The organism is Paenibacillus sp. FSL R5-0486 (assembly GCF_037975155.1).
Lineage (GTDB): Bacteria > Bacillota > Bacilli > Paenibacillales > Paenibacillaceae > Paenibacillus > Paenibacillus amylolyticus.
In genome coordinates, this window is the sequence record NZ_CP150237.1 from 346,029 (window position 1) to 403,699 (window position 57,671).

At 48.3% G+C, this 57,671-nt stretch carries 42 protein-coding genes, 17 tRNA genes and 3 rRNA genes (2 of these 62 cut by a window edge); 49 read left to right on the forward strand and 13 right to left on the reverse strand.

Going from position 1 to position 57,671, the window contains the following annotated elements; translation table 11 throughout:
- Positions 1 to 74, forward strand: partial view of a cold-shock protein gene (locus tag MKY01_RS01620; RefSeq protein WP_017691121.1) — the 3' end only. 154 nt of this gene lie to the left of the window's left edge; 74 of the gene's 228 nt are visible here — the last part of the coding sequence; its start codon lies off the left edge, out of view; it ends in the stop codon at positions 72 to 74.
- A gap of 247 nt (positions 75 to 321) precedes the next feature.
- Here the strand turns inward: MKY01_RS01620 and MKY01_RS01625 are convergent, their stop codons facing one another.
- Positions 322 to 669, reverse strand: coding sequence for a hypothetical protein (locus MKY01_RS01625; RefSeq protein ID WP_076329980.1), 348 nt, complete (start codon positions 667 to 669; stop codon positions 322 to 324).
- Positions 670 to 833: 164 nt separating this feature from the next.
- Here MKY01_RS01625 and MKY01_RS01630 point away from each other — a divergent pair, with 164 nt between their 5' ends.
- On the forward strand, positions 834 to 1,568 hold the full coding sequence (locus MKY01_RS01630; protein WP_339285104.1) for a class I SAM-dependent methyltransferase: 735 nt from the start codon (positions 834 to 836) through the stop codon (positions 1,566 to 1,568).
- 58 nt (positions 1,569 to 1,626) lie between these two features.
- On the opposite strand, the gene MKY01_RS01635 is transcribed toward MKY01_RS01630, so the two are convergent.
- The gene (locus tag MKY01_RS01635; protein WP_339285105.1) at positions 1,627 to 2,271 is read right to left on the reverse strand and encodes a GntR family transcriptional regulator; all 645 of its coding nucleotides are present in this window, start codon (positions 2,269 to 2,271) and stop codon (positions 1,627 to 1,629) included.
- Positions 2,272 to 2,593: 322 nt separating this feature from the next.
- Between MKY01_RS01635 and MKY01_RS01640 the strand changes: the two genes are divergently transcribed.
- The 25 genes from MKY01_RS01640 to MKY01_RS01760 all read left to right on the forward strand — a co-directional run bounded on the left by MKY01_RS01640 (position 2,594) and on the right by MKY01_RS01760 (position 14,457).
- Positions 2,594 to 3,415 (forward strand): transporter substrate-binding domain-containing protein, encoded by an 822-nt coding sequence (locus MKY01_RS01640; protein ID WP_036607952.1) that lies wholly within the window; start codon positions 2,594 to 2,596, stop codon positions 3,413 to 3,415.
- Positions 3,416 to 3,438: 23 nt separating this feature from the next.
- The gene (locus tag MKY01_RS01645) at positions 3,439 to 4,095 is read left to right on the forward strand and encodes an amino acid ABC transporter permease (protein ID WP_076329978.1); all 657 of its coding nucleotides are present in this window, start codon (positions 3,439 to 3,441) and stop codon (positions 4,093 to 4,095) included.
- Positions 4,096 to 4,236: 141 nt separating this feature from the next.
- The gene (locus MKY01_RS01650; protein WP_282319660.1) at positions 4,237 to 5,457 is read left to right on the forward strand and encodes an ornithine--oxo-acid transaminase; all 1,221 of its coding nucleotides are present in this window, start codon (positions 4,237 to 4,239) and stop codon (positions 5,455 to 5,457) included.
- On the forward strand, positions 5,447 to 6,412 hold the full coding sequence (gene rocF, locus MKY01_RS01655) for an arginase (protein ID WP_081745882.1): 966 nt from the start codon (positions 5,447 to 5,449) through the stop codon (positions 6,410 to 6,412). The genes MKY01_RS01650 and rocF overlap by 11 nt, the downstream gene beginning before the upstream one ends.
- 615 nt (positions 6,413 to 7,027) lie before the next feature.
- Positions 7,028 to 8,580, forward strand: a 16S ribosomal RNA gene (locus MKY01_RS01660).
- 309 nt (positions 8,581 to 8,889) lie between these two features.
- A 23S ribosomal RNA gene (locus MKY01_RS01665) occupies positions 8,890 to 11,815 on the forward strand.
- A gap of 80 nt (positions 11,816 to 11,895) precedes the next feature.
- Positions 11,896 to 12,012, forward strand: a 5S ribosomal RNA gene (gene rrf / locus MKY01_RS01670).
- The 16S, 23S and 5S rRNA genes sit together here with 17 tRNA genes alongside, the layout of an rRNA operon.
- Before the next feature lie 59 nt (positions 12,013 to 12,071).
- Positions 12,072 to 12,145, forward strand: a tRNA-Ile gene (locus MKY01_RS01675).
- 33 nt (positions 12,146 to 12,178) lie between these two features.
- Positions 12,179 to 12,254: transfer RNA gene (locus MKY01_RS01680), tRNA-Ala, on the forward strand.
- A gap of 1 nt (position 12,255) precedes the next feature.
- Positions 12,256 to 12,331: transfer RNA gene (locus MKY01_RS01685), tRNA-Asn, on the forward strand.
- A gap of 3 nt (positions 12,332 to 12,334) precedes the next feature.
- Positions 12,335 to 12,426: transfer RNA gene (locus MKY01_RS01690), tRNA-Ser, on the forward strand.
- 15 nt (positions 12,427 to 12,441) lie between these two features.
- Positions 12,442 to 12,513: transfer RNA gene (locus tag MKY01_RS01695), tRNA-Glu, on the forward strand.
- Positions 12,514 to 12,519: 6 nt separating this feature from the next.
- Positions 12,520 to 12,595: transfer RNA gene (locus tag MKY01_RS01700), tRNA-Val, on the forward strand.
- 16 nt (positions 12,596 to 12,611) lie between these two features.
- Positions 12,612 to 12,685 (forward strand) — tRNA-Met (locus MKY01_RS01705).
- Positions 12,686 to 12,711: 26 nt separating this feature from the next.
- Positions 12,712 to 12,789 (forward strand) — tRNA-Asp (locus MKY01_RS01710).
- A 23-nt stretch (positions 12,790 to 12,812) separates the two neighbouring features.
- Positions 12,813 to 12,888, forward strand: a tRNA-Thr gene (locus tag MKY01_RS01715).
- A 97-nt stretch (positions 12,889 to 12,985) separates the two neighbouring features.
- Positions 12,986 to 13,061 (forward strand) — tRNA-His (locus tag MKY01_RS01720).
- Positions 13,062 to 13,072: 11 nt separating this feature from the next.
- Positions 13,073 to 13,147 (forward strand) — tRNA-Gln (locus MKY01_RS01725).
- Positions 13,148 to 13,156: 9 nt separating this feature from the next.
- Positions 13,157 to 13,232, forward strand: a tRNA-Lys gene (locus MKY01_RS01730).
- A 9-nt stretch (positions 13,233 to 13,241) separates the two neighbouring features.
- A tRNA-Leu gene (locus MKY01_RS01735) sits at positions 13,242 to 13,328 on the forward strand.
- Positions 13,329 to 13,336: 8 nt separating this feature from the next.
- Positions 13,337 to 13,411: transfer RNA gene (locus MKY01_RS01740), tRNA-Gly, on the forward strand.
- A gap of 6 nt (positions 13,412 to 13,417) precedes the next feature.
- Positions 13,418 to 13,494: transfer RNA gene (locus MKY01_RS01745), tRNA-Arg, on the forward strand.
- A gap of 16 nt (positions 13,495 to 13,510) precedes the next feature.
- A tRNA-Pro gene (locus MKY01_RS01750) sits at positions 13,511 to 13,584 on the forward strand.
- Positions 13,585 to 13,596: 12 nt separating this feature from the next.
- Positions 13,597 to 13,667: transfer RNA gene (locus MKY01_RS01755), tRNA-Gly, on the forward strand.
- Between the two features lie 184 nt (positions 13,668 to 13,851).
- Positions 13,852 to 14,457 carry a short chain dehydrogenase gene (locus MKY01_RS01760; protein ID WP_036672991.1) on the forward strand — a complete coding sequence of 202 codons (606 nt, stop codon included), beginning with the start codon at positions 13,852 to 13,854 and terminating at the stop codon, positions 14,455 to 14,457.
- Between the two features lie 223 nt (positions 14,458 to 14,680).
- Here the strand turns inward: MKY01_RS01760 and MKY01_RS01765 are convergent, their stop codons facing one another.
- From MKY01_RS01765 to MKY01_RS01780, 4 genes are all read right to left on the reverse strand, one after another.
- Entirely contained in the window at positions 14,681 to 15,730 is a 1,050-nt protein-coding gene (locus MKY01_RS01765) for an ABC transporter substrate-binding protein (protein ID WP_282319657.1), read from the reverse strand.
- 94 nt (positions 15,731 to 15,824) lie between these two features.
- Positions 15,825 to 17,507: an AraC family transcriptional regulator gene (locus MKY01_RS01770; RefSeq protein ID WP_282319656.1), complete on the reverse strand. Its 1,683-nt coding sequence runs from the start codon at positions 17,505 to 17,507 to the stop codon at positions 15,825 to 15,827.
- A gap of 374 nt (positions 17,508 to 17,881) precedes the next feature.
- Positions 17,882 to 18,742: a hypothetical protein gene (locus MKY01_RS01775; protein WP_076319606.1), complete on the reverse strand. Its 861-nt coding sequence runs from the start codon at positions 18,740 to 18,742 to the stop codon at positions 17,882 to 17,884.
- Between the two features lie 147 nt (positions 18,743 to 18,889).
- Positions 18,890 to 19,798, reverse strand: a complete 909-nt coding sequence (locus MKY01_RS01780; protein WP_076253950.1) for a LysR family transcriptional regulator — start codon at positions 19,796 to 19,798, stop codon at positions 18,890 to 18,892.
- 209 nt (positions 19,799 to 20,007) lie between these two features.
- On the opposite strand from MKY01_RS01780, the gene MKY01_RS01785 reads away from it, so the two are divergent.
- From MKY01_RS01785 to MKY01_RS01800, 4 genes are all read left to right on the forward strand, one after another.
- Positions 20,008 to 21,024 carry an ABC transporter ATP-binding protein gene (locus MKY01_RS01785; RefSeq protein WP_127548097.1) on the forward strand — a complete coding sequence of 339 codons (1,017 nt, stop codon included), beginning with the start codon at positions 20,008 to 20,010 and terminating at the stop codon, positions 21,022 to 21,024.
- Between the two features lie 72 nt (positions 21,025 to 21,096).
- Positions 21,097 to 22,170 carry an ABC transporter substrate-binding protein gene (locus tag MKY01_RS01790; protein ID WP_339285111.1) on the forward strand — a complete coding sequence of 358 codons (1,074 nt, stop codon included), beginning with the start codon at positions 21,097 to 21,099 and terminating at the stop codon, positions 22,168 to 22,170.
- A gap of 73 nt (positions 22,171 to 22,243) precedes the next feature.
- Positions 22,244 to 23,929 (forward strand): iron ABC transporter permease, encoded by a 1,686-nt coding sequence (locus MKY01_RS01795; RefSeq protein ID WP_339285113.1) that lies wholly within the window; start codon positions 22,244 to 22,246, stop codon positions 23,927 to 23,929.
- On the forward strand, positions 23,926 to 25,521 hold the full coding sequence (locus MKY01_RS01800; RefSeq protein ID WP_339285114.1) for an MBL fold metallo-hydrolase: 1,596 nt from the start codon (positions 23,926 to 23,928) through the stop codon (positions 25,519 to 25,521). Before MKY01_RS01795 ends, MKY01_RS01800 begins: the two co-directional genes overlap by 4 nt.
- A 76-nt stretch (positions 25,522 to 25,597) precedes the next feature.
- On the opposite strand, the gene MKY01_RS01805 is transcribed toward MKY01_RS01800, so the two are convergent.
- Together MKY01_RS01805 and MKY01_RS01810 are read right to left on the reverse strand one after the other, a co-directional pair.
- Positions 25,598 to 26,158 (reverse strand): GerMN domain-containing protein, encoded by a 561-nt coding sequence (locus MKY01_RS01805; RefSeq protein WP_339285117.1) that lies wholly within the window; start codon positions 26,156 to 26,158, stop codon positions 25,598 to 25,600.
- A 34-nt stretch (positions 26,159 to 26,192) separates the two neighbouring features.
- On the reverse strand, positions 26,193 to 27,605 hold the full coding sequence (locus MKY01_RS01810) for an N-acetylmuramoyl-L-alanine amidase family protein (protein ID WP_339285119.1): 1,413 nt from the start codon (positions 27,603 to 27,605) through the stop codon (positions 26,193 to 26,195).
- Positions 27,606 to 27,887: 282 nt separating this feature from the next.
- Between MKY01_RS01810 and MKY01_RS01815 the strand changes: the two genes are divergently transcribed.
- Both MKY01_RS01815 and MKY01_RS01820 read left to right on the forward strand, forming a co-directional pair.
- Positions 27,888 to 29,117: an anhydro-N-acetylmuramic acid kinase gene (locus tag MKY01_RS01815; protein ID WP_339285121.1), complete on the forward strand. Its 1,230-nt coding sequence runs from the start codon at positions 27,888 to 27,890 to the stop codon at positions 29,115 to 29,117.
- 125 nt (positions 29,118 to 29,242) lie between these two features.
- Complete coding sequence (locus MKY01_RS01820; RefSeq protein ID WP_036616797.1) at positions 29,243 to 30,082, forward strand: MurR/RpiR family transcriptional regulator; 840 nt, start codon at positions 29,243 to 29,245, stop codon at positions 30,080 to 30,082.
- Between the two features lie 147 nt (positions 30,083 to 30,229).
- On the opposite strand, the gene murQ is transcribed toward MKY01_RS01820, so the two are convergent.
- Complete coding sequence (gene murQ, locus MKY01_RS01825) at positions 30,230 to 31,135, reverse strand: N-acetylmuramic acid 6-phosphate etherase (protein WP_338707568.1); 906 nt, start codon at positions 31,133 to 31,135, stop codon at positions 30,230 to 30,232.
- Between the two features lie 22 nt (positions 31,136 to 31,157).
- A complete protein-coding gene (locus tag MKY01_RS01830; protein WP_339285123.1) occupies positions 31,158 to 32,120 on the reverse strand; it encodes a BadF/BadG/BcrA/BcrD ATPase family protein in 963 nt (320 codons plus the stop codon).
- Positions 32,121 to 32,476: 356 nt separating this feature from the next.
- Here MKY01_RS01830 and MKY01_RS01835 point away from each other — a divergent pair, with 356 nt between their 5' ends.
- The 7 genes from MKY01_RS01835 (at position 32,477) to nagZ (ending at position 40,792) form a co-directional block, all read left to right on the forward strand.
- Positions 32,477 to 33,829, forward strand: a complete 1,353-nt coding sequence (locus tag MKY01_RS01835) for an extracellular solute-binding protein (protein ID WP_339285124.1) — start codon at positions 32,477 to 32,479, stop codon at positions 33,827 to 33,829.
- A 55-nt stretch (positions 33,830 to 33,884) separates the two neighbouring features.
- Positions 33,885 to 34,808, forward strand: a complete 924-nt coding sequence (locus MKY01_RS01840) for a sugar ABC transporter permease (RefSeq protein ID WP_339285126.1) — start codon at positions 33,885 to 33,887, stop codon at positions 34,806 to 34,808.
- Between the two features lie 64 nt (positions 34,809 to 34,872).
- Positions 34,873 to 35,706, forward strand: coding sequence for a carbohydrate ABC transporter permease (locus MKY01_RS01845; protein ID WP_017691096.1), 834 nt, complete (start codon positions 34,873 to 34,875; stop codon positions 35,704 to 35,706).
- Between the two features lie 271 nt (positions 35,707 to 35,977).
- Positions 35,978 to 37,087 carry a sn-glycerol-3-phosphate ABC transporter ATP-binding protein UgpC gene (gene ugpC, locus MKY01_RS01850; protein WP_076253940.1) on the forward strand — a complete coding sequence of 370 codons (1,110 nt, stop codon included), beginning with the start codon at positions 35,978 to 35,980 and terminating at the stop codon, positions 37,085 to 37,087.
- 48 nt (positions 37,088 to 37,135) lie between these two features.
- Positions 37,136 to 37,846, forward strand: coding sequence for a hypothetical protein (locus tag MKY01_RS01855; protein WP_339285128.1), 711 nt, complete (start codon positions 37,136 to 37,138; stop codon positions 37,844 to 37,846).
- On the forward strand, positions 37,846 to 39,042 hold the full coding sequence (locus tag MKY01_RS01860; protein ID WP_339285130.1) for a DUF1343 domain-containing protein: 1,197 nt from the start codon (positions 37,846 to 37,848) through the stop codon (positions 39,040 to 39,042). Before MKY01_RS01855 ends, MKY01_RS01860 begins: the two co-directional genes overlap by 1 nt.
- Before the next feature lie 31 nt (positions 39,043 to 39,073).
- Positions 39,074 to 40,792 carry a beta-N-acetylhexosaminidase gene (gene nagZ, locus MKY01_RS01865; protein WP_339285132.1) on the forward strand — a complete coding sequence of 573 codons (1,719 nt, stop codon included), beginning with the start codon at positions 39,074 to 39,076 and terminating at the stop codon, positions 40,790 to 40,792.
- Positions 40,793 to 40,960: 168 nt separating this feature from the next.
- On the opposite strand, the gene MKY01_RS01870 is transcribed toward nagZ, so the two are convergent.
- Positions 40,961 to 42,361, reverse strand: coding sequence for a serine hydrolase (locus MKY01_RS01870; protein WP_047840432.1), 1,401 nt, complete (start codon positions 42,359 to 42,361; stop codon positions 40,961 to 40,963).
- A 266-nt stretch (positions 42,362 to 42,627) separates the two neighbouring features.
- Between MKY01_RS01870 and MKY01_RS01875 the strand changes: the two genes are divergently transcribed.
- Both MKY01_RS01875 and MKY01_RS01880 read left to right on the forward strand, forming a co-directional pair.
- Positions 42,628 to 44,601: a methyl-accepting chemotaxis protein gene (locus tag MKY01_RS01875; protein ID WP_339285135.1), complete on the forward strand. Its 1,974-nt coding sequence runs from the start codon at positions 42,628 to 42,630 to the stop codon at positions 44,599 to 44,601.
- A gap of 275 nt (positions 44,602 to 44,876) precedes the next feature.
- Complete coding sequence (locus tag MKY01_RS01880; RefSeq protein ID WP_339285137.1) at positions 44,877 to 46,073, forward strand: DUF2087 domain-containing protein; 1,197 nt, start codon at positions 44,877 to 44,879, stop codon at positions 46,071 to 46,073.
- A gap of 336 nt (positions 46,074 to 46,409) precedes the next feature.
- On the opposite strand, the gene MKY01_RS01885 is transcribed toward MKY01_RS01880, so the two are convergent.
- Positions 46,410 to 48,410, reverse strand: coding sequence for a methyl-accepting chemotaxis protein (locus tag MKY01_RS01885; RefSeq protein ID WP_339285139.1), 2,001 nt, complete (start codon positions 48,408 to 48,410; stop codon positions 46,410 to 46,412).
- 445 nt (positions 48,411 to 48,855) lie between these two features.
- On the opposite strand from MKY01_RS01885, the gene MKY01_RS01890 reads away from it, so the two are divergent.
- The 6 genes from MKY01_RS01890 to MKY01_RS01915 all read left to right on the forward strand — a co-directional run bounded on the left by MKY01_RS01890 (position 48,856) and on the right by MKY01_RS01915 (position 56,240).
- Positions 48,856 to 49,560, forward strand: a complete 705-nt coding sequence (locus MKY01_RS01890; RefSeq protein ID WP_036616527.1) for an AzlC family ABC transporter permease — start codon at positions 48,856 to 48,858, stop codon at positions 49,558 to 49,560.
- Positions 49,551 to 49,880: an AzlD domain-containing protein gene (locus tag MKY01_RS01895; RefSeq protein ID WP_339285141.1), complete on the forward strand. Its 330-nt coding sequence runs from the start codon at positions 49,551 to 49,553 to the stop codon at positions 49,878 to 49,880. Before MKY01_RS01890 ends, MKY01_RS01895 begins: the two co-directional genes overlap by 10 nt.
- Before the next feature lie 132 nt (positions 49,881 to 50,012).
- Positions 50,013 to 50,669 (forward strand): SGNH/GDSL hydrolase family protein, encoded by a 657-nt coding sequence (locus tag MKY01_RS01900; protein ID WP_076216567.1) that lies wholly within the window; start codon positions 50,013 to 50,015, stop codon positions 50,667 to 50,669.
- A gap of 297 nt (positions 50,670 to 50,966) precedes the next feature.
- Entirely contained in the window at positions 50,967 to 52,958 is a 1,992-nt protein-coding gene (locus MKY01_RS01905; RefSeq protein WP_339285143.1) for a heparinase II/III family protein, read from the forward strand.
- Positions 52,951 to 54,903, forward strand: a complete 1,953-nt coding sequence (locus tag MKY01_RS01910; protein WP_339285145.1) for a glycosyl hydrolase — start codon at positions 52,951 to 52,953, stop codon at positions 54,901 to 54,903. The genes MKY01_RS01905 and MKY01_RS01910 overlap by 8 nt, the downstream gene beginning before the upstream one ends.
- 200 nt (positions 54,904 to 55,103) lie before the next feature.
- Positions 55,104 to 56,240, forward strand: coding sequence for a glycoside hydrolase family 88 protein (locus tag MKY01_RS01915; protein WP_339285146.1), 1,137 nt, complete (start codon positions 55,104 to 55,106; stop codon positions 56,238 to 56,240).
- A 384-nt stretch (positions 56,241 to 56,624) separates the two neighbouring features.
- Here MKY01_RS01915 and MKY01_RS01920 read toward each other — a convergent pair whose 3' ends face one another.
- The gene (locus MKY01_RS01920; protein ID WP_036616541.1) at positions 56,625 to 57,230 is read right to left on the reverse strand and encodes a class I SAM-dependent methyltransferase; all 606 of its coding nucleotides are present in this window, start codon (positions 57,228 to 57,230) and stop codon (positions 56,625 to 56,627) included.
- Positions 57,231 to 57,438: 208 nt separating this feature from the next.
- On the opposite strand from MKY01_RS01920, the gene MKY01_RS01925 reads away from it, so the two are divergent.
- On the forward strand, positions 57,439 to 57,671 hold the 5' portion of the coding sequence (locus tag MKY01_RS01925; protein ID WP_339285148.1) for an Ig-like domain-containing protein. It continues 2,143 nt past the right edge of the window; 233 of the gene's 2,376 nt are visible here — the first part of the coding sequence; its start codon is at positions 57,439 to 57,441; the stop codon falls past the right edge of the window.

Sequence of the window (57,671 nt, forward strand, 5' to 3'; positions counted from 1 at the left end):
CGACTAGGATGCTACCATTGCTTGAGAATTCGAATAGTAATCTGAAAACGATGCCTAAAGGAAATCGGATTTAACATAGCTTACCCGCCTCTAACGAGGTGTTTTTTTTTAAGATCAAATAGACACCCTGTGCGAAGGTAAGGGTATTAAATATGAAGTTCCCGGCATTCGTTTTGGCGAATGCCTTTTTTTGTATCATTTTTTAACAGAAAAATATAGTGTGATTGATGTGAATCATATGAAAAAGATAAAGACCCTTTTCGCTATAAGCAAAAAGGGTCTTTGTTATGACTACAATTTTTACAACGATCAGATTGGAATTTAGATGAACAGGAACGGCAGCAGAAACAATGTTGCTACCAGAGCCAGATCGATTCCTGCTCCATAGCCGTAACCCCCACCGTATCCTCCGTAACCATATCGACCGTAGGCCGAAGATTTAACTTTTTTTGTTGCAACAGCGTTTTTCTTGATGCTTTTTACCAGCTGCTGTTTGGATTTGACGGAACACAGCCGTGGTCCCTCGAAACACCCGTTCAAATAAATTTTGCCATCACGACATTGACTAAGCGTACCATACATATGCTTACCGTCGTTCATAACGAGACAAACGGAACGTCCAACGTGCGGAGAAACCGTTTCTTCACATACCCGATTAATTCTGTACATGCAAATCCTCCTCATTAGATGCGGTTGCCGCTTGAATTCAACGGTTTGTATATCATAGTAAAAAGAAGACCAATTGGTATGGACGAGTACCCGGAAAATCGAATGGGGAGGAGCCGTTTTTGAATCTACTCCATACACTGGGAGAAGTGAGGAGGGGATGTCGCGTGGATTATCATGACATGCTGGCTCGGTTAGGGGAGGGAAGTGCCCATCCTGGAGGATTTTTGGCAACACTGAAGTTGCTGGATGGCTTATCTCTGCCAGTGAGTAATCATATTCTTGAGATAGGGTGCGGCACTGGGAGGACTGCGTGTTACCTGGCTAAAAGTGGATATCGGGTAACGGCGATTGATCTTCATCGCAATATGCTGGATAAGGCAGTTAGGAGAGCGAGACGAGAACGCGTGGATGTTCAATTTGTTCAGGCTGATGTAACATCGTTACCTTTTCCGGAAAATCATTTTGACGTGGTATTTGTGGAGTCGGTCACGATCTTCACCCCATGGCGGAGTGCACTTGCTGAGTATAGAAGGGTGTTGAAGCCCGGAGGACTTTTAGTGGATCGGGAGATGGTTCTATCAGGCCAGAAGACCGAATTGATGTGTCGCAGGTTAAAGCAATTTTACGGTATACGAACCCTGGTAACGGCCACAGCATGGAGAAAACGCCTCAAGCAGTGTGGTTTCACCAAGGTAGAGGTCAAAGAACATTCGCGATCCATGGCAAAATGGAGCGTTGATCATGATCCACATCGCGAGATCGATATGAATTGGTTTGAGGATGAACGTATGCAGCGAATGAGTCAAACCAATGATCGTTTGCTCGCGAAATACGGCAAAAAGTTGGGATATGCTGTTTTTGCGGCTAGGGCACCGTTGAAGGTCAAAAAGGAAAAATAGGAAAAAGACAACTCACACAATTGTGTGGGTTGCCTTTAGTTTGTTTTGACAGAACGTACTACAACATATCGTTGTCGATAATCCGCCAGTGGTGTTTGAGCAGGGCTTCCAGTTGGTTCTTATCTTTGGCTCGAAAAGCACTTAAAATTTGCCGGTGCTCTTCATTAACTTCCATCAGTACCTCAGATAGCTTTGGTTTATTATCACTAACATAGGACTGCCGGATGAAACTGTTCTTCAATGTGTTTAACATCTCAATGACTGTTGCATTACCACATCGCTGAATGTACAGATTATGGAACTGATATTGGTTTTTGTTGTAGGCAGCAAGATCAAGCTGGCTGATATCTTCGTCCATTCGAACAACCAGAGTTTCCATCTCCAAAAGTTCAGATGGTCTGAGGTGGTCTGTTGCAAGTGTGGCAGCAAGTGCCTCGAGCACACCGATCGCTTGGGAGAACTCCAGTTTTTTGCCTGCATCAAAAGGAGTGACAATAAATCCCCTGCGTGGGATGTATTGGAGTAGATTGTCTGAAGCCAGCTGGAAAAGCGCCTCCCGAGTAGGCGTGCGACTGATGTCCAGCTTTTTGCATATTTCTGCCTCGTTGATCTTCTGGTTGGGAAGCAACGTCCCGTCTTGAATCTTCTGGGCAATGTAATCATATACGTGATCTTTCAAGGACCGGTATTTGGGTACCTCCATACCGAATCCTCCTTTCTATGTATAGTGAATAAATAGATGGGTGTGGGGCCGTACTGTACGCGCCGTTCAGGAGTTTCAAGTTTTTATCATCTTAACACCGAGGGGGAAGTTGGGCAAGCAAACTTCATGTTTCAGCCGATGTAAATGCTATGTTATATATAGCACATTTTATGGAATTAAAGCGTATAAATGTTTAAATAATGATTGTGATAAACCAAATTATTTGTTAGTATTACTTACATATAAGTCCATATATTGTATTATGTATATTGTATACAAATCATTCTGTTACTCATTCAAAAAAAGAATAGGGGTATGATGTGTGAAAAAAGTGCTTTTGCCAATGATGCTGTTGTTAGTGGTTGTATTCATGTCCGCATGTGGGCAGGAAAAAACGACAGAGACCGGATCAGACGCTACTTCCTCTTCGGGCAGTAGCTCTGCGGAAAAGGAAGTCATTGTACTTGGAACCAGTGCGGACTATGCACCCTATGAATTTCATAAGAAAATCGATGGTAAAGATACCATTGTAGGTTTTGACATCGAGATTGCCAAAGCAATTGCGGCTGATCTGGGAGCCGAGCTGAAGATTGAGGACATGGACTTTGATGGCCTTCTTATGGCCCTTGGTACAGATAAGGTTGATTTTGTGATATCAGGCTTAACCCCTACCGGAGAACGAAAGAAGAATGTTGATTTTACGGATATCTACTATTATGCAGAGCAGGCTGTACTTGTTAGAGAAGGGGAAGGTACCGCATTAAAGTCCATAGATGATCTATCAGGCAAACAGGTTGGCGTGCAAAAGAGTTCCATTCAGGAAGGGATTGCTCAGGAAATAGAGGGAGCAAAGCTCACTTCTCTGGCCAAAATACCTGAGCTGATTCTGGAGTTGCAGACGGGACGTGTAGACGCACTCATCTTGGAGAAGCCGGTGGCTGAACAGTATGTGAAGAACCAAGAGGGGCTTGTTGTTGCAGGTGTGGAGGTTGAACAGGCTGAAGACGAGGGTGGTTCAGCCATCGCGGTGAAGAAAGGTAATCAGAAGCTGCTGGATCAGATCAACACTACATTGGAAAAGCTCAAAACGAACGGAGATATTGAACGGTTCGTCGTTGAAGCGAATGAGATGCTCGGCGAATAAACCGGACGAGTGAGGGATATGCCGTGAATTTAGATTTTTCCTTTCTATTAGAACATTGGCAGGATTATGCACGAAGTGCGTGGGTCACGCTTGAACTTTCCTTCTTCGGTGTATTGTTTGGTACGTTGCTGGGTGTAATCATGGCGCTAATGCGAATATCCCGAATATGGCCAATTAAATTTGTGGCATCGGCGTATATTGAACTCATTCGAGGAACACCGATGCTGGTACAGATTCTTATTATTCATTATGGTCTGACGGTTGTAGGTGTGAACTTGCCGGCATTTATGTCGGGGGTGGTAGCTCTGACGATGAATAGCTCGGCCTATATGGCAGAGGTGTTCAGGGCCGGGATTCAAGCAATTGATAAAGGACAGACTGAAGCTTCGCGCTCCCTTGGTATGACAAATGGTATGACACTTCGTTATATTATACTGCCGCAGGCTTTTCGTAACATGCTTCCAGCCATCGGTAATGAATTCATTATTATCATTAAAGATTCTTCGCTTGTCTCCATGATCGGCATAGCCGAGATTATATACACGGCCAGAACGATTCAGGGTGTTACGTTCCAGCCGCTTGCTCCGTTGCTTATTGCCGCCGGCCTCTATTTTATAATCACATTTACACTGGCTAATTTACTCTCTTGGTTGGAACGTAGACTTTCTACTTCTCGCTAACTATGGATAAAGGATTGGATTCGAGAAAGGCTTGGATTAGGCTGGAGTGGAAAAAGAGAGATGTAGTCGTAAATGGCGATGGTATCGCATACATTGTTATTGTATTTTGTATACAATATTTTGGAAAGGTGTTGGGTGTGTATGTCAGATTCCAAAATGTTAATTGATTGGTCGGAGCGTTATGCTGCACCTAATTATCATCCGCTCCCTATTGTTATTGAACAGGCGGAAGGGGTATGGGTGGAGGACCCTGAAGGCCGCCGTTATATGGATATGTTAAGTGCATACTCTGCATTGAATCATGGTCATAGACATCCTGTGATCATACAGGCGCTCAAGGATCAGGCAGATCAGGTTACGCTGACATCACGGGCATTCCACAGTAGCTCCGCTTCTCTTTTTTATCAGAAACTCTCACAATTCACGGGGAAATCGAAGATTCTCGCCATGAATACAGGAGCGGAAGCGGTGGAGACTGCGGTGAAGGTGGTACGTAGATGGGCTTATCGTTGCAAAGGTGTACCGGAAAATCAAGCCGAGATTATCGTATGCTCTGGTAACTTTCATGGAAGAACTCTGACGGTTACCTCTTTTTCTTCTTCAGCGGAGTATAAAAAAGATTTTGGGCCGTTCACACCTGGATTCCGGATTATTCCCTATGGAGATATTGAAGCGCTGAAGCAGGCCATTACACCAAATACGGCTGGTTTTCTTGTAGAGCCTATTCAGGGCGAAGCTGGAATCGTAATCCCGCCTGATGGATATTTGGCTGAAGCTTTTGCTCTGTGTAAGAGCCAGCAGGTGTTGACTGTATCTGATGAGATCCAGACCGGATTCGGAAGAACAGGCCGCCGTTTTGCCTCCGACTGGGAAGGGGTTGAACCAGACATCTGGATTATGGGCAAAGCACTGGGGGGAGGAGTCATGCCCATCTCGGCTATCGCTGCTGATGCGGAGATACTTGATTTGTTTGAGCCGGGGTCTCATGGTTCTACGTTTGGGGGTAACCCACTCGCTTGCGCCGTGGCTGTAGCAGCTCTGGATGTTCTTGAAGATGAGAAGCTTGCTGAGCGATCGGAGCGTCTGGGGAACTATTTTATGAAAAGACTTCGAGATATTCGCAGTTCAGCCATACGGGATATTCGGGGGAAAGGTTTATTTATTGGTGTTGAACTGCATGAACCAGCCCGCCCTTATTGTGAGCGGTTGATGTCTACTGGACTGCTGTGTAAAGAAACCCATGAGACAACCATTCGATTTGCCCCACCACTGACGATTAAAGAGTCCGAGATTGACTGGGCACTGGAGAGAATTGAGCAGGTGTTGATCACCAATGAGGGAGCTGACCTACATGAAAAATGATGATGATGTCCATGGTGGAATAAAAGATACTTCTATTAATACAAGTCAAACATCTGTGCGGCGTAATATTGCTATCATTAAGGTTCCTTTTGGACTTGGTGGAGCAAGAGGTGGAGCAGAGTTGGGGCCTGATGAATTGATTACAGCTGGACTGAAGCGGGAGATTGCGAGTCTGGGGTTAGTGCTTTCCAAAGAAGTGCGGGTAGATTGTCCTTCTGAACCTGCTGCCCCTATTGAGCGAAATCGTGTAAAACACTTAAATGAGGTACGTCAGGTCAGTGAGAAGGTGTGTAGTGAAGTATCAGGTGCAGTAGAGGAGGGGGCTTTTCCACTTGTGCTTGGGGGAGATCATAGTGTAGCGATTGGTACTTTTGCCGGGCTAACAGCACATTATTCGAATTTGGGTGTGATCTGGTTTGATGCGCATGCAGACTTGAATACGGAAGAACGTAGCTTGTCCGGTAATATGCATGGGATGAGTGTGGCAGCATCCTTGGGGCATACTGCATTCAATCTGTCGCACATTGCTGGAGCAGGCGCGTTTATTGATCCGTCCAACTTGATCTATATTGGTCTGCGTGATCTGGATGAGTATGAGAAAGAGCAGATTAAGGGGCTGGGAATCCGAGCATTTACGATGCATGATATTGACCGGATGGGAATAAAGCAAGTTATTGAGGAAGCAATAGCTACAGCGGGAAAAGGGACAGATGGTATTCATGTCAGCTTCGACATGGATTGTCTGGATCCGCGGGAAGCTCCGGGTGTGGGCACCCCAGTACCTGGTGGTCTGAATTACCGAGAGGCACATTATGCATTGGAGATACTTGCTTCCACAAATCAAGTTACGTCGATGGAACTGGTTGAGGTGAATCCGTTGTTTGATCACAATAGACATACGGCAAGGCTTGGTGTGGAACTGATCGCTTCGTTACTTGGTAAGCGCATATTGTAAGCACTGAGAAGTGATGTGGAGTATGTAGGCTGAGCCTAAGGAATATACTTTCTTATTTATTATAGAAGGAAAGAAAACTGAGACCTCCGAAAACTAGGGCTAGTCACAATCAATTGTTCACTGCAATCGCAGTTGAAGTGGCTTCCCTGGTTATGTTTAATGGACATGTATATTAGAAGCACCGTAATAAGGATGCTGAGAGTTATTTGTATGTACAGGAGCGTCAGATTACATATTGTGCTGATGATGTGAGTTGATTATCATTTTTGAAAAAAGACTTGCAATTGAAATCTGTACATGATATATTCTAATTCCGGCCAAGAAAACACGGTTTACACGGTGCGGCAAGCGAATGAAATAAGCTTCGAAAGAAACTTAAAAAAAGAGCTTGCAAAGTTGGTTCGGACATGATATTATATAAGAGTTGCTGAAGAGAAAAAAATTCGGTAACAAAATAAGTTTGATCTTTGAAAACTGAACAACGAGTGAGTAAACATTCTGCTTGCAGAATGAACGCGAAAGTTTGAAACGAGCCTTGGCTTGAATCGACTGGAGCACAAATGAGATTTTTAATCTCGTCAGATTCAAAATGAGCTTATCGCTCTTTTCAATACTTTATTGGAGAGTTTGATCCTGGCTCAGGACGAACGCTGGCGGCATGCCTAATACATGCAAGTCGAGCGGACTTGAAGAGAAGCTTGCTTCTCTGATGGTTAGCGGCGGACGGGTGAGTAACACGTAGGCAACCTGCCCTCAAGTTTGGGACAACTACCGGAAACGGTAGCTAATACCGAATAATTGTTTTCTTCGCCTGAAGGAAACTGGAAAGACGGAGCAATCTGTCACTTGGGGATGGGCCTGCGGCGCATTAGCTAGTTGGTGAGGTAACGGCTCACCAAGGCGACGATGCGTAGCCGACCTGAGAGGGTGATCGGCCACACTGGGACTGAGACACGGCCCAGACTCCTACGGGAGGCAGCAGTAGGGAATCTTCCGCAATGGGCGAAAGCCTGACGGAGCAATGCCGCGTGAGTGATGAAGGTTTTCGGATCGTAAAGCTCTGTTGCCAGGGAAGAACGCTTGGGAGAGTAACTGCTCTCAAGGTGACGGTACCTGAGAAGAAAGCCCCGGCTAACTACGTGCCAGCAGCCGCGGTAATACGTAGGGGGCAAGCGTTGTCCGGAATTATTGGGCGTAAAGCGCGCGCAGGCGGTCATTTAAGTCTGGTGTTTAATCCCGGGGCTCAACCCCGGATCGCACTGGAAACTGGGTGACTTGAGTGCAGAAGAGGAGAGTGGAATTCCACGTGTAGCGGTGAAATGCGTAGATATGTGGAGGAACACCAGTGGCGAAGGCGACTCTCTGGGCTGTAACTGACGCTGAGGCGCGAAAGCGTGGGGAGCAAACAGGATTAGATACCCTGGTAGTCCACGCCGTAAACGATGAGTGCTAGGTGTTAGGGGTTTCGATACCCTTGGTGCCGAAGTTAACACATTAAGCACTCCGCCTGGGGAGTACGGTCGCAAGACTGAAACTCAAAGGAATTGACGGGGACCCGCACAAGCAGTGGAGTATGTGGTTTAATTCGAAGCAACGCGAAGAACCTTACCAGGTCTTGACATCTGAATGACCGGTGCAGAGATGTACCTTTTCTTCGGAACATTCAAGACAGGTGGTGCATGGTTGTCGTCAGCTCGTGTCGTGAGATGTTGGGTTAAGTCCCGCAACGAGCGCAACCCTTATATTTAGTTGCCAGCACTTCGGGTGGGCACTCTAGATAGACTGCCGGTGACAAACCGGAGGAAGGTGGGGATGACGTCAAATCATCATGCCCCTTATGACCTGGGCTACACACGTACTACAATGGCCGGTACAACGGGCTGCGAAATCGCGAGATGGAGCCAATCCCAACAAAGCCGGTCTCAGTTCGGATTGCAGGCTGCAACTCGCCTGCATGAAGTCGGAATTGCTAGTAATCGCGGATCAGCATGCCGCGGTGAATACGTTCCCGGGTCTTGTACACACCGCCCGTCACACCACGAGAGTTTATAACACCCGAAGTCGGTGGGGTAACCGCAAGGAGCCAGCCGCCGAAGGTGGGATAGATGATTGGGGTGAAGTCGTAACAAGGTAGCCGTATCGGAAGGTGCGGCTGGATCACCTCCTTTCTATGGAGAATCGTTTCCTGCAACGGAAACATTCAAATACGCAGCTTAGTTGCAAAACACTCACTCGTTGCTCAGTTTTGAGAGCTCAAACTCTCAAACAGCTTGCTTTTGCATGGAGCTTGTTCTTTGAAAACTAGATATCGAAACGAAACAAACGCGAATTAGAACATTCCTTTAAGCTGAACTTGTGCAAACAAGTCAAGTGTATAAAGGTAGTTAAATTGCTTTTGTGAGGGTATCGGGTGAGAGCGACTTTTGGCTTTGCGCAAGCAAAACAAGGGAAGCGAGCGACCGAAACCGGAACAAAATGGTTAAGCTACTAAGAGCACACGGAGGATGCCTAGGCGCTAGGAGCCGATGAAGGACGTGGCGAACAACGAAACTGCCTCGGGGAGCTGTAAGCAAGCTTTGATCCGGGGGTGTCCGAATGGGGAAACCCAGCTGGGGTAATTTCCAGTTACTCATAACTGAATACATAGGTTATGTAGAGGCATACCAGGGGAACTGAAACATCTAAGTACCCTGAGGAAGAGAAAACAATAGTGATTCCGTCAGTAGCGGCGAGCGAACGCGGAGAAGCCCAAACCAGAGAGCTTGCTCTTTGGGGTTGTGGGACGTCTCACATGGAGTTACAAAGGAACCGGTTAAGCGAAGAGGTCTGGAAAGGCCCGCCAAAGAAGGTAAAAGCCCTGTAGTTGAAAGTCTGTTCCCTCCGAGACGGATCCCGAGTAGTGCGGGGCACGTGAAACCCCGTATGAATCCGGCAGGACCATCTGCCAAGGCTAAATACTTCCTAGCGACCGATAGTGAAGCAGTACCGTGAGGGAAAGGTGAAAAGCACCCCGGAAGGGGAGTGAAATAGAACCTGAAACCGTGTGCTTACAAAAAGTCAGAGCCCGTTTTAGGGGTGATGGCGTGCCTTTTGTAGAATGAACCGGCGAGTTACGTTCCCGTGCAAGGTTAAGGTGAAGAGCCGGAGCCGCAGCGAAAGCGAGTCTGAATAGGGCGACTTAGTACGTGGACGTAGACCCGAAACCGGGTGATCTACCCCTGTCCAGGGTGAAGGTGCGGTAACACGCACTGGAGGCCCGAACCCACGCATGTTGAAAAATGCGGGGATGAGGTGGGGGTAGCGGAGAAATTCCAATCGAACTCGGAGATAGCTGGTTCTCCCCGAAATAGCTTTAGGGCTAGCCTCGGAAAACAGAGTCGTGGAGGTAGAGCACTGATTGGGTGCGGGGCCCGCAAGGGTTACCAAGCTCAGTCAAACTCCGAATGCCATAGACTTACTTCCGGGAGTCAGACAGTGAGTGCTAAGATCCATTGTCAAAAGGGAAACAGCCCAGACCATCAGCTAAGGTCCCCAAGTGTGTGTTAAGTGGGAAAGGATGTGGAGTTGCACAGACAACCAGGATGTTGGCTTAGAAGCAGCCATCATTGAAAGAGTGCGTAATAGCTCACTGGTCGAGTGACTCTGCGCCGAAAATGTAACGGGGCTAAACACACCACCGAAGCTATGGCTTGATGCTTTGCATCAGGGGTAGGGGAGCGTTGTATAAGGGTTGAAGGTGTACCGTAAGGAGCGCTGGACATTATACAAGTGAGAATGCCGGTATGAGTAACGAAAAGATCAGTGAGAATCTGATCCGCCGAAAGCCTAAGGGTTCCTGAGGAAGGCTCGTCCGCTCAGGGTAAGTCGGGACCTAAGGCGAGGCCGAAAGGCGTAGTCGAAGGACAACAGGTCGAAATTCCTGTACCACCGTAAGCCGTTATGAGCAATGGGGGGACGCAGTAGGGTAGTGACGCGGACTGATGGATGTCCGTCTAAGCAGTAAGGCTGATGTGTAGGCAAATCCGCACATTGTAAGGCTGAGCTGTGATGGGGAGCGAAAATTATAGTAGCGAAGGTCATGATCTCACACTGCCAAGAAAAGCCTCTAGCCAGGTGATGGTGCCCGTACCGCAAACCGACACAGGTAGGCGAGAAGAGTATTCTAAGGCGCGCGGAAGAACTCTCGTTAAGGAACTCGGCAAAATGACCCCGTAACTTCGGGAGAAGGGGTGCCCCGGTAGTGTGAATAGCACGAGGGGGCCGCAGTGAAAAGGCCCAAGCGACTGTTTAGCAAAAACACAGGTCTGTGCGAAGCCGTAAGGCGAAGTATACGGGCTGACGCCTGCCCGGTGCTGGAAGGTTAAGGGGAGTGGTTAGGAGCAATCCGAAGCTGTGAACCGAAGCCCCAGTAAACGGCGGCCGTAACTATAACGGTCCTAAGGTAGCGAAATTCCTTGTCAGGTAAATTCTGACCCGCACGAATGGCGTAACGACTTGGGCGCTGTCTCAACGAGAGATCCGGTGAAATTTTAATACCTGTGAAGATGCAGGTTACCCGCGACAAGACGGAAAGACCCCATGGAGCTTTACTGCAGCTTGATATTGAATTTGGGTACGATCTGTACAGGATAGGTGGGAGCCTTTGAAGTGTGAGCGCCAGCTTGCATGGAGGCAACGTTGGGATACCACCCTGATCGTATCTAGGTTCTAACCTGGTACCGTAATCCGGTGCGGGGACAGTGTCAGGTGGGCAGTTTGACTGGGGCGGTCGCCTCCTAAAGAGTAACGGAGGCGCCCAAAGGTTCCCTCAGAATGGTTGGAAATCATTCGAAGAGTGCAAAGGCATAAGGGAGCTTGACTGCGAGACCTACAAGTCGAGCAGGGACGAAAGTCGGGCTTAGTGATCCGGTGGTACCGCATGGAAGGGCCATCGCTCAACGGATAAAAGCTACCCTGGGGATAACAGGCTTATCTCCCCCAAGAGTCCACATCGACGGGGAGGTTTGGCACCTCGATGTCGGCTCATCGCATCCTGGGGCTGAAGTAGGTCCCAAGGGTTGGGCTGTTCGCCCATTAAAGCGGTACGCGAGCTGGGTTCAGAACGTCGTGAGACAGTTCGGTCCCTATCTGTCGTGGGCGTAGGAAATTTGAGAGGAGCTGTCCTTAGTACGAGAGGACCGGGATGGACGTACCGCTGGTGTACCAGTTGTTCCGCCAGGAGCACCGCTGGGTAGCTATGTACGGACGGGATAAACGCTGAAAGCATCTAAGCGTGAAGCCCCCCTCAAGATGAGATTTCCCAGTATGTAAGACCCCTTGAAGACGACGAGGTAGATAGGCTGGGGGTGGAAGTGCAGCAATGCATGGAGCTGACCAGTACTAATCGGTCGAGGGCTTATCCAATTAGCAAGTTGTAATTCGCATGTTTCGTTTCGAATCTAGTTTTCAGAGAACGATCTCTGAAATGTAAGCTAAGCTATGCGTTTGGTGGCGATGGCGGAGGGGTTCCACACGTACCCATCCCGAACACGACCGTTAAGCCCTCTAGCGCCGATGGTACTTGGACCGCAGGGTCCTGGGAGAGTAGGACGCCGCCAAGCGATTTCCCTTTGGGGTATTTTTTTTGCCCCCCTTGCCAAGGAATAAGGGATATATATTAGGGCCCTTAGCTCAGTTGGTTAGAGCGCACCTCTGATAAGGGTGAGGCCGGTGGTTCGAGTCCACCAGGGCCCATAGCAAGACCACAACAAGAAATACACAGTGTATGGGGCCATAGCTCAGCTGGGAGAGCGCCTGCCTTGCAAGCAGGAGGTCAGCGGTTCGATCCCGCTTGGCTCCACCATTCCCTGATAGCTCAGTTGGTAGAGCACTCGACTGTTAATCGAGTTGTCACAGGTTCGAGCCCTGTTCGGGGAGCCATATGGAGAGGTGTCCGAGCTGGCCGAAGGAGCACGATTGGAAATCGTGTAGGCGTCACAAGCGTCTCGAGGGTTCGAATCCCTCTCTCTCCGCCAGATATTTTTTAGCAAGGCCCGTTGGTCAAGGGGTTAAGACACCTCCCTTTCACGGAGGTAACAGGGGTTCGAATCCCCTACGGGTCATATTATGGAGGCTTAGCTCAGCTGGGAGAGCATCTGCCTTACAAGCAGAGGGTCGGGGGTTCGATCCCCTCAGCCTCCACCATATAACTTTATAACGACGCGGGGTGGAGCAGCCCGGTAGCTCGTCGGGCTCATAACCCGAAGGCCGCAGGTTCAAATCCTGCCCCCGCAATTATACTTTCCTTGAGAAAGTGATCTGGAACCGTGGTGTAGTTGGCCTAACATGCCTGCCTGTCACGCAGGAGATCGCGGGTTCGAATCCCGTCGGTTCCGCCATTTTTTAATTAAATATACACCGTGCCGGTGTAGCTCAACTGGTAGAGCAACTGACTTGTAATCAGTAGGTTGGGGGTTCAAGTCCTCTCGCCGGCACCATTTTTAGTATTTACATCTGAATTTGTGATAGAATGTATATTACAAGTAAAATTGTTAATACTAAGATTCTCTTAGTGGATGAATGGCTTACTCTATGGCGGTCGTGGCGAAGTGGTTAACGCACCGGTTTGTGGATCCGGCATTCGGGGGTTCAATTCCCCTCGATCGCCCCATGATTTTTTAATGGGGATTAGCCAAGCGGTAAGGCAACGGACTTTGACTCCGTCATGCATAGGTTCAAATCCTATATCCCCAGCCATTTCATTACGAGTCATTAGCTCAGTTGGTAGAGCACCTGACTTTTAATCAGGGTGTCGAAGGTTCGAGCCCTTCATGACTCACCATTATATTTTGCGGTCGTGGCGGAATTGGCAGACGCGCACGGTTCAGGTCCGTGTGGGCTAACCCCCGTGGAGGTTCGAGTCCTCTCGACCGCACCATATGTTTTGCGGAAGTGGCTCAGCGGTAGAGCATCGCCTTGCCAAGGCGAGGGTCGCGGGTTCGATTCCCGTCTTCCGCTCCAATATTTGCGCCCTTAGCTCAGCTGGATAGAGCGTTTGACTACGAATCAAAAGGCCGGGAGTTCGAATCTCTCAGGGCGCGCCATTATTCTCATAAGTATCGGGATGTAGCTCAGCTTGGTAGAGCACCTGGTTTGGGACCAGGGGGTCGCATGTTCAAATCGTGTCATCCCGATTTTTTTTATTTGCGGGTGTAGTTCAATGGTAGAACTTTAGCCTTCCAAGCTAATAGCGTGGGTTCGATTCCCATCACCCGCTTCTTAGTAACATATAGAAGAGCCTTTGCTTATAGCAAAGGCTTTTTTTGTGTTAAAAAGAATAAGTGTAATTTATTTAAAATAGGGTCAATTGTCATTTGATTAAGGATGGAATCTTTGTTTAAATAAATAGAACAATTCGTATCTGATTAACCGTATTTATTTATAAAGGAGGACAAACAGTAATGAAAAGAGCTCTGGTCATTGGTGGAAACGGAACATTAGGTAAAGCCGTTGTTGCGAAACTGAAAGATTATTCCGTTGAGGTTATTACAGCAGGTAGACAATCCGGGGATGTTCAGGTGGATATGACGTCGACAGAGAGTATTACAACCCTCTTCGAAACGGTGAGAAATATTGATTACGTCATTGTGGCGGCGGGCCAGACCCATTATGCGAAACTCGAAGAACTGACACCTGAGAACAATATGATTAGTGTGCAGGGTAAACTGCTTGGACAGGTCAATATCGTATTGATTGGACAGCACTATATTAACGACAAGGGGAGTTTCACGCTGGTCAGTGGCATTATACAAGACCACCCTATTGAGCAAGGTGCATCAAGTGCTATGGTCAATGGGGCTATTGATTCGTTTGCCAAAGCGGCAGCGTTTGAGTTACCAAGAGGCATTCGTTTGAATTCGGTTAGTCCTAATCTGTTTGTAGAGTCTGCGGAAAAATATAAGGATTTCTTTATTGGATTTAATCCTGTACCTGTAGAGAAAGTGGCTAATACGTTTATCCAGAGTGCACTTGGGATTGAAACAGCCCAAAATTTTAAAATATATTAAAAGCCGGAAAGTTATATATGATTTTGATGATTACCTATCCCTAATTAATTGCAGGATGAGAAAGGTGTACATGAAATACATTTAGCTGTTAAGCATGTAGAATGATTTTTCATGAAACAGAACTGAATGAGGCCATTTGAAATATTAAAACAAAAGGAGATTCACCGGATTTTCGGTAGATCTCCTTTTGTTTGTTGTGGATGAAACAGAAGTATGTTTACTATTATGGAGCAGGTAGTCCAAGAACTTCGAGCATCTCATTACGTTTGAGCGATTCGGCAATAGGGCCGTCAATGAGCCATTTCTTAGCATTGAGGACATAGACATGACCATTTTGAACAGCGGGTAGGCTTTTCCATACTTGGAGTTGCTGGATTTCATTGAGTTCATCTTTTGTTTTTTGCAACGCTTCAGCTGACCCATCTGAGCTAATGGACACGATAAACAGATAGTCTGCTTTGATTTCAGGCAAAAGTTCTACCGAGATACTGGCATTCATCCGATCCGGGTTCTCTGCCTCGAGTTTGGTAACGAGAGCATCGGGAGTGAATCCAACCTCATAACCCGCTCCTACATAACTGGAAGCTGGAAATGGCGTGGATGGAATGGAAGAGAAGAACAAACGCATATCCTTCTCTTCGAGGCGCAGGAATGCAGCTGTAGGTTTGGTCTTGGTGATATCGGCTGCGAGCTTCTGAGATTCAGTTACTTGGTCTTTATTTTTTTGTAAAAGCTGTTCAGCCCGCTCTTCAATATCTAGCGCAGTAGCTACCTGCACGATAGATTCCTGCCAATTACGGCGATCATAAGTGATCGTAGGCGCGATCTTCTCGAGTTGTTCGAGAATTTTGGCATCCAAACTGGCATTGGCAATAATGAGGTCCGGATTGGCGCTGACTACAGCTTCAAAATTGACACTTTCATTGATGGGTTCGACATCCACGCCTTGAGCTTCAAGTTGCTCATTCAGGTAATCTTGCCGACCAATAGGTGTAGCAAGTACCAGTGGTACCTCCAAGGAGAGGAGAATGTCCTCCATATTAATGGACACAATCCGTTCGGGATGTGCCGGGATTTCTTTGCTGCCACTGGCGCTCTCCACGGTCTTAGTAGCTGATTCAGTGGATGAGTCCCCATCTGTCCCCGCAGCTGATTTTACGCCATCTGCAGATGGCTGCGAAGTGCTTGCAGGTGTCTGTCCACACGCAACAAGTAACATCGCGAGTATGAACAGGATCCCCGTTATTTTGACATATTGCTGTTTGTACATCATAATCCCCCTGTGTTTCTAATGATATTGATTCTCAGTACACTTTATATTGTAGCGGTCTCATGTTGGGGGAGACATAGCCTTCTGTGCTATCCGGTCATGGATTAATGTGCTGAGTTCCACCAAAAAGTTTCAGGGTTTCATCGATGATCTGATCATGAGCATATGGTGAATAATCCAACCACGGCATTTCATCTAGCAGATATACATGTTGGTTCTGCACAGGCATCAAATCTTGCCATTGCTGAGTATGTTGTAGTTTATGCCAACGTTGCTGGGATTCTGAGTCCTGGTCCACAATCAGTAACATGCGATCTCCAACCATTTGAGGCAACTCCTGTTCATCCAATGCACGATAGACTTGCCCTGGAAGCAGATCGTGTGAAGGGGACACGCCCAGGTCGTTATATAGAACAGCGCCCCCATTGCGTCGCCCGTAGATTAACAGATGACCCATCATGATATGAATAATGGAGACCGTGTCCTTACCGATTAAATGAGTAAGTTGCTCTTTGGCTTGGATTACCTTGTCATCGTACTGCTCCAACCATTGCTGAGCATCTTGTTGCTGTCCCACAATGGAGGCAACTTGTATGAAGTGTTCCCGCCAGCTCAATCCTTTCCATGGGATAACGATGGTAGGCGCAATTCGCTGCAGCGTTCTTTTTAACGTATGGGCTTCGTACTCATTACAGAGTATGAGGTCAGGGCTCGCTTGCATCAACAACTCAACGTTGGTTTGCCAGATATGAGGATTCATTCGTTTGCTACGCCCCAGATGATAAGGGATATTGGAGAAAAAAAGATTCCTGTGTTGATCCCGTCGGTTATCGATCAATGCCGCATGGGGGATGATCTGTAATGCCAGCAGATGGCCAGTGGTTCCGAAGGAGAGAGTGGCAATTTTACTGCGTTTCTGCCGTTGATAGGTAGAGGGAGACACGCCAACATATTTTTTGAATTTGCGACTAAAGTAAAACTCGTCCTGAAAACCAACCTGTGAGGCGATATGTTTGATGGTTTGGCCGGGGACGAGCAACATCTCTTTGGCTCGGTCCATGCGGATGTTATTCACGTATTCCATGGGACTGATGCCAGTGCGGTTTTTGAATACCCGCGAATAGTGCCATACACTCATGCCTGCCACTCCGGCAAGAACTTCCCGAGAAAGATGCTCAGCATATCCAAGCTCAATAAGTTCAAGCGTTTGATCCAAAGCAGAGGTGTGTTCGGAATCTCCTATTGCACTTTCTTTGGGAGGAGCATACACATGGGTTAACAATTCATGCATCAAAGTCTGAATGCGAAATGGACGATTTTCTTGAGGTACAGAGATACACTCATGGAGCTGTGAAGCAATTTTGGTACATTCCTGAAAAAGTTCATGCGGTAACTCATCGGCATAAGCCGAACGAAGTAACCCTTTTTGGTATACCTCCATTACAGTAGATCCGGAAGTAGCTTTATTGATGTCGGAGAGAGGCTTCAACATATCAAAATATATCGCGATGCCCTGTAAAGGATGAACCTCATCCGTTGTATATTCTATCGCTGTTCCTGGCAGGATCAGATACATCTTGCCGAGTGTGGCATGATTCAGCCTATGCCCAATACGGATATCGGCTTCACCGCCAGTACAGATGAGCAGAAGATGTGAGTCCGCTAATACGAATGGGGCAAGAAAAGACGCTTGATCGAGAACTTCGGATGTCTTGAATCTTGCATATAGGTCACGGGTATGGTCACCGTTAGATATCAGTGGAAAGACTTGCAAAGTCACCAGAATCCCTCCTTAACTTGCAATAGTAACATTACATATGATGTATTTGAGAATAATTATCAATTATCGCATATTGTCATTCAAATAAGAAGTCCATATGATAATATGAAAATGAAATAGCGAATTCTAATCATTGAACCGCGTAACTTTCCACTATAACTTGAATTGAAATAGGTTACCGAGTTGGAAAATAGCCAATACATAGTTCCCATCATCTAAACCGTTGAGCGAATAATTAGTGAAAATCTTAACTGATGTTAATCGTAGAATTACTTAAATAACAGATCATTTAATTCACTACGCAAAAAAAGACAAGCCCCTCTCCTACGATGTCCGCAGGAAGAGGAACTTGTCTTTTTAATTAGAGCTTGCGATTAGTATCTTTCCAGAATCGTCTGTGTTTTCAAGCCATCTGCAGGAATCAGCCAGTTGTTGTTCTCCAGTAATTGCAGCAGTTGGGTACGGAGTCCGGATACGGCTACAGCATCATCGGTTTTGAAAGAAACCTCTACGATATTCTCAATACCTGTACCTGCTGCGTCACGGATCGGCCATACTTCGAGTGTAAGCTCTTGACCACTCCATGTACCTTCATATCGTTGGAATGTGATTGGACCATATGCACGGGATTGAGTCAATTGCTGCTTGCCCCAGTTGGAGGCAGACCAGTTTTTCAATTTGCCCGGAAGCTTGTCCAGTAACATGTTCAAGGCTTCTTGCTGCGAAGGAAGTTGGACTCCTGTCGCTTTGGTATCGACTTTTTTGGTGTTGGAGAAGCTCAGCGTCTGTTTGCCGTATCCCCAATCAATCTCAGCCTCGTAGTTATCATCCGATTTATCAAATCCCTCTTGGTTAGCCAGAGTCAGCGCTGCGTTGATGTCGCCATTGATTACAGGGTAGCGTTTTTTATAAGTCAATTCGTAGTTATTCTTGTCATCCTTTTTGCGAAAACGAACGTTCCATCCTTGTTGATCCAATCCGAGAGCATTGGTGTCGAAGTACTCTACGTTAATATTTCTTGGCGTGGAATTTAGGCCGAGTGTCTGGATCACTTCACTGCGTGGTGTCCCATCTGTATTCAATACAAGTTCCGGCTTGGCCAGAAACTTTACTTCATAAGCAGGAACGGCATTGGCAGCAGCTGAAGCCTGGGGTGCTCCCAGAAATGTCATTCCACTTCCCAATGTTACGATGCTCAGCATCAATGAGGCGGTTACCTTTTTCCACTTTTTCAAAACCAATCACTCTCCTAATCTGGATTAACGTACAAATCCCACTTTATCGCCCGAATATATGAAAGCGATTAAAGGGAAGCGCACATTGCGTTAACCCTGCATAGATTTGATGAATGGCAAACGATAGTTTATAGCGGATCAGGGCAATCAGCCATGGAAAATGGGGAAGCCGTGACTCACCTCTCGCAGCACTTCTTTGAAGCGGTTTACCTGAACGGAAGGGTGGCGATCCTTGTTATGTACAGTATAGATATGGCGCGGTGCCTGCTCTCCCGGAATTGGAAGAACTTGAATGAGCCCGTGCTGTTCCTCCCACTGTACCGCCATCCGAGACATGAATGAGACATGCCCCCCGATTAATACGAGCTGTTTGATCGCTTCCAGGGAATCCATCTCCACGGTACTCCGCAAACGAATATCATGTTGCGCAAGCCATTGATTGGTTAGCCGCCGTGTACTGGATTCATTGCCATGTAAGGCAAAAGGAATCTGCGCGATATGATCTGGTGTTAAAGCATCCTTCTGGGCCAACCCATGTTGTGGGGAACAGATCAATACTAAGTCATCTTCACACAGCGTCTCAGCTTGCAGGGCGGGTCCAACAAATGGCTCGGAAGAGATCACCCCCAGATCAATCTGATGCCGAATCAGCATCTCGCGAATAACAGGTGATGGTTTGACGGATAAGACAATACGAATGCCCGGGAATTCCTGAGAAAAGGTGTTGAGTATGGTGGGCAGCAAATATGTAGCCGGTACATAGCTTGCTCCAATGTGCAGGGTGCCGCGATAGAGACTGTCATATTCCTTCACTACCCGCCTTGCCTCTTGGGTCAGAGCATTGATTTTTACAGAATAGTGGAGCAAAGCCTGTCCGGCTTCGGTTAAAAAGGTCTTTCCACTGCGCGATTCGAATAATCGCACGCCCATCTCTTCCTCCAATGACTTCATATGAAATGTAACGGTGGGTTGCTTGATCCCCAGTAACTCGGCCACGCTTGTCATGTGATGATGCTTGTCGATCAGTTCAACAATTTGCAATTTGATCAGATTCAATGTCCCGACACTCCTCATACCTATTTAGGTTCTCCGTAAAATGAAAAGTTTCATTAATCACCTACTATAGATTTAATCTATGAACATCAACAGAATTCATCTAAAAAGTTAATTCCAATTTTACATACAAGAGATACAACTCGCGAAAGCGGACGTTAGACTGAGAACAGTGCAAGAGATCAAGTAACAGAAGACAGGCAGGGATGCTTATGAAATTAGAGATGACAGGAATTCAAAAATCATTTAATCAAACACCCGCACTGCTGCCAACAGATCTAACGCTTGAACATGGAAAGTTCACGACCCTGCTCGGCCCATCCGGCTGTGGCAAAACAACACTGCTGCGCATGTTGGCTGGGCTGGAACAGCCTGACGCGGGGGAGATTCGGGCAGATGGTCAGTGTATCTACTCTGCGGCGAAGCGGATTGACATACCAACACACAAGCGTAATCTGGGCATGGTGTTTCAGGATTTTGCATTATGGCCGCATATGACCGTATACGAAAATGTAGCGTTTGGCCTCAAGGCCGGAAAACAGAAATCTGATCTGCGGCAAAAGGTGAACGAAGCACTTGGCATGGTTCGCCTGCAAGGCATGGAAGATCGATATCCTCATCAGCTGTCTGGTGGACAGCAGCAACGGGTTGCTTTTGCCAGAGCCGTAGCGGTCAGACCTGGTGTGATCCTGTTCGATGAACCACTGAGCGCACTGGATGCTGTACTCCGGGAAGAGATGCGGATTGAGATGATGTCACTGGTTCGGGACATGGGATTGACTGCGCTGTACGTCACACATGATCAGATTGAAGCGATGTCGATGTCGGATGAGATTGTGGTGATGCAGAAGGGGCGGATATTGCAAAAGGGAAGCCCGGAAACGATCTACTCGGCGCCAAGTGATCCGTATGTCGCTTCGTTTATCGGAAAGTCCAACTGGCTCACGCCTAATCAATCGATGGTGCGTCCAGAGCATGTCACCTGGAACAAAACAGGTCATGACGATCTGTGTTATCCGGGGACGGTACTTAGTGTCAGCTATGTAGGTGAACGATATGAAGTACGAGTGCAGATGGAAGGGCTGGGCATATGGACAGCTTATATGAACCAAAGGGTGCGTGTAGGGGAGCGGGTGCAACTCTATGTAACCCCTGAGCGGATATGCCGAATGGACGGTTATGAACACCCGAGTATGAAGCAGAACGAAGCGATCGCAGTGGCATATTAGATTGTTGAACGAACACGCAGTTGGAAGCAGGAGTACACACTTTTTATAAGAAACCAGGGGAGATGGACGAATATGTTGGGTATGAACACACGAAAAAAGAGCGCAATGCTGTTATTAACAGCGGTAATGAGTATCAGTTTGTTCGGATGTAGTACGGGCAACACAACTACAGGCAACGCGGCACAACCCGCGGGTGAAGGTAGCACGGCAGCAGCGGCGGAAACAACGAAACCGGCTGGTGGCAAGTTGGTCTTGTACAGTGCTGGCCCACAGAAGCTGGCGGATAACATCGTGAGCGGATTTACAGACAAAACAGGGATCGAAGTTGAGATGTTCCAGGGAACGACAGGCAAAATTCTGGCTCGTATGGAAGCTGAGAAATCCAATCCGGTTGCAGACGTTGTGATCCTGGCCTCTTTACCTTCAGCACAGGCTCTGAAAGCCGATGGACTGACTATGCCATACCCTGAAGCAGCGAATGCAGACAAGCTGAACAAGGACTGGTCGGATGCAGAGGGCAACTATTTTAGCAGCAGTGCTTCCGCACTGGGCATTGTGTATAACACCAAACTGGTATCTACACCCCCAACAAGTTGGGCAGAGCTGGCTACGCCTGCGTGGAAAGATGCAGTAAACATTCCCGACCCTACATTATCAGGTTCAGCACTCGACTTCATCACAGGCTACCTGAGTGCGAATGGTGAAAAAGGATGGGATCTGCTGAGCGCCTATAAAGCCAATGGTGTAGCGATGGCAGGCGCCAATCAGGAAGCACTTGATCCAGTCATTACGGGTGCCAAAAGCATCGTAGCAGCAGGTGTGGACTACATGGCGTATTCCTCCAAGGCAAAAGGCGAACCACTGGATATCGTATATCCTGAGGAAGGCACGGTAATCAGCCCAAGACCGGCAGCGATTCTGAAATCCAGTCCAAATGTAGAAAATGCCAAAGCGTTCATTGACTACCTGTTGTCCGATGAAGCACAGAAGCTTGTTGCAGATGCTTATCTGATTCCGGGCCGCGAAGACATTGAAGCGACTAACCGTGCCAATGTGAAGGATATTCCACAGCTTAAAGTGGATTGGAACTGGATGAGCGAACATGGCGAAGAGACAGCAGCACGTTTTTCCGAGACTTTTAAGTAAGAAGAACAAGGATAGAGACAACTAGGCAAAAGGAATACCTGCTGTCTGTGGAAAGTCATGTGAGGTGAACGTAGTGAAACCTGTTGGAATAGACAACAACCGAATTTTTCGGAGAGTGGGCGTGATTCTGGCCCTCTTTCTGCTGACCATAAGCATTGGCGTACCGCTCTTGCTGATCTTCTGGCAAAGTGTGTATCCGGACGGGCAGTGGGATTGGATGGCTCCGATTCGCACGATTACCGGTCATCATCTATCAGGTGTATTGCTGAATTCCGTCTGGCTTGGCATCTGCGTTGTAGCGGTAACTACGCTGCTGGCGCTACCGCTGGCTTGGATGATGGCGAAGACCCGAATGGGCGAGCATCGCTGGGTCGATGTAATCCTGATGATTCCGTTCATGACCCCGCCGTATATCGGTTCGATGGGCTGGATTCTGTTTATGCAAAAAGGGGGATATCTGCAGCAATGGGTGCCCTCATCTGCGGGCTGGAGTGAGCTGTTCTTCAGCTTCTGGGGCATGGTGCTCATCATGAGCTTGCACCTGTTCCCGTTCCTGTATCTGCTGCTTCGAGATGCGTTGATCCGCATCGGTGGCAATCTCGAAGAAGCGGGAGCTGTGCACGGTGCACGTGCAGGATACCGTTTCAGACGTATTATTTTACCCTTATTGTTGTCGTCCTACGGCATGGGGATCATGCTGGTCTTTGTCAAAACGATTGCGGAATTCGGAACTCCGGCAACCTTCGGGCGCAAGATTGGCTATTATGTCATGACCTCCGAGATCCATAAGTACATCTCCAGTTGGCCGATTGACTTCGGCAAGGCGACTTCGCTGGCATCGGTGCTGTTGTCCGTCTGTCTGGTGATGTGGTATATGCAGTCTGCCATGAGTCGAAAGTTCACGTATCGTCTGGTCGGTGGCAAAGGGCAACGTTCGAAGCGATATTCTCTTCGTGGCGGAGCAGGATTGTTATGCGGGGTGTATCTTGCGATTCTGTTGATCCTGTCGATAGGTATCCCGTATTTCTCCATCATTGCCGCTTCGACCATGAAGTTACGGGGATCGGGAATTGCATTTGATAATCTGACCTTGGATCATTACAAAGAGCTGTTATCTTGGGGATCGGTGAGCATGAAGGCCATCGGGAACAGTCTCGGTCTATCCCTTGCGGCTTCAACGGTCGCTGTTATTATCGGAACTGGATTTGCGCTGGCGATCGGCAGATCATCTTCATTCATGCAGCGTGTGATTGACTTGTTCAGTCTGTTGCCTAATACGGTGCCGGGTATCGTGATGGTCGTGGGTCTGATTCTATTCTGGAACTCACCCTGGATGCCAGTCACGTTGTATAACACCTATGGCATGGTTGTGCTCACGTACGTTGTGCTCTTCTTGCCTTACACCGTGCAGTATGTAAAATCGAGCTTTACCCAGATTGACGGAACGTTGTTCCAAGCTGGGCAAGTGTTTGGCGGGAAGCCGCTGTACATTCTGCGGCGTATCCTGATCCCGCTGATCCTACCCGGCATGTTGGCCGGCTGGATGATGACCTTCACGATTGCAACAAGAGAACTGGTTGGATCGTTATTGATTCTTCCACCGTCGATGCAGACGTCGGCTACGTATATTTTTGCCCAGTTTGAACAAGGTCAGGTATCACTGGGAATGGCGATGGCCGTGGTGACTGTAGGTATGACGGTGCTGATGCTGCTGGGAATCGAACTGCTGAATTCAAAGAGAAAGTGGAATGCATCATGATCAAACTGAACGTATGGGGCGGTGCAGGGGAACATGGACGTTCCGCCTATCTCCTAAGCGGGAGCAATGTTTGCCTTTTGCTGGATTGTGGTGTGAAAAAAGAAGGTACGGGCGAGTATCCGATGATTGACCCGGAGATTGTTCCGCAACTGGATGCGGTCTTGTTGTCCCACGCCCATGAGGACCATTCGGTCGCCATCCCTTTGCTGTACAAGATGGGCTACCAGGGTGAAGTGTGGACAACGAGAGAGACGAGGGCGCAGCTGCGTACGTATTTTGCCAACTGGCGAAGGTTTGCAGAACGTGTAGGGGAAGAACTTCCTTATGATGAAGCAGATGAGCAAGCTATTCGTTATCGGTATCTGGAGGATCAGGTTGTATCCCAAACCTGGTTCGAACCCATTCCTGAAGTAAAAGTGATGTGGGGACGCAGTGGACATCTGGCTGGATCGGTATGGTTTGGGGTTGAAATGGAAGGTAAGCGGATTTTCTACTCCGGGGACTATACGTCCGAATCGATGCTTTTACAGGAGGATTATCCAGCGGAGGCGTTCTTACGGGAAAACATGATTCGTGAAGATACGTTGTTCGATACTCCGAGCAGTGAACAGTGGGGCGCGGAGGAACTAATTGCTATAAACAGTGGGCAAAAGGCTGGAGAACTCATAACGTCACCAGATCAGACATCTGTTGCATCAGAAGCGTCGTCAAGAACACTTGTATCCATGGAGATACCCATGAAGCAGAGAAATTTCACATCCAATGGAGCAGATGGAGCAGTCAGAGCAGGCAGAGCAGGCAGAGCAAACGTAGCAGACGCTGCGCCAATATCTTCCGTCGTGGTGGATCTGGCGATCGTTGATGCGGCCTACGGTACGGACCAGGATACACAGGCTGACAAACTGGAACAGCTGGAACAAGCCATTCGCCAGACGATTGCTCAAGGTGGAAAGGTGCTCTTACCTATGCCTGTCGTAGGGCGTGGACAGGAGATCATACTGTGGGCACAGCAACAATTCCCGGCTATTCCAATCGTAGTGGAACAAGGGCTGGTGGACGGTGTGAAGCAGCTTATGCATGTTCCGTATTGGTTGAGGGAGAAGGGAAAGCATGTCATCGGAAGTTCGTTGAAAGACAAAATTGATGGCTTTCTGACCGGACGAGGATGGGATCTGCCTACAACCACCCAGGAGCGGGAACAACTGTTGGAACATCATGCTGCTTCGCTATGGTTCATTCCGGACGGCATGATGCAGTCCTCGCTTGCCCGTTGGTATTATAGTCAATTATCGAACAGGGAGGAGAATCTGATTCTGCTCACCGGGCATGTTGCTCATGGTACATTTGCTGATAAGTTGCTACGGGTTCCTGACAAGTATGGCGTGTGTGATGTGCGGAAAATACGTTATAAAGTACATCAGGGCTGGAAGGATGTTGAACGGATGCTGCATCAGGTTCCAGCAAGGCATACGGTCCTTGTGCATGCTGACCGGGCAGAGACGGACCGATTAAAAGAAGGTTTGCTCAGAAATAGCCCGTCACCGGGAACAGTTATACATTCACTGTCTGCTGGTGACGAGCTATATGTGTGAATTGAGCATGAATCGAATTGATGCGTCAGATTGGAACGTCCCTGGGGACGTTCTTTTTCCATTGTTGTCTGATCAGTTAGGGTTCGCGATGAATGGGGTGTTCCAGTTCGGCATGGCCCATCAAACTATCAACGGCTTCACCATCCACCAGTATATCCAGACTCTTCACTTCATCGAATTGAAACATCGTTGTTGTTAAAGCTTCCAATGCGAGCAATTCTCCACTGGTACCGAGGTTCGCTTCAGCGGGGATATGAACATTCAAAGTCACCGTACCCTCAGCATATTGGACAGAGAGCAATTCCACCTGCTCCCAGAGGGAAACAAGCTCTGAATCGGTGTTTGTTTGCAACGCTGCAAATGTTTTTTCATATTTTTCGGAGTCATCCTTGTACTCAATTTCCTGCTCTGTTTTCTCTAGCTCAAGTACCTGAGAGTCTGCCAAATATACATCGACGGTTTGTGTATTTATTGTGCCCAGATCCACCTCCGTTTCGGATGGGTTTGGTGCCTGCACCTGTCCTCCCTGAACAGCAGGTTCATTCGAACCGGATTGGCTCACTGGCTTCTGGGCACATCCAACTCCGATAAGGATCAAGCATGATAATATAAGTGCACAACCTAGCTTCTTATTCAAAGAAACACTTCCTTTATCTGATTTATTTGATGATTTATAGGCCCAAATACTCCTTGATTCCATCGGCTATCGCTTGAGCGGCTTTCATCTGAACAACTTCGGACGACATCAGTTCTTCATCGAGCACATTACTCAAGAATCCCACTTCCAAAAGCACTGCAGGCATGGTCGTGTCTCGGATTACTTCCAAGTTGCCATTCTTCACACCACGATCTCTGAGACCCATGGCTTTCACCAAACGTTGATGAATGATTGTAGCTAATTCCTTGCTGTTACTGCGTTGATAATAATATGTCTCCGTACCTGTGGCTTGGGGGGCGGACTTCACGCTATTGCCATGGATAGATACAAATACATCCGCATTTAATTGATTGGCGAGTTGAACACGCTCAGGGCGGGTCGGATAGGTATCACCTTCACGAGTCATCACCAATTCGATATTGGGTTCATTGAGCAACAGGGCTTGTACTTTGTGAGCTAATGCCAGATTGTATTCCTTTTCGGGTTTGTTCGTGATGCTGATCGTCCCTGGATCACTGCCACCGTGTCCTGGATCGATGACCACAACCTTGCGTCCTGAGTCGCCTACTGGAGTGACTGGAGCAGGTGTGACATTGTCACCCGCAACATTCAGATCAATAATCAGTTTGTCGGCAATCACATTGTGGCTGTACTGGACATTCTTCACATTATTCAATTCTACGACAATGCGAACTTGTGCCGGTTCTCGTTTGAACAGTGAATATCTCACTTCTGTCACATTGGGATAACCGCTCACATCCAACTTGCCATTGAGTCCTTGATCCAGCGGCTGGGAGATATCACCAAAGGTGGCTCCGGGCAAGTCCACAACCAGACGATCAGGGTACTTGAGGGTCGTTACTATCGGCTGAACGGCCCCATCGGTGGATAACACGAGCTGATTATTGGCAAATTGGATATCGGTAACCTGAGCGGTAGAGCTTGAATCTCCTTTTCCAGGACTATTTCCTGGTTCAATTGCAGGTTCTTTACTAGTGTTCGTTAAGTATACGATCTTGTCTTGATTGTTCCATCTCACCTTAAGCCCCATCTGTTCACTGACAAATCGAATGGGAACCACCAGCGTTTTATTCAAAATCTGCGGTGCTGTGTTCAAAGTGACTTGTTTGTCAGCAACCATGGCTTGCTTTTGATCGACGGTTAGGGAAATCGTCTGTTGATCTTGCTGAATTTTTACAGTGTGTGCTTGTTGGTTCCAATCGACTTTGAATTTCAAATTTTCGGCAACGACACGAATTGGGATCATCACGTTTTTATTGATAATCGTCACCTGTACATCACTTGGGAGGACTAATTCCTCTCCATCCATAAAGATTTTCGACGTGCTTGCAGCGGCATTTCCCTGATTAGGGAGCAAAACGAGTAAGAATAGACTCAAAAACAGTAGTAAAATGGTTTTCTTCATTATGCACCTCGACTAATATTAGATCATTTTCTTAAATCCAAAATATCCCTACATAATATAAACGGTAAAAATGTAAAAATGTTTCTCTTCTGATATCTAATTATCAATTGATGGAAGAAAACATGGTGTGTGATCGCAAATGGGATGAATATCTCTCTTTTTATTTTTAATGATGTAATTAAATTTCATATAATGTTTGACTTGTGAAATTTAATATCATATACTGGGTGAAATTATGGCAGGATGATGTGTTCATCGGGTCTTGCAGGAGGTTGGAAGTGGATGGATACAGGCAGCTATCCAATGTGGGAGAAGTATCGTTTGAAGCAGGAGCATCTGGTCATCGGACTAATGTCAGGAACGTCACTTGATGGAACTGACGCGGCACTGGTGCGTATTCAAACCGATATGAGCGGGGCATTACAGCAGATAGAGCTGGTTGATTTCGTCTGTGTGCCGTATTCGAATGGATTGAGAGACGTACTGATCCGGTTATGTTCACCGAGGACGGCGCGTGTCGACGAGCTGACAGCCGCGCATTTTGGTGTATCGGAGTGGTATGCGCATAGCGTTACGGAACTGATGCAGTCTGCCGGTATCTCAACGCAGCAGGTGGATATGATTAGCATGCATGGGCAGACGGTATGGCATGCTCCTGTAGCATCTGCATTTCCAGGGCCAACGGGAGCAAGTATTGATGTGGTATCGACATTGCAGATCGGTGAATGTGCTGTCGTTCGAGAACGGACAGGACTGCCAGTGATTGGCAACCTGCGGGCAAGGGATATGGCCGCTGGTGGGGAAGGTGCCCCGCTTACGCCTTATGCGGATGCTCTGATGTTCCGTAGCCCGACGGAAGGACGGCTGGTGCAGAATATCGGTGGCATTGGCAATGTGACGGTGCTTCCCTCCGAGTCTTCTACCGAAGGTATTTCGGCATTTGATACGGGACCAGGGAATATGGTGATGGACGCCATTGTGCGGCAGGCAACGGATGGGCGGCAGCATTATGATCCGAATGGAAGTATTGCCGCACAGGGGAAGGTCGATCAGGGTCTGGTAGACCTGTGTTTGGAGGATGAGTATTTCAAAAGACTTCCACCGAAAAGTACCGGGCGAGAAGTATATGGAGCCGCGTATGCAGTGAGACTGATGGAGATGGCCGCAAAGCGTTCCTTATCTCTTGAAGATACGCTGGCTACTGCCACCTGTCTGACCGCGGAAACCATCGTGCGTGCAGTGAAGGATTTTATCCTGCCCAAGGTGCAAATATCGGCCATGCTCGCGTGCGGTGGTGGCACTTCCAATGCCACGTTAATGGAGATGATCCGTCAGAGACTACCGAAGGATATCCGTTTGGAGCGAACGGCAGATTATGGTATACCCGATGATGCTCGGGAAGCCATTGGATTTGCTTTACTTGGCCATGAGGCACTTATGGGAAGAACCAATACACTCCCGGCAGTAACCGGCGCGAAACACGCCGTAATCTCGGGCAATCTCACACTTTAGTGAGCCCTGAATTTAATATGAGTTCAGTTATGGAAGGGCGAGGAATTCGATTAGACGCGAGTGGAATTATAAGATAAAATGCTTGTACATGAATGCAGTACGGAAAGGAGGAGCGAATGGAAGGCATGAAAGGTGGACTTGTACGTTTACGCGCATTAATGGATGACTTGACCCCGTCCGAACGGAAGATCGGAGCTTATATTCTCGATCACCCGCAAGAAACTGTTCAATCCTCGGTGGCCCAGTTGTCTGAACGGAGTGGAGGCAGCCCAGCTGCCATTATCCGTCTCTGCAAATCACTAGGTGTAACGGGTTTTCAGGAGCTGAAGCTGAAGATCGCCGGAGATTTGCAGACGAGTGAGCCATATCAATATACGGAGATTCGTCCCCAGGACTCCATGGAGAGCATTATTCAGCATGTGTCCGCAAACAATATTCAGTCGGTGAAGGATACGGTTCATATTCTGGACCCACGTCTGGTGGAAAAAGCTGTGGACGTGCTTCATCAGGCAAACCGGATCTTTTTCTATGGAGTAGGGGCCTCCAACCTGATTGCGCTGGATGCACATTACAAGTTCATGCGAATCAATCGCACAAGCTTTTCGTTCGCCGATCCGCATATGCAGATTTCGTCCGCAACGACGCTTCGTGAGGATGATGCGGTGGTATGTATCTCGTATTCAGGGGAGACGTCGAACGTAATCTCCTGTCTCAAACATGCTCATGATGGTGGTGCAGCGACAATCAGCATTACCAAGTGGGGCAGCAATACACTCAGTAGTATGGCGGATGTGCCCCTGATGATTACTTCTACCGAAAGTGATATTCGGAGCGGAGCAACTTCGTCACGGATTGCACAGTTGAACGTGATCGATATTTTGTATCTGGCGATTGCCAGTCGGGATTATAACCAGTCGGTGGAATATTTGGAGAAGAGCCGACAGGCTATTCTGGAGCACAAGTGAAGTAGAACCATATGAATCCCTTTCTGTTTATGCAGGAGGGGATTTTTTGACGGATTATATCCGCTTTTAGAATAAAAAAATAAAAAAAGAGCCCAGACTAATGTTGGGCTCCTCTCTTTCAACCTCTAATAATACCCCCTGTACGGCTCAGGAAGGCCCCGCAATGGCGCTGCGGACAAATCCGTCAGCCAGATCAAGCCTGTGCTGGGCTTCCGTTGCGTCCACACCTGCCATCAGCATGACGATTGCCGTTTTTACATGACCGTCTGCACCGGTAAAAGCCTCTTCAATATCCGCTTCATTTGCTCCGGTTGCCAGATGTATCATGCGTTTGGCCCGATGGACAAGCTTTTCGTTCGAAGGGTTCAGATCAACCATGAAATTACGGTAAACCTTGCCCAGACGAATCATGGCGGTAGTGGTGAGCATATTCAGAATCATTTTCTGGGCGCTGCCTGCCTTCATACGTGTTGAACCCATGACAACCTCTGGGCCGACAACAGCCTCAATGCTCACATCAGCCAACAGGGTCATCGGCGTGCCTGTATTATTACTCAGGCTGATCACCGTAGCCCCGATCTCCTTGGCGTGTCTCATCGCACCCAGCACATACGGCGTTCGTCCACTGGCTGCAATGCCAACCACAACATCGTTTTTGTCTAAGCCATGTTCATCAAGGTCGGCAGCTCCCAACTCCTCATTATCTTCAGCACCTTCAACCGGGTCCTTCACTGCCCGGAATCCCCCTGCAATAATACCCTGCACCATGGAGGGCGGGGTTCCGTAGGTAGGCGGGCATTCCGAAGCGTCAAGTATTCCTAATCGTCCACTGGTACCTGCGCCTACATAAAATAGCCTGCCGCCAGACTGAAACGCCTCCAAGATCCGATCCGCAGCTTGAGCAATGACCGGAATCAGGGGCTGAATGAGCTCCGCAATGCGTTGATCTTCCTTATTAATGAGTTCCATAATTTCTGCCGAAGGCAATTCATCTATATGATCCGTTAGTGGATTGGGTTGTTCTGTTAGTAGTGAATTCAGCATGTGATTCATCCGTATGGCCTCCTTCTCTCTTTTAAAATGATTCTTTCAGGGAACGGCGTTTTCTTGCCAGTTGTGCTGCACCAACCGCTGGAGCGGGGGCATCTTCACGATATACAAAGTCCAACTCTTTATAATATTCAGATAGTTTGTGAATAAATGTATTTCGGAAAAGTACAACGTATCGAAACAGTGATCCGGACAGGACAACCGGAGTGGTTGCAAATTCGGGATGACGGGCAATCAGCGCCTTGGCGGTATCCGCCAATTGTGAGGCTTCGTCAATGATCAGTGCCTGGGCGGCCTCATCTCCGAGTTCAGCTGCTTCCATAGCTAAGCGGGCGATGGATGCGGTCTCGGTTTTGCCCCAATCCGTCTGATACACTCGCGTCTTTAACTCCGATATATCCCGAAGGTTCAGATTCTTTAGAAGAAGCGGGGTTAAACGGGTTGGAGGAAGAACACCGTCATAACTCTGCATAACCACTTGGAGTGCACGCTGCCCAATACGATAGCCACTCCCCTCATCTCCGAGCAGATGACCCCAGCCTCCTGCACGGTATCGCTCGCCTTCCAGCGTAAATCCGTACACGATGGAACCTGTTCCAGAGATACACAATACACCGTGCGTATGTCCGAGAGAGGCCATCAGAGCAATCTCTCCTTCGGATACAACCCAGACTGGACAACCTTCTGATGCCTGTTGATTACGACTCTTCATATAGTTATTTACTGCTTTGGCTATAAGTTGCCGTTCTTGGATCGTATCTACACCTGACATACCAAGGCATATACCCTCACAATTTGTCGATAAATCACTTATTAGATTAAATAGCTGTTCCAGCACTCGTTGCAGTTCGGAAATGGCCTGTTCAGTGGATACGCTGTGAGGATTCGTGGGACCACCGCTGAGTCGGGCGAGAATTTCACCAGATTCAGAAATGATTGCTGCATCAGTATTGGTACCGCCTCCATCTACGCCTACATATACTCGCAAAGTGGCTCACCTCGCTTGCTTGGGTTTTCTTTTTACATAGTATAGTTGCATGAAAAGAAAAAGTAAAATTAAATTTTATAATAAAAAATAATATTGAATTTTTATTTTACAACTCATATAATGAATTCAATCTACAATTTTGGAAGGAATTAATACTGTTAATGTCAATTAAGTTGACGTTAATATTGCATTTAAGAGATTTAGCCTGCGACTGGCAGGCCCAATCTACAGGGGAGGTGCTTTTCCTTACTGCCGCGTGTATAGGTGGATTGCGTTTGAAGGCCGAACGATCACAAAGGGGTAGCATGGTTAGGCAATGAAAGAATCGGATGATGACATGCAAAGGAGATGAAGGGATGAAAAAGAAGGGTCTGGTATGGGCAATGTTGTTGATGATGGTCTGGGTTACAGCCTGTGGGAATAGCGGAGGTGCTGCTTCGGATGACCCGAATGCCGATGATACGGTAACGGTATGGACCTATCCTGTACATGGCACATATGAAGATGAACTGAAGGATCTAATCTCTGATTTCAATAAAGAACACCCGAACATTACCGTGAAGACGGAAATGCTTTCCTGGGCGGAAGGGCCCAAAAAATTCGATGTCGCTCTGAACGCAGGTAACCCGCCGGATCTTTACTTTCATAGCGTAGACGGCACATATGTGAATACGGGATTGGCACTTGAGCTGGACAGCTACCTGACACCTGAGATCAAGGACGACTACCTGCCAGGTACGCTTGATTTAGGCCAGATTCAGGGGAAACAGTATGGACTGCCTTTGTATCAATTCCAATGGGCTTGGGGTGGTAACAAACGCATTCTGGAGGAAGCAGGCATTGATTGGAAGTCCATTCAGCAAAATGGCTGGACCTGGTCCGAATTCAACGATGCTGCTGCCAAGCTGACCAAAACGCTGGATGGCGGGGCCAAGCAATATGCACTGGTTACCGACGGAACCTCACTTGACTTCATTGAGATGCTGTCCCGGAATAACGGGATGATTGATGTTCTTGATAAAGACGGCACGTTCCAATGGAATGATGGTCGCATTCTGGATACCCTCTCTTTTATCAAAAACCTGATGGATCAAGGGTATATGCCGAAGGAAACGGCGGCTCTCGCTCCAGCGAAACGGACGGATATGTTCTACGCGGGGGAAACGGCGATTATTTCCAAAGCGATTCCTTATTATGATGTGATGATTCAGAATCGAAACAAGGACATCGATGATGGCAAGGTGCAGGGAGAGAAGATTGATTTTGTCCTGTTGCCTGTACCACATAATGATGATCAACCTGCGGCCACAACGATGGGCGGCGAAGGGTATGTAGCCTTCAAACAGAAAAAGGACAAGGGCGAACAACATGCCAAAAATACGTTCCTGGTGATGGAGGCGCTTAGTGGTGCCAGAGCAGGGAACTCGGCCAATGAACTGGCGCTTCCATTCGTAAGACAGTCCCAGGTGGATCTGTTTAAAGGAAAAGAGCTTGGTCAACCGGATAATCTGGCTGCTGCAAAAGTCATGGCAGAGAATATCGCGATGCCGGTTGTACTTGAACTGGATATCGACAAAGCATCTCAGCAGAAACAATTCAAGGAACAGGTTGTGAAGCCTAATATTCAGGCGCTGTTCTCGGGTGAAAAATCACCGGAGCAGATCGCAGAAGACTTCAAGAGCAAAGGCCAGCAGATGTTTGGACAATAACTCGGACAATCAAACATAACGTAAAACCACACTGATTAGGAGAGGAGGATTCGCCATGCAGACCGCCCTTGCGCCAAAACCGTCAGTGCCCCGGCCTTCCCGGGTTGCCCGGTTTTGGCGAGACTACGGGTGGGCGTATTTGTTTATTTTGGCGCCTGTCCTGCTGTTTCTCATTTTCACACTGTATCCCGTTCTGACGGCTCTTGTGATGAGCTTCCAGAAATACAACATTATGAACTCAACGTGGGTTGGATTGGATAACTACGAGCGACTGGTGAAGGATGAGACGTTCTGGAAGTCGATTAAAAATACAGTCATCTTCACCGTAGGCACAGTCCCGGTCAATATTCTCATTACATTTGTACTGTCCTATTTCATCTATCAAATGAAAAGCAAATGGCAAACATTTTTCAAAGCTACCATGTATCTGCCTGCGGTAGCCTCCGGTGTGACCATCTCCATTGTATGGCTGGCAATCTTTGACCCGACGGATTCAGGACTGCTGAACCGCTTCCTCGGCCTGTTCGGTCTTGACCCGGTAATCTGGCTGGGCCAATCGGGAACGGCACTCTTTTCACTCATTCTGATGAACTGGCTTGGATCACACGGAGCGGGCATTATTCTGTATCTGGCAGCCATGGGTGGTATTCCGAAATCGCTGTATGAAGCGGCGGATATTGATCATGCCAGCGGCTGGATCCAGTTCAGCAAGATTACATGGCCGCTGCTCAAACCAACTACGCTGTATCTGCTCGTCACGGGTGTCATTACATCCTTCCAGGTGTTTATCTCGGTATATCTGATGACACAGGGTGGACCGAACTTTGCGACAACAACGATCGCTTATCTGATCTACGAGACGGCATTTAAGTTCTATGAGTTCGGATTGGCTTCGGCTCAGTCGTTTGTACTGGCGATTATCATCATTGTCATCTCCGTCATTCAGTTCAAATATTTCTCCAGCGATATTGAGTATTAGAGGTAGTTCAAAACACGTACGATTAGAGCACGTTGCATTAAGCATCCGGGGGTGAATGAAATCCATGAAATCAACACAGAAAAAGATTCTGCTCGTTGTTGCATCCATTCTGCTGGTAGTCTGGGCGCTGGTGACGGTCATTCCGATGTATTGGATGCTCGTTGGTTCGGTGCAGGATAGCGCGATGTCGGCTTCGTTTAAACCACAGATGATTCCGGAGCAGTTATCGTTATCACCATATGAGCGCTTTTTTGCCAAAACCGATGCCTGGCGCTGGTTATACAACTCGTTGCTCATTTCGATCATTCTGACCGTCACAAATGTATTCTTCGCCTCCCTGGCGGGATATGCGTTCGCCAAACTAAAGTTTCCGGGTAGTCAGGCGGTATTCTGGACTTTGCTTGGGACAATGATGATTCCGGCACAGGTGACGCTGATTCCTTTGTACATTCTGATGGTCAACGTGTTTGATCTAGGGGATACGTATACGGCCATTATTCTGCCTGCTGCCGTTAGCGTAGGGAACATATTCCTAATGAAACAGTTCATGTCCACGCTGCCCACATCGCTGATTCATGCGGCACGTATCGATGCATGTAGTGAGTTCGGCATCTTCTGGAAAGTCATTCTGCCGATGGCAAAGCCGGGAATTGCGGTGCTGGCGATATTCACGTTTGTAGCTTCGTGGAATGAATTCTTCTGGCCGTTCCTCATTACCAATTCCAACGAGATGCGTACCATTCAGGTGGGGCTGGCCTCGTTTGTATTTGCCGAATCAACGGACTTCGGCGCAATGATGGCAGGGGCAACAATAGGTGCGCTGCCCATGATCATTCTGTTTTTCTCACTGCAACGTTACTTCCTGCAGGGCATTACGATCGGTGCAGTTAAAGGTTAATTCCAATATATGTTCAACTAAACATTTACACTATAACGGAGAGGACAGAAATAACCTGAAGAAGCGAAAGTGTTCGCCTAAAAGCTTTTTAAAAGAAAGCTACATCGGAAGCATACGCTATCACCGGATTTCCCCTTTTATAAAGGAATCAAAGAAATCTGGGGATAACAGCGATCGGAAGGTTGTTCTGTCATCGGAGTGCCAGTGTAAGGATTCGTTAGTTGAACTTATATAGTTCAGGACAAGCGACAACGTAAAGGGGGATCTACCTATGGCACGCGTGGAGTTTCGCCAAGTGCGCAAAGAATTCAAAGACGATCATAAAGGAACGTTCACGGCTGTGGCCGGCTCGGACTTTGTTATAGAAGATAAGGAATTCGTAGTGTTTGTGGGTCCTTCGGGCTGTGGCAAGACAACGTCACTGCGGATGATTGCCGGACTTGAAAAGCAAACGAGCGGTGATATTGTGATCGGTGACCGGCTTGTTAACGATCTGCATCCGAAGGATCGGGATATCGCGATGGTATTTCAGGATTATGCACTCTATCCGCATATGACCATCCGTGAGAATCTTTCCTTTGGCCTGAAAAACCTGAAAAAGCCAAAGTCCTACATTGATGAACAGGTGCAGAATGCGGCCTCCATTCTGGGACTGGAAGCTATGCTGGAGCGCAAACCACGCGAGCTGTCTGGTGGTCAGCGCCAGCGTGTTGCGGTGGGACGGGCGATCGTCCGTGATCCGCAGGTGTTTTTATTCGATGAACCACTGTCCAATCTGGATGCCAAGTTGCGGGTACAGATGCGGGTGGAGTTGGGTGAGCTGCATAAACGTCTCGGTGCCACGATTGTGTACGTGACGCATGATCAGGTAGAAGCCATGACACTTGGGGAACGCATCGTGGTCATGAATCATGGAGATATTCAGCAGGTGGCTTCACCGAAAGAATTGTATGCGAGTCCGCGGAATATGTTTGTTGCCGGATTTATCGGTTCACCGGCGATGAACTTCATCGATGCCCGGATTGAAGGCACGCAGGTTGTCGTGGACGGTGCATCATTCACCTTGCCAGAAGATGTACTCGCTCGTCTTCAGAGTCATCAAGGCAAGCCGGTGATTATGGGTCTGCGTCCAGAGCATATTTTTGGTGATGATGTCGCTCCGAATATCCCAACAGACCACATGCTGCAGGCGCGAGTTCAGGTTGTAGAACATCTGGGCTCCGAGAATTTGGTATATTTCCATTCCGGTGCCCGTACTGTTACGGCCAAGGTCCACCCGGAAACACATGCTTATGTAGGTATGGACAAAAATTTTGTGCTGGACCTACGTAAGGCGCACTTTTTTGATCCAGAGACGGAGCTTGCGATTGGACGGGAGTAAGAGACGATGCCTGGTGAAGAAGGAACGGTGAGAAAGGGGAGAATAAACATGCGTAAGCTGAGTGAAGTATTGATCAAGTCGGGTGCGGAAATCTATCGGGATATTATTTCGGTGGCCTTGTACAGTGTCGTGAGTTCCATCGTATTGGTTCCCATTCTGATGTTTGCTCCGCTGCCGATCGCTATACTGCTTCTGGCCTTGATGTATATGCCCATCCTGTTCGGTGTTTGTTATGTCGTGCATCACAGATTGGAACGTAAGGAACGGCGCAATGGACTTAAGGATATCTGGGTCGGAACATTGAAGGGAATAATCCCGGGAGGATCGGTGGGTGTGCTTTTCGCGGTGCTTGGCTTCATTCTATGGTCAACTTGGTGGTATTACGGTGGACAGGGTGGAATTACAGGTACAGCAGTGGGTGTATTCCAGACGTTCTTTGTTCTCATGGCGTTGATGTCACAGTTCTATACCTGGCAGCTTGTTTTACAAAAAAACATGGGCATCGTTCAGGCGATGGGGGAAAGTGTAAAGCTGTTCTTCCGTCACCCGGGGTACACGATGGGCGCTTGTTTTCAGGCCATGTGCCTGACGGCTCTGCTGATGCTGACTGTCGTTGGTTTCGGAGCGCTGTTTGGAGGTATGTTTGCCATTTATCAGCATAAGGTTGCTCTTAATGTGTTGGAGCCTGAAGAAGAGCCTGTCGTAACAGGTGGTAATGATCACCAGCATACAGGCTGGGTCAGCCAGGGGAATGTGTGATGGGTCAGTTGAATGGGACCGAGCAGATCCCGGCTGTAAAAACGGGAGTTGATCTTCTGTCCAGAGGGTTATCGCATCCATGGATAACGGGTAATCGAATCGGTCTAATTACAAACCCGACTGGTATTACAGCGGATTTTGTATCGACAATAGATGTGTGCGCCGGACTGGCTAATACCGAGCTTACAGCGCTCTATGCCTGTGAGCACGGACTGTCTGGAGAGCTTCAGGCGGGTGTCAGATTCGGAGACATGCTTCATCCACGTCTGGACATTCCGGTGTTCAGCCTGTATGGAGATTACAAGAAACCTACGCCTGCAATGCTGGCTGGAGTGGATACGGTGCTGTTCGACATTCAGGATGTGGGTATCCGTTATTACACATATGCCTCAACCTTGTTCCATATGATGGATGCCTGTGCTGGAGCAGGCAAACGTATGCTGATTCTGGACCGTCCCAATCCGCTGGGTGGAAACGTTGTGGAAGGCGGTGTGCTGAACGCGGGGTATGAATCACTCGTTGGCGCTTGGCGTGTACCTGTACGTACCGGATTGACGATAGGTGAACTCGCCCTGATGGTCAACAGCGAGATGGATGTACCTTGCGAATTGGACGTGGTTACCATGGAAGGATGGCAGCGATCCATGGAGTTTGCGGATTGTGGGCTTCCCTGGATGTTACCCTCTCCCAATATGCCCACGCTGGACAGTGTGCGGGTATATGCGGGTACGTGCCTGTTCGAAGGCACTAATGTATCGGAGGGCAGGGGCACGACCCGCCCATTCGAGTGGATTGGAGCCCCCTGGATTGAGGGTGAGCGTTTGGCGGAACGATTTGGGGAATACAAGCTGGAAGGTGTACATGTGCATCCAGTGTACATGTCCCCAACATTCTCCAAACACGCAGGTGAGCTGTGTGGTGGCGTAAGGATTTTTGTAACGGACAGCAGGAAATTTCGGGCGGTAGAGACAGGGTTGGTGCTTTTGCATGAACTGGTGTCACTCTATCCGGAGCAATTCTGCTGGCTGGAGCCACCAGAGCCGGGTTCAAGGTACTTTATCGACCTGCTGGCAGGGGGTAAGGAAGCCAGGGAAACGATTCATGACCGCGCGGAATTCATTCGTTTAATGGACGCGTGGAATGTACAGGCAGCGGAATGGAAGGAGCGGCGAAAGCTGTTTTTGTTATATGAATGAATGGATGTTTGTTATCGGGGGGAGGCATGAAATGAGTGGGCCAAAAGAGTTATACCAGTCGAAGCTGAAACAGATGACCTTGCGTGAGAAAATCGGGCAAATGTTGCTTTGTGGCTTTCATGGCACCGAAGCTGCTGGCGATGTGGAATCCTTTCTCCGAATGTATCCAATCGGTGGCGTGATCTATTTTGCGCGCAACGTTGAGTCGCCAGAGCAGGTAGAGCGGTTATCGTCAGGGTTACAACAGATTGCCAAAAGCAGCGGTAATGTGCCGCTCTGGATATCCATTGATCAGGAGGGCGGCATGGTTGCTCGAATTACCCAAGGGATAACATTGATGCCTGGACCAATGGCCATTGCCGCTGCCGGTTCCATTGACGATGCATATCAGGCGGCATATATCAGTGGGTTGGAGCTGAAGTCCATGGGCATTAACATGAACTTTGCTCCGGTATTGGATGTGAACAATAACGCGGCCAATCCGGTCATCGGTGTACGATCATTTGGCGAATCTCCACAATCGGTTGCAGAATATGGGGCCAGAACCATTGCGGGAATACAGGACGCTGGAATTGTAGCGACAGCCAAGCACTTCCCGGGGCATGGGGATACGGATACCGATTCCCATCTGGACCTCCCAATCATCACTCATGATCGTGAACGGGTAGAGCGCCTGGAGTTGATTCCATTCCGAGCCGCTATCGCCGAAGGTGTCGATGCCATGATGTCGGCGCATATTTATTTTCCTGCACTGGAGCCAGAGCGTCTGCCCGTAACGCTATCGCAAACCGTATTAAGCGGTCTGCTTCGCCAGGAACTGGGTTATCAGGGCATGATCGTGACAGATTGCATGGAGATGGATGCCATTGCCGTGAACTATGGCACTGTCGATGCAGCCGTAATGGCGGTAGAGGCCGGGGCAGATCTGGTGTTAATTAGCCATACGGCTAAGCTTCAGGCAGAGGCATTTGATGCGTTGTTAGCAGCTGTGAGGAGCGGGCGGATTACTGAGAGACGTATTGATGAGTCGGTGAATCGCTTGCTGATGTACAAGGCGAAACGTGGTTTGTTAGAGAGTGAACCGGGTGGTGCAGGTGATGAGGAAGTGTATGGCGTAGTATCGAATGCATCATTGCCAAAGGCATCAAACGCTCCTGCTCTATCCAGTGGGTCGGAGCGCAAAAGTTCATTACACCAAGAGGTTGCTCGCCGTATTAGCGAGAACAGTATCACACTGGTGCGCGATCAGCTGAATATGCTGCCTTTGAAGCCGGAACGCACGCTGGTCATAACGGTTGCCACGTCCGTGACGACAATTGCCGACGAACAGCTGACTCAGACGTTCACCTTGGGCTCAGCCTTATCCATGTATGGTCTGGATGTTGTCGATCTGACGGTCACGCCCGAGGAGGTTGCCATTCGTTCCGCACGTCTGCTTCAGGCAGCGGAAGCAGATGACATTCGGCAGATTGTGGTGGGAACCTACAATGCGGGAAGTCCCTCCGGCGATCCACAGTGCAGGCTGATTGGTTGGATACAGCAATTGGGCAAACCGCTGGCTGTTGTGGCATTGCGAAGCCCCTATGATCTGCTGGCGCTTCCGGATGCCCAGGTCTATGTAGCGGCTTACGAGAGCCGGCCACTTGCCATGGATAGCGTCGCTCAGGCGCTGATGGGGCGCATTCCTTTTGCGGGGAAACTTCCTGTAACATTAAAGCAGACAGATGATGAAAGAGCGGATGTTTCCTAGGCAGTAATAAGAATATGAGTAAAACTACCTTTTGCAGGATGGAGAAGAGATGGATTGTGGGTTGAGCGAAACGGAAGTGTGAGTCGTTAAAATGAGAACATATACAACACAAAGAGACGATCCTTTAAAGGACCGTCTCTTTGCTCATTATAAGCTATTAATTATAGATTATTGCAATTGCAGTGCTTTGGCTGTCTGTGCCTCAACTTCATCCAAAAGTGAAGTCATGTCCATACCTGCGTGGTTGCCAAGCAGGATAATGGTGATATCATCGGACAGATTACGTGAAAAGGCTGTGGCAAACCCGCCACCACTACCGTTGTGGAAGACGGTACGGTTTGCGCCATTCTCTTTGAGAATCCAGGCGTAGCCATAGTTTTTATCAGAATAAGGCTCATACATCTGTTCAATCGTATCCTGGCTTAGAATCTTGTCCGTATACAGCGCACGATCCCATTTCAGCATATCGTCCACCGTGGAATAGATGGTTCCTGATCCGGATTGAGACACATAGTAAGGTGCAGTTACCCATGCGTTATCTTCTTGAACAAAACCACTAATCGTGTGCACTTTACGGGAGGCCTCTCCCGAATTCTTCATACCAAGTGGTTTCAGTATCGTCTGCTGCACGTAATCGGCATAACTCATGCCAGATACCTGTTCAACGACGTATGCAAGTAAAACATACCCGCTGTTGCTGTACAGATAGGCACTTCCTGGTTCAAACTTCAGCGTTTTGTGGCGAATCTCCTCTACAGTCTCTTCCATAGAAGTTCCTTCACCCCGACCAAATGCAGATGGCAGACCTGAAGTCTGGGATAACAGCATATGCAGCGTGATCTGATCTCCCTTTGGTATACCGGAGATATACTTGGAGATTGGATCTTGCACATTAATCTTACCATCCTCAACCAGACTCAGAATGGACGCGGCCGTGAAGGATTTGCTCAGCGATGCGATTCGAGTCTTCTGATCCGGGCGGTTCAGCGTCTGTTCATCGGCAAGTCCGTAGCCTTGCTTTAGAAGTACTTCACCATCGCGGGCGATCAGAGCCATACCTGGATAGTTGATCTCGCGCAGATACGTATCCACGCTGGCAACCTCGCTGTTCAGCAGGCTGACTTGATCAGTGACCATACTTACACTCATCTGCCCCGTGGCTGTACGTTGGACCTTGATGTCTGCTTTGATTGCATTAGCCATGGCCCGGACAGGCACCATCAACGTACCGTTAACGGTGCGTGAATTCACACCTGTAGCTAGATCGACCTTGTTTACTTTAATGGAATTGCTGCCAGCCTGATGGATCAGCTTGTCTCTGCCAACGGTAATGGTAGCCGTCTTCGTGCGATTATCCCATTTCAACGTGCCTTTGACCGATGTGACCACATCCCGCAGTGGAACAAACGTTGAACCTTTGATGATAAGTGGTGCGTTCTTCCAGGATTGTTGCTCACCATTCACTTCAATGTGAACTGCTTGCGTCGCCTGCGCTACGGATGCCGTAATACCAGCTTGTCCCAGAATCGGGCCTGCACACAGGATGAGCGCTAACAGAATGCGGAACATGGATGAATATACAGTGGAAACATGTTGCCTTTCATTTGCCTTGCGTAAGATTTGAATCCTCTCCTTCCAATCGTTTCATGAATAACCAGCTTATGAGCATTGTAAACGATCTCGCTAAGGGGGTCAAAACGAATAGAAGGATTAGGTGAATCCATCTAAACTGATCGAAAAGATTAAATTTATTCTAATTTAGTATCTATACATAATATTTTTACAGCGATTGTCCGATAAAAGGATGGGTGAAGATTATGATGGGGGATAGTTATATGAAGAAAAGGATTCGAAATTGGTTTACTTTAACCGTAAAAAAACGCCTGATCGCTGCATTACTCCTGTTCCTGATTGTACCGAGCATTACTGTTGGTTGGTTGTCTTATCAAAAAGCTGCTGACCAGGTTAAAATGGAAATTATTCGTTCCGCACAAGCCAAAACAGAAATGCTTAGTCTGCAGATAAATCAAATGCTGGATATGGAGAAGGATAACGCAGCGCAGATGGCTGCGGGTATTACTTCAAACGATATTATTAATAAATCCCCTGCACTGCAAAGGCAGATGGATCGGATGTCTCAGAATCATAAGGAACTGGGTGTACTCACCGCAGGTGCGGAAGATGGCAACTGGATGAAATCTCCTGATCCCGGGGAACAGATCTATGACCCACGTGAACGTTCATGGTATACGATGGGCATGTCCCAGGACGAACCTGTAATCTCGGATACGTTCCAGTCGGTCACAACAGGTGAATGGGTTGTAACGGCAGCTGCCAAGCTGGCTGATGGCAAAGGGGTATTCGGGGCCAATGTCAGTCTCAATCATCTGAAAGAATCCGTTGATCAGATACGTATTGGTAAAGAAGGCAAACTGTACATGCTGGATAACGGGGGTAAATTCCTGTTCCACTACAATATTGAATCCGGTACACAGTCGGATGAAAGCTACATTAATGAGATGTATACGAAGGAAAGTGGAACGGTGAAGTATACATATGATGGTCACGAAGTGGAAGCTGTGTATTTCACCAATCCGGTGACAGGCTGGAAAATTGTTGGCGAGATGGTTCCTTCCGAAGCAAGTGAAGCCGTAATGCCTATTTTGATCCGTGCAATTACAATTGTGGCATCTGCATTGGTTATCGGGTTGATTCTGCTTATATTCATTATCCGCAGCATTCACCGGCCATTGCTGCAATTAACGCAGGCAGCATCCAAAGTAAGCGCCGGGGACCTCACCGTAAGGGTAGGTTTACAGCGCCGGGATGAGTTCGGACAGCTCGGGGAAAGCTTCGACACGATGACGACTTCCCTACGTAGTGTGCTTGGAGAGGTGCATGATACATCCAGCCAGCTGGCGGCATCTTCTGAAGAACTGATGGCGAGTTCCGAGCAGACATCCAAAGCCACAGAACAGGTGGCTGAACTGATGCAGGATGCAGCTGCGGGAACGACTTTGCAGAACAATAGTCTTGTTGCTACAGGTCAACTTGTGGGCGAAATGTCTATTGGAGTCAAAGAGATCTCATCAAGTGCTGAAGACACCGCTCGTATCGCTCTGGATGCTTCCACCAAGTCGGAAGCGGGTATGGTTACAGTGGAAGAAGCGGTTACCCATATTCAGCAGGTGAATGACGAGAGTAAAGCCATGTCTGTGGTCATTGAGGATCTGCGCGCGAAAAATGAAGAGATTCTTGTGATTGTGGCCGAGATTACGGCCATTGCCAAGCAGACGAACATTCTTGCATTGAATGCATCCATTGAAGCTTCAAGAGCTGGCGAGCAAGGGCGCGGATTCGCGGTCGTAGCCAACGAAGTGAAGACACTGGCTCACAGTTCAGGCGCTTCAGCCGAGCGGATTAATGAGCTTATGCATGAGATGCAGGAGAAAACCAATGCGGTGCAATCCACTTTTGCCCGTACGGGAGAAGGTATGGTGAAGAGTTCGCAGATGGTTACAGAAGCAGGCGAAGCATTCAATAACATTCGTACTGCGGTACAGTTGGTGGCTGCACAAGCTGGAGAAGTATCCACGGCTTCCCGTCAAATTGATGGGGGCATGAGTCATATCAACAAGGCAGTAAGTGATACCATGGTTCTGTCGGACAGAATTGCCTCTGGAACGGAAGATGGATCAGCGGCGGCTCAAGAGCAGTTGGCTACAATGGAAGAGGTTGCAGCTTCTTCGGCAGCATTGTCACGTATGGCTGAAGATCTGCAAAGCATGATTGAACGGTTTAAGTTGTAACAGAGATTGAAATGAGACAATGATTGAGGATAAATGCTTATGGAAGGTGCTGAAATACCCTTTCTGCGATGAGACTGCAGGGTTGCGACCCTGCGGTCTTTTTTCTGTTGAACAAGGGGCATCCGTTATGTCTTTAAACACAGCATTCTTTTCCGTTATATTGACATATAACAAACAAAACTATATTATATCTATAAATAAACAAACATAATTATAAAATATTTGATTAATATACAATTGGAATGACCATAACAATGATAAAAAGGAGCTTTTACATGAAATCATCGGAATCCTGGTTGCAAACAGCTTCATTGGAAGAGATCAAGCGTGGTTATATGGAGGAGGGTCCCGCCTATATATGTGTCTGCTGCGGATACAGGACGGAATCGGGGATTATCTATCCTGAAGAAGGAGTGCTCTATGAGGCAGCCCGTTATATGCGAGTGCACATTGAGAAGGTTCATGGATCAGTATTTGAATATTTGCTGGAGCTGGATAAAAGCGTAACCGGATTGTCTGATGTCCAGCGGAGCTTGTTGTCACAATTCTATGAAGGCAAGAAGGATGCTGAAGTACAGAAGACCCTTGGCATCGGGAGTGCTTCCACGATCCGGAATCATCGGTTTGTATTAAAGGAGAAGGAACGGCAGGCCAAAATATTCCTGGCATTAATGGAACTTCTCAAAAGTAAGGATACACAGGCTCCAGCCGAATGGGTGTCGCCGGTGACAAGGCATGAACATACGATCCATCCGAACTCATTTGATATTACAGAACAGGATCGGGAGAAGGTGTTAAACAAGTATTTTCCAGAGGGTACTGGCGGTCGGCTGACGACGTTTCATATGCAGCAAAAGCATAAATATATTGTGCTCATCGAAATTGCCAAACGATTCGAGACAGAGCGCAAATATTCCGAGAAACAGGTCAATGAGCTGCTGAAGGAAGTTCATGATGATTACGTGGAAATACGGAGGTATCTCGTCGACTATGGTTTGCTGGAACGTGAGCCAGACGGGAGTCGGTATTGGCTGGGAAGCCACGCAGATCAACAGAGCTCCGAAGTTGGAAAACAGGAGCGCAAAGCAAAGGGGGAGCAGGAGAAGATGGATCGTCGCAAAGAATTACAGGAACAGGCCAAAGAAGTCAAAACGGAAGCGGGCGTCTACCAGATTCGGAATGAACGTAACGGCAAAGTTTATATTGACAGCACACTTAACCTGAAAACCATTAACGGACAACGGTTTATGTTACAGATGGGTAGCCATCTGAATCGAAGATTGCAGGCTGAATGGAATGAATATGGAGAGAATGCGTTTGTGATTGAGGTGCTGGAGACATTGAAACAAGACGATAACCCGTATAACGATTCCAAAGATGCACTCGCCAAATGTCTGAATCGCTGGTTTGAACAGTTAGAGCCCTACGGAGATCAAGGATATCACGGAGATAAAAAGCAATCTGCTGAATAGGAGAGTCATTTCCTTTCTGAAATGCCCGTTCCTTATAACTCAAATATAACCCAAAAGCCCCTTTGCCAATATGTTGGCAAAGGGGCTTTTGGTATTACAGACTACTTGATTTTATAAGTTGAACTAATCGTTTGCACGATAACGGAGAGGACAGAAAAAACCTGAAAAAGCGAAGCATTCTCCTGCAAGCTTTCTGAAAGAAAGCTACATCGGAAGCATACGCTATCCCCGGATTTTCCCCTTCGGAAAAGGGAATCGAAAAATCTGGGGATAACAGCGATTGGAAGGTTATTCTGTCATCGTAGTGTTAGTGTAAACAATCTTTTAGTTCAACGACTACAGCTTGAATTGTTCAACCAGCTTCTGCAGCTTGTGAGCCAGATGGGCAAGGGAATCAGCAGAGGATGATATCTCCTGCATGGAAGCCACTTGCTCCTCCGTAGCAGCAGAGATGTTCTCCGTTCCATCGGCATTGGTTTCCGATATGGCGTGGATCTGATCAATGGATTGCACCACTTCGGCTGTACTTGCAGACATCTGTTGTGAGGCGGCTGCAATGTTCTCAAGCTGATGATTGACGACCCCAACAGCCTCACTAATCTGGGCAAAAGCTTCATCTGCAAACTGAACGGCACGTATGCCGTTGCTTACATCCTGTTGCCCGATCTGTACACTGTGATTGGCCATTGAAATCTCCTGTTGAATCGCTCCGACCATCTCTACAATCTTCTGGCCGGACAGGCTCGATTGTTCCGCCAGCTTGCGGACTTCGCTGGCAACAACGGAGAAGCCACGTCCATGTTCACCTGCACGTGCTGCTTCAATAGAAGCATTGAGAGCAAGCAAATTGGTCTGTGCAGCGATATCTGTAATGACAGATACCATCTCACCAATGGATGTGGAATGCTGTTCAAGTCGTCCAGCAGTATCTGCCATACCTTGCACAAAGCGACTGACGGAACTCATCTCGGATACGGCCGTCTGCATGGTAGCATTCCCTTTATCCGCGAGCTCACTTGCTTGCATGGCAGCTTCGGATACTTGCTGTGTGCTGTTCGTTACCTGTCCCACACCTCCAGCAAGTTCATTCATCTGCAGTGCCGTATGTTTCAGGTTGCTTGTTTGTTTCTCAAGTCCAGCTGCGGATTCTTCCGTGATTAGGGCGACTTGCTCTGTTGCTTTGGTTGTCTCCGATGAGTTGACTGCCAATTGTGTGGATGAGGCGGTTAACTCGTCAGCCGTGTGACGCACATCCTGAATAACGGTTCGCAGGGATTCGCTCATCTTATTGAAGCTGGTGCTCAGCTTGCCGAATTCATCCTGTCCTAATACAGCAACCTCGATGGTCAGATTACCATTACTAATTTCGTCAGATGCCTTCACCAAACGGTTCAGTGGTTTGGTGATTGATTGCACAATCCAGAAAATAATGACGGAGCTTACCGCAATTGCAATCGCTACAACAATAAGTGTGGTGTATAAAATCGGACGGACAGAAGCCGTCACTTCCCCACTGTCAATGACACCAACCACGGTCCAGCCCGTCGTTTCATTGGTGGAGAAAAAGGCGTGTTCCTGGTTTCCATTTAGTGTATAGGTCAGACTTCCGTTTTTCTGTGCGAAAATATCTTTATAGGGTGCCATGGTTCCTTCGGTCCCCGGTTTTTCGGTAGGATGTACAATGATTTTATTGGCATTATCAATGATATAGATATAACCCTTCTCGCCAATCTTCGTGGAGTTAACCGTCTTCGAGAGGGCTTCAAGCGATAGGCTGACAGAGACGACACCATGGCCATCCGCTGAGGTCTGAGCTACCGAAGCAACAACATTGCCGGTATTGCTTGATAAGTAGGGGGTGATTACGGTAGGGACATCTTTGTTCTGCGTAGCAGCCTGATACCACGGGCGTTCGCGCGGGTCATATCCTTCTTTGTTCACCGCAGTTACAGGGGAGTTAATATACACGCCCTGATCGGTACCGAGAGAGGCAAGTTCCACGTCATCATGGGTTTCCTTATACGCGTCGAGCAAGGTACGGATGGTATCTGTTTCGTCACCCTGATTGGGTCCGACATTGCCTGCATCCAGCTGACTTGCCAGGAAATCAACATTTTTGCGTGTTGCACCAATGATCTGGTCAATGGTCTGGTTGAGCACAGTAACACTGCTGATCGCGTTCTCATACATTTTCTCTTCAACCTTGGCATCGGCTGTTTGGAACGAGATAATGCCCAGACTAATGGTTGGAATGAGTAATACAATGGCAAATGACAAAATCAGTTTCTCTCTCATCTGCATTGTTCTTTTGACCCCTTGTTTACGAATTTTTTTCATACACATTCCCCCTCTGTGTAACCCATCCTCATGTTTAGTGGACAAGCCCATCTGGTAAAAGATATTTCATTCCATCCTTTCCAGAAGTTTCTGGTGCTATCGTATGACAAATTTCGCGTTTATTCAACATAATTTATGAGTTTCGCGAAATTTTTTTTGGTTTTGTAGGTATTTAGGATTACATCTGTTCTATAAAAAGTAATCTGTCTCTCCCTTAGTGCACATCTTGTGTTATATTTCTGAATTAATGTGAAGTGAATTTTGCAAAATGTGAAATCCATAAGGCATGTAACTGGTCATGTTGAATACACAAAGAAGTTGTTTTCATGAAGAATGGACCTGGATGGATCTATATCCATATATATCGGTTTATGGGGACTGAAATTGGAGAGGGGTTGTAAGGCAGTTGGACCAAAGTACACTACAGATATCTGGACAGGAGAACATGGAAGAGGTCCAGGATCAAGCTACATTCATGCAGGGGGTCAAAGATTGTATCCCAACCCTGCTTGGCTATTTGAGTATTGGCTTTGCGGCGGGTGTTATTGAAATGACCGCAGGTCTGAGTCTGGCGGAAACAGCTCTGCTCAGCCTGATTTTATATGCAGGATCGGCTCAGTTCATTGCAGCAGGCATGCTCGCATCGAATGGGTCGGCAGTAGCCATCATGTTCACCATATTTTTTGTGAATCTTCGTCATTTGCTGCTCAGTGCAGCTGTATCACCGTATTTTCGGCATCTAACCCCGCTTAAAAATATGTGGATTGGTTCATTGCTTACCGATGAGTCTTTCGGCGTGGCGATGACACGTGCGATTGGCAGGGAAAGGCTTAGTGAACGCTGGATGCACGGTCTGAATATTACCGCATATCTGAACTGGTTCGTGGCTAATATGGCGGGAGCGTACTTTGGACGCTGGATCACTAACCCGGAACGACTGGGTCTGGATTATGCCCTGCCAGCGATGTTTATTGGACTGGTTGTACTCCAGTTGGTGCATCGCAAAAACAAAAAAATACACATTAATGTGGCTATTATCGCCGTGGTCTGTGTAATCTTCGCCAGCATGGCTTCACTTGGCAGCATGAGTGTCATTGTGGCTGCGGTCATTGCGGCAACGATGGGAGTGTTCATGGAACGATGGAAGTAAGATGGGATGTTTTCTGGATTATTATGGGCTCAGCGTTGTTAACATTTATTCCGCGTGTACTGCCACTGATGCTGTTCAGCAAGATACAGATTCCAATGTGGTTATTACGCTGGCTGGAGTATGTACCCGTAGCGGTCATGGCAGCGCTGATTGGTCAGGAACTGTTCATGTCGGGCAACCAGTTGGTACCGATTACGCAAAATGCAGCTCTGTGGGCATCCCTGCCTACGATTGCAGTAGCTATCTGGACACGCAGTCTGCTTGGAACCGTATTGGTCGGTATTGTGGCTATGATGATACTGCGATATTGGATCGGATAATTGCTAGGAGAGTCATAAGATGGCGACCCTCAGTTATGAAAACGCTATTTTCTATTGTGACCGAAAGGGATAAAATGGAGACTGAGGTGTTCAGTGTTTCTATTTTCACAAGAGGAAGGAACGATTTCAATCATGAGTACTAGTCCATCCGTTATATTGTTTCAGGGAGACTCGATTACAGATGGGGGAAGATCACGCAATGATGATCCAAATCATTTTCTCGGACACGGGTATGCGTATCTGATCTCCAGCAAACTGGGTATGGAACTGGCGGGCAAGCAAAAGACCTTCTATAACAGAGGCATCAGCGGGGATCGGGCATCGGACCTGTACGCACGCTGGAATGAGGATACCATTAGTCTAAAACCGGACCTGATCAGCATCCTGATTGGGGTTAATGATGCCTGGCGCACGATGAATGGTGAACCTAGCGGGGTAACGGATCGTTTCGGACGGGCGTATCGCCATTTGCTTGAAGAAACTCGGGAAGTGATGCCGGATACGGGGCTGATTTTGATGGAGCCGTTTATTCTGAGAACCGGAGCAACTGCGGAGAAATGGGAAGCCTGGGAAGAGTATATCGGTCAATATCAGAAACTGGCTCAAGGTCTTGCTGAAGAATTTGGAGCTGTGTGGGTGCCATTGCAGCAGACGTTTAATGATGCTCTGAAACAGGCGGATGCAGCGTACTGGTTATGGGATGGCGTACACCCAACCGCAGCAGGTCATGAGCTGATTGCACGCCAATGGTTGTCTGTTGTACAGAATTCTTCGCTTGCGATTGTGTAATAACAACAGCGGACAGTTGCGATATGGGCAGCGGCATTATAGGTATTCAAGATCAGTTGAGGACATAAGATAGTTAAGAAGATGAGATAGCCATAAAAAGCCTGTGGTGACAGGCCGAATACAACGGAGGACCTGACGAAGGTTCTTCGTTTTTTTTGGTTAGGAAGGAGAAGGGAGTACCGTCGTGGAAAGGGTTCTAATGGATAATTCTTCAAAAGTACTATCATATCCGGTAAAATGAAATCGATTACATTAAAATATGGTATGACAATCCATTAACGAAGAGTGGTGAATCCAGTGGAAGATTCCATTCACGAAGTCGAAAATGAAAATATAAACCAACGTGGAAACGAGAGCAGAGCATTGAGTTCCTTAAGTGCCGACAGACTCTTGGAGAAGTTATCCCGCCCTGAATTGGCTACGTTATACACAGACTTGAAGGCTTACGGTGAACGTGCCATGAATGAACCCGTGCCTTCCTTGTCGTTCCGTCTATATCGACAGTTCAGCGATACGGGTGAGCGGAAAGCCTATGAGGAAGCTTATTTTGATCGAAGGGGCAGACTTGCTGCTGTGGCGATGCTCGCCTTGGACACGGCTAGGCCGGATGCACTGCAGGCGCTGGAGGAAATGTTGTGGGACGTGTGTGGTGAGTATACGTGGTGTTTGCCCGCGCATCTGGGTACGGGAGAGGTCAACCAGGTGAATGAGAACATCGATCTGTTCGCCGCAGAGACGGTACATATGCTGGCCGAGATTGTGACCATTCACGCCGAGCGGCTGGATGGCCTTGTCATAGAACGGATCAGGTCTGAAGCAGAACGGCGAATCTTCATCCCGCTTTACCGGGAGCAACGGAAGTTCCACTGGCAGACAGCGGATCACAACTGGTCGGCGGTCTGTGGTGGCTGCTGTGGCATGGCCGCGTTGTTGCTGCTCGAGGATAAGACCAAATTACGGGAATCGATCTCCCATACGGTCAGCTGTATGAACGCATTCTTGAGTGGATATGGCGAGGATGGCGGCTGTGCCGAAGGCATTGGATATTGGGTATATGGATTTGGTTATTTCACCTATTATGCCGAGATGCTTCGTGAGTACAGTGAGGGCGAACTAGATCTGCTAGCGGGTACCAAAATAGCAGCCATCGCAGCCTTCCCGCTGCGAGTTCATTTGTCAGGTGGAACATTCGTAAATTATTCGGACAGTGCCGAGCAGGAAGAGATCCCTTCCGGATTACTTTCCCTGCTCGCATCCCGATTTGGGTTGCAGGTGGATTTGCCGCTTCATATCCCACTGCTTACTGATGATTCCTGTCATCGCTGGGCTCATCTGTTGCGGAATGTGATGTGGAGCCATCCGCCAGTGTATGGTGATGAAGGTGCCTCTTCACAGGCTGAACGGGGATTTATTTTTCAAAATCTGGGTTGGATGATTGCAAAAGGCTCGCTTGATTCTCCAGATACCAAACGTACAAACGGCGGACCTCTTCATGTGGCTATTTCCGTTAAAGGCGGACATAACGATGAACCTCACAACCATAATGATCTGGGGCAGTTCATTATCCATTGCGGTGGTGAGAATATTCTGTGTGATCCAGGAGCAGGGTTGTATACCCAAGCGTATTTTTCACCAGGCAGAGAGCAGTTGTTACACATCTCCTCATCCGGGCATAACGTTCCGCTCATTGAAGGCCAGGAGCAAAGTTCGGGCCGACAAGCGCAAGTCCATGTTTCAGAGGCAAAGCTGGCAGAGGGTGGCGGTGAGCTGAATACAACATTGGATCTGACATCCGCTTACTCTGGAGCTGCTTCACTGGCTCGTTATACGCGCCAATTTCATTGGAAGATGGCTTCTGGCGGTAGTGGGAATGGAGCGGAATTGCGTCTCATTGACCGTTTTCAATGGAAGAGCAGGATGGTGTCTTCGGCAGAACGATTCTCTTCGGTGGATGATTCAGATGCAGGATGTTCGAGCGTAGTGGAGCGCTGGATGAGCAGAGTACAACCTGAGGTGGTGAAGAGCGGTAATCTTCGCTGGCAAGGTGCACATGGGGCGATCCATATGACGTATGATGCGAACCAGTGGAAAATTCTTACGGAGAAACTGGACACAGTTGATCATGACAATGTTCCCGTCACATTCTATCGAACGTCACTATCATGGACAGGTGTGATTGATGAGACGGATGTTCGGATAGAAAGTCCTAATCCGCTTGAAACGGTATGTGAGGTGCGCTTCATTATTGAACCGAAAATGGGAGAAACCGAGGTGAGCATGCGTGAGTAAATATACATCTGCGTCCACATATCCATGGAAAGATGAACTCGAACATTACCGTACATTGGCAGAACAAGCGGGCCCCCCTCCGGCAGACGGCTGGAATAGGGAGCGCAAGTTGGCACTTGTTGAAAGTGTTGTTTGCGCTTACACACCATATCAGGACAGCCAAGGCGCAATTATCGATCCGTTCTCGGGTGTGGAGAGGTATTATTCTACACCGGCCTATGCGATGGCTGCGGCAGTTCTGGTTGATGCAGGGCGTACAGATCTGCTTCAATCGGCAGCGGCAGCCCTATCACAGAGCATTGATGCCGTAGTCAATGGTAGCGCACCAGACAACCACCCTGATTTTTATCCGGTGCTCATGATGAGAGCTTATATGTTGTTGAAATCACACCTGCCTGAACATGCACAGATCTGGGCTGAGGCACTCAAGACAATCAGTCCTGAACAAGATTATGTATTTACGATGAGCAAGATGAACAATCCCAATCGCATGATTAACTGGAACGCCATTATGATCTCTGGCGAATATCTGCGGTGGCATGAACAGCTGGCGAATGAGGGTACTGCGTGGATGGATCGATATCTGGAAGCCTATCATCTACCCCGGTTTACGGCCCTTGGCTTGTATCAGGATGGACCGCTGGACCGTCCAAATTGTCCATTTTCCTATGATATTGCCACCCGTTATCACCTTGGGGTGATGCTTGAAGCTGGTTACGAGGGAACCACTGCCGATACGTTACGTGAGCAGCTGCGCCATGGTGCCTTCAGCTCGTTACTGACGCTCTCGCCGCTAGGTGAGATTCCACCGCGTGGTCGCAGCTCCCAGCATCAGTGGAATGAAGCGGCGGCGGCTTATGTATGCTCCACACATGCAACGCAGGCTCTGAAGGCGGGAGATCGGGTGATGGCGGGTGCTTTTGCACGTGCGGCCAATCGGTGTTTTGCTGCTGTTGAGCGCTGGAAGATGGAAGATCGACGTTTGAAAATCGTACGCAATGAATACGCGCCAGAAGATCGGCACGGGTACGAGATATATACCAACCACACCTGTTACAACCTGTGGACGGCAGCAGCGCTTGCTCACGCTTGTCTCAGTGATCCGGGAGACGATGTGAGCGAAGTCTACCTTCCTTCCGAGTTAGGCAGCAGGGTTTTGCAGACCGATGGGTGGTTTGAAACTGTGATTGCTTCCGTACCTGGTCAGCAACTGGTATTACACACGGCGATGAATGATCCGTATACGATTCCTGGTTTGGTACGGATTCAACAGATGGGGTTACCTGGTCTGATTGGTCCGTCCGCTGCCAGCCATGTGCAGGCCGGGTTTACGGAATTTGCCGAAGGGGCGGTTCGTCCGCTCAGTTACTGTCCTGCCTGGAAGACACCAGATGGGGTATGGCACAGTCTTGCAGAGGGGATTCCATCCGGTGGTGCATATGATCGGGATGTTGGATTAGACCCTGCTCAGGGAGGTGGTTCCATTGTGTATGAGAAGGTGGACCATGATACAAGGAACCAAGTGGAGCAGCATCTGGAGGAAAGAGCGGCAGAAGATGGCGTGAACGCCTTGGAGAATGCTTTTGCCGTGACATGGGTCGGTCCATTACCCGGAATTGAATCATTGCGTACCCATTATGTACAACAGGCGGATGTGCTGACTATAACGTATGAATTCGAAGGAGAGATCGCTGCAACAGGGGCACTCATTCCGTTGATGTTCCATGATGGTCGTGAACAGGCGGTAATTACCCATACGGATCATAGCGTACGAACGGAGTATCGGGGGGCGTATGTAGAATCCACTGCGCTGGATCAGGGAGCCATAATTCATCTGGAGGAACAGGCTGTGGCTTCCCGTAATGGGTTACTGAAGGAAGCGCGGATTGAAGTGAACGGAGCACGTAGGTTGTCATTTGCTATCCGATTGGGCGAGGTTACATGAAGGTGTCCAGGTTGAGGACCATTAGTTTTGGAAACATCTCAGAACAGCTCGAAGCATAGTTAAAGTGTCATTCGTGGATGATTAGTAATATTTAACGGATAGCTATTGCAGTTACGGCATACGACGCTATAGATAAGTTGAGGATGAGCTGGAGCATCAAGCATAGATGTCTGGTATTGAATCGAGGAGGGATTATGTTCATGAACACATCAACGTCGGTAAAATGGCTCGAGGAAGCGTGGCAACAGGGCGCTGCCAAGACAATTCGGAATGCAAAGCGGATTAAGGATACATTTCCACACATTGCCCCGCAGGGGACGTATGACCGGAATGACCCGGAATGGTGGACAGCAGGTTTCTGGCCTGGATTGTTATGGCTGGTTTATGAGGATGCTCCAGAAAGTGAAGCGGTCGCTCCGCTACATCGCATTGCCGAAAGCTGTGAGCGGCAACTGGAAGGTTGTCTGCGTGATCCCGAATCGGTGGATCACGATCTGGGGTTCATCTGGCTGCTTAGTGGCGTAGCCAACTACCGCCAGACGGGCAGCATGGATGGACGGCGGCGCGGAATGCTTGCCGCCAACCTGCTCGCTGCCCGGTTCCACGTGCGCGGTGAGTTCATCCGCGCCTGGAACTTCAGCTCGTCAGCAATGGATACGCGCGGCGTAGCCATCATTGACAGCATGATGAACCTGCCGCTGCTCTACTGGGCATCCGAGCAGAGCGGCGATCCTCGCTTCCGCTGGCTGGCGGAAGCACATGCGGACACCGTGGCGCGCGAATTCATCCGCGCTGACGGGTCCATCTGCCACGTGGTGGAGTTCGATCCACACACGGGGCAGAAGCTGCGAGAGCATGGCGGACAGGGCCATGCTCCAGGTTCCGCCTGGGCGCGGGGCACCGCCTGGGCGTTGCACGGGTTTGCGCTGTCTTTCCGGTATACGGGCGAAGCCCGATATCTGGAGACAGCGGAGCGTGCGGCCGATTTCTTCCTCGCCATGCTTGGCGAAGCGATCGTGCCGGTGTGGGATTTCCGCGCACCTGCGGAGCATCAGGTGGCGTGGGACTCGTCCGCTGCGGCGATTGCCGCGAGCGGGTTGCTTGAGCTGGCGAAGCTGTCGCCACGCGGGGAGACCTATGCCGCCGCGGGAGAGCGTATCGTCCGCGGATTGCATGAGCACTATAGCTCTGGCGACTCGGCAGCGGAAGAAGGTCTGATCATGCAGGGAACGGTGCATTACCCGGAAGGGCGAGGGCTGAATGTGCCGATTATATACGGCGATTATTTCTATATGGAAGCGCTGGCGAAGCTGCGTGGACATGCGGGGTTATTTTAAAAGAAGAATTGAGAACTACGGGCTGGAAGAACTGAAGGGGAGAACGGATTAGTAAGGTCGTCGTGTTATGAGCCTTCGAGTTGTTTCATTAGATTCAACTAGTTAATCAGTTATATATTCAGTATTTATTGTCAGTAGCGTCATTAGCAAACCATCATCACCTGTCCGCGTGAGACTGTCTCCAGTATCAGGAACGATATTCCTTCTATTGGAGACAGAGTATACCTAAGCTTGAGCTTTGGATAGAAAATTAAGGTGAGCGGACAGGCAGATGGTGTACATAATCGAAAGAAGACAAAAGAAGTATCTGGCCTATGAATATCTCATTCTTACGGGTCCAGTTGGGGTGCAGAATTAGCTATGCTTTACTGAAAAAATCGATTTTCACTTCGAAGGTGTACGTCTCAGGATGACAAAGTCGGCAGAAGATTGATCTGGATAGCGCTGCGGAATAATCTCATGAACTTTGAAATCAGGGTAGTCGAAGAGATACTCAAACAGATTACGGTCCTGGATTGTATCAATCCCCGGGTTGCCGTTTTCTTTCAAACGGGTGTAAAGCACCACCCATGCTGTTGAGGAGTGCAGAATATCATAGAGGGTATTGCGAAAATCTGTTTCATCCGTGATGTGATATAACACATCCAGACAGACCGTCAGATCGGCTTGCAGGAAACCACGGTTAATCCATAGGCCTGGTGTATACAGCATGAAACTCTTGGACGAATCCTTGGCAAATTGGGAAGCACAACGCTTTACTGAAGAAGCCGCTACATCCACGCCTAGGTAGTCCTCATAATTCATGTATTGCAACTGGTTGCCATCCCCACATCCAAACTCAATGACACGATGAATCCCTTCACGTTGAATCAGTCCGTTCACGACCTCGGCCTTGAATTCAGCCAAAACCCCGTATGAACCCCTCCCAGAAGTTTCACCCGAACGATATGTTTCCTCCCAATACCCGATGTAATCAAAAGGCTGATGCATTATGTTTCCTCCAATCCTGTTAAAAGAAGTTCAAGACTGCCAATATACATAGGTATGCGCAATATTCGCAGGTATGATCGGTTGAAACAGGAATAGAAGATAAATTAATTTCCATAGAATTCCCTGAAAATTTCCTGAAAGTCTAAACATCTGGAAAGAACTTGCCGACATAAAACATAAGGAAAAAAATGATGATAATCGGGGGGAAATGATGTTAAAGCCAAGATTGACCAAGTACATGGTGATGATGCTGGTGTTGATGCTGAGTATTTCCAACGTAGGCTTGGCCGCTGCGGCAGATAAAGAACTGTCCAAAATTGTGGTTTCCAAGAATGAGATGTCGCTCGAAGTTGGTGATTCTGGGTCTGTTACGGTGACAGGGGTATATTCAGACAATACCTCGGCTAATGTAACGATTAGTACAACCTGGAGTAGCGAAGA

What these genes read in the sequence shown, in the direction of transcription:
- MKY01_RS01625 (WP_076329980.1), bottom strand. Translation starts at nt 669, where the DNA reads ATGTACAGAATTAATCGGGTATGTGAAGAAACGGTTTCTCCGCACGTT.
- MKY01_RS01635 (WP_339285105.1), bottom strand. Translation starts at nt 2,271, where the DNA reads ATGGAGGTACCCAAATACCGGTCCTTGAAAGATCACGTATATGATTAC.
- MKY01_RS01650 (WP_282319660.1), top strand. Translation starts at nt 4,237, where the DNA reads ATGTCAGATTCCAAAATGTTAATTGATTGGTCGGAGCGTTATGCTGCA.
- rocF (WP_081745882.1), top strand. Translation starts at nt 5,447, where the DNA reads ATGAAAAATGATGATGATGTCCATGGTGGAATAAAAGATACTTCTATT.
- MKY01_RS01760 (WP_036672991.1), top strand. Translation starts at nt 13,852, where the DNA reads ATGAAAAGAGCTCTGGTCATTGGTGGAAACGGAACATTAGGTAAAGCC.
- MKY01_RS01765 (WP_282319657.1), bottom strand. Translation starts at nt 15,730, where the DNA reads ATGATGTACAAACAGCAATATGTCAAAATAACGGGGATCCTGTTCATA.
- MKY01_RS01785 (WP_127548097.1), top strand. Translation starts at nt 20,008, where the DNA reads ATGAAATTAGAGATGACAGGAATTCAAAAATCATTTAATCAAACACCC.
- MKY01_RS01790 (WP_339285111.1), top strand. Translation starts at nt 21,097, where the DNA reads ATGTTGGGTATGAACACACGAAAAAAGAGCGCAATGCTGTTATTAACA.
- MKY01_RS01800 (WP_339285114.1), top strand. Translation starts at nt 23,926, where the DNA reads ATGATCAAACTGAACGTATGGGGCGGTGCAGGGGAACATGGACGTTCC.
- MKY01_RS01810 (WP_339285119.1), bottom strand. Translation starts at nt 27,605, where the DNA reads ATGAAGAAAACCATTTTACTACTGTTTTTGAGTCTATTCTTACTCGTT.
- MKY01_RS01815 (WP_339285121.1), top strand. Translation starts at nt 27,888, where the DNA reads ATGGATACAGGCAGCTATCCAATGTGGGAGAAGTATCGTTTGAAGCAG.
- MKY01_RS01820 (WP_036616797.1), top strand. Translation starts at nt 29,243, where the DNA reads ATGAAAGGTGGACTTGTACGTTTACGCGCATTAATGGATGACTTGACC.
- murQ (WP_338707568.1), bottom strand. Translation starts at nt 31,135, where the DNA reads ATGAATCACATGCTGAATTCACTACTAACAGAACAACCCAATCCACTA.
- MKY01_RS01835 (WP_339285124.1), top strand. Translation starts at nt 32,477, where the DNA reads ATGAAAAAGAAGGGTCTGGTATGGGCAATGTTGTTGATGATGGTCTGG.
- MKY01_RS01840 (WP_339285126.1), top strand. Translation starts at nt 33,885, where the DNA reads ATGCAGACCGCCCTTGCGCCAAAACCGTCAGTGCCCCGGCCTTCCCGG.
- MKY01_RS01845 (WP_017691096.1), top strand. Translation starts at nt 34,873, where the DNA reads ATGAAATCAACACAGAAAAAGATTCTGCTCGTTGTTGCATCCATTCTG.
- ugpC (WP_076253940.1), top strand. Translation starts at nt 35,978, where the DNA reads ATGGCACGCGTGGAGTTTCGCCAAGTGCGCAAAGAATTCAAAGACGAT.
- MKY01_RS01855 (WP_339285128.1), top strand. Translation starts at nt 37,136, where the DNA reads ATGCGTAAGCTGAGTGAAGTATTGATCAAGTCGGGTGCGGAAATCTAT.
- MKY01_RS01860 (WP_339285130.1), top strand. Translation starts at nt 37,846, where the DNA reads ATGGGTCAGTTGAATGGGACCGAGCAGATCCCGGCTGTAAAAACGGGA.
- nagZ (WP_339285132.1), top strand. Translation starts at nt 39,074, where the DNA reads ATGAGTGGGCCAAAAGAGTTATACCAGTCGAAGCTGAAACAGATGACC.
- MKY01_RS01870 (WP_047840432.1), bottom strand. Translation starts at nt 42,361, where the DNA reads ATGTTCCGCATTCTGTTAGCGCTCATCCTGTGTGCAGGCCCGATTCTG.
- MKY01_RS01875 (WP_339285135.1), top strand. Translation starts at nt 42,628, where the DNA reads ATGAAGAAAAGGATTCGAAATTGGTTTACTTTAACCGTAAAAAAACGC.
- MKY01_RS01880 (WP_339285137.1), top strand. Translation starts at nt 44,877, where the DNA reads ATGAAATCATCGGAATCCTGGTTGCAAACAGCTTCATTGGAAGAGATC.
- MKY01_RS01885 (WP_339285139.1), bottom strand. Translation starts at nt 48,410, where the DNA reads ATGAAAAAAATTCGTAAACAAGGGGTCAAAAGAACAATGCAGATGAGA.
- MKY01_RS01890 (WP_036616527.1), top strand. Translation starts at nt 48,856, where the DNA reads ATGGAAGAGGTCCAGGATCAAGCTACATTCATGCAGGGGGTCAAAGAT.
- MKY01_RS01895 (WP_339285141.1), top strand. Translation starts at nt 49,551, where the DNA reads ATGGAAGTAAGATGGGATGTTTTCTGGATTATTATGGGCTCAGCGTTG.
- MKY01_RS01900 (WP_076216567.1), top strand. Translation starts at nt 50,013, where the DNA reads ATGAGTACTAGTCCATCCGTTATATTGTTTCAGGGAGACTCGATTACA.
- MKY01_RS01915 (WP_339285146.1), top strand. Translation starts at nt 55,104, where the DNA reads ATGAACACATCAACGTCGGTAAAATGGCTCGAGGAAGCGTGGCAACAG.
- MKY01_RS01920 (WP_036616541.1), bottom strand. Translation starts at nt 57,230, where the DNA reads ATGCATCAGCCTTTTGATTACATCGGGTATTGGGAGGAAACATATCGT.